The organism is Streptomyces sp. NBC_01003 (assembly GCF_045162695.1).
Lineage (GTDB): Bacteria > Actinomycetota > Actinomycetes > Streptomycetales > Streptomycetaceae > Streptomyces.
On the sequence record NZ_CP108707.1, the window covers coordinates 7,675,172 to 7,732,842 of the forward strand.

The following is a 57,671-nucleotide window of genomic DNA, read 5'->3' on the forward strand; positions in this document are numbered from 1 at the left end:
GGTGGGTTCCAGGTCGCCAAGCCCACAGGTCGACAAATCATGAAATCGCGCAATGAAACAGGTGGCTGAAAACAGTCGTTGGCGCATACGTGTCTTCGGCGGTCCGGGTGGCGGCCGACCGGGTGGGGCCGGGTCCGGCGCCGGGCGCGGCTCGGCGGGGGCGTGGGCTCGTCCGCCTAGCGTGACGCGATGCGCCCCATGCCCGTGATCCGCAAGCGCCCCGCACGCCGCTTCCTTCTCGCGGCCCTGCCGGCCCTGTTCGCCGCCCTGCTCACCCCCGCGGCCGCGGCCGCCGCCTCGCCGCCGCCGGCTCCCGGCCCCGGGCGTCTGAACCCCAATCTGTCCGAGTGCGTCAAGGATCAGTGGCCGTGGGGCTGCCTGGCCGAATGCGAGAGCACCGGGCACTGGCACATGAACAGCGGCAACGGCTACTACGGAGGGCTGCAGTTCTGGCAGTCCACCTGGAAGGAGCACGGCGGTCTCATGTACGCCCCGCGCGCGGACCTCGCGACGCGCGCCGAGCAGATCGCGGTCGCCGAGAAGGTGCTGGGCGCCCAGGGCTGGCGCGCCTGGCCCGTCTGCTCCAAGGTCCTCAAGCTCGACGGCCGCGTCCATGTGGTCGAGCAGGGCGAGACCCTCAGCTCGATCGCCGCGCGCTACGGGGTCAAGGGCGGCTGGCAGGCGCTCTACAAGGCCAACGAGCAGATGGTCGGCAACCGTCCCGACCGCCTCAACAGCGGCACCATGCTGCTCATCCCGAAGGCATCGGCCAAGAGCCTCAGCTGAGTTCGGCGGACCCGACGGCGAACACGACGGCGCCGCGCCGCAGTTCGGGTGGGTCACTCAAGGGGGTGACGTCACCACGAACTGATTCGTGGTACCTCAGCCCTCCTACCTGCCTTGATGTCGGAAAGCGTCAAAAGGTTCCACAAATCGTCTCTCAATCACGCATCCGTTCTGGAACAAGATGGTGATGAAGCCCAACCTCTGCCCCCGCATCCCTGTCTAACCCCGCGGTAGGCGGACGAGACGGACTGTCCGCGAGGAACAGTGGAATACGGGGACGCATGCAGATTTCTTTCCTGATTCACAACGCGTACGGAATCGGAGGGACGATTCGGACGACGTACAACCTCGCGAACACGCTTGCCGAACAGCACGACGTCGAGGTGGTCTCCGTCCTGCGCCACCGTGACGAGCCGGTCTTCAGGCCCGACCCGAGAGTCCGGGTCCGCCACCTCGTCGACATCCGCAAGGGCACACCGGGCTATGAGGGCGACAGCCCCGAATACCGCACCCCCGCCACGACGTTCCCGCGCGCCGAGGGCCGCTACGACCAGTACAACGCGCTCACCGACCGCCGGATCGCCGAGCACTTGCGCGCGGTCGACGCCGATGTCGTCGTCGGCACCCGCCCGGGACTCAATGTGCACCTGGCCCGCCAGACCCGGCGGGGCCCCCTGCGCGTCGGTCAGGAACACCTCACGCTCGACAGCCACCCGACCGCGCTGCGCAGGCAGTTGCGCGCGGTCTACCCGCGGCTCGACGCGCTCACCACGACCACGGAGGCCGACGCCCGGGCGTACCGCGCGAAGATGCGGCTGCCCGGCGTACGGATCGAGGCCGTGCCGAATTCCGTGCCCGCGCCCGGCGTCGAACCCGCGGACGGCTCGGGCAAGTGGGTCGTCGCGGCCGGCCGGCTCGCGCCGGTGAAGCGGTACGACCTGCTGGTCAGGGCCTTCGACCGGGTCCGCGCCGAGCGGCCCGACTGGCGCCTGCGGATCTACGGCAGCGGCAAGCAGAAGGACAAGCTCCGCGCCCTGATCGACGACCTCGGCCTGTACAACCACGTGTTCCTCATGGGCCCCGCCCACCCCATCGAACCGGAGTGGGCGAAAGGTTCCATCGCCGCCGTCACCTCCAGCCTGGAGTCGTTCGGCATGACCATCGTCGAGGCGATGCGCTGCGGCCTCCCGGTGGTCGCCACCGACTGTCCGCACGGCCCCGGCGAAATCATCGACAACGGTGTCGACGGGCGCCTGGTCGAGGTGGGCAACGTCGAGGCGATCTCCGGCGGCCTCCTCGAACTGATCAACAACGACGCGCTGCGCGCCCGGATGGCGAGCGCCGCGCTCAAGGACTCCGAGCGGTTCGACCCGGCGCACATCGCCGAGCGTTACGAATCGCTGTTCGGCTCGCTGACGGCCCGCCGCGGCGGAGGCCTTCTGCACCGCACCCGCGGCGCGCTGCTCGGGGGCGCGTACGCGGTGCGGGACGCGGGACGCTCCGCGTTCACAGCCCAGGGAACGTCACAGAGAAAGGGGCGCACGGCATGACGCCGCCGACAGCTTCGGCAGACTTCTCGGCCTCGGCCTCGGCCTCGGCCTCGGCCGCCTCGTCCGAGCCTTCCGTGGGCGACGGGGCCACGGCGCCCCGCGCCGACTGCATCGCCGACTCGGCGGGCGGTCTCACCTTCGACGTCACCGACCACGGCGGGCCCGACCCGGCCCATCTGGTCCTCACCGACCGGGACAGCGGCGAGGACGTGCGCCTGCCGCTGACCCCGGCGGGCGACGGCAGCCTGCGGGCGGCGCTGCCCAGCAGCGTCCGGCTGCCCGAGGGGCGCTGGGACGTCTTCGCGCAGGTGGCCGGCGAGGAGCCGCAGCGCCTGGCCCCCGGCCTCAACGACCTGCGGTCCCTCGTCGACCGCGTGCCCAGCGGCTCCCGCGGTTTCGTCGCCGTCCGCATCCCCTACGCGACCAAGCACGGCAACCTCACCGTGCGCAGCTGGTTGCGCGCCCCGCACGCCGAGGCGGGCGAACTGCTCATCGCGGACGGCGAGATGACGGTCCGCGGCCGCGTCTACGGCACCGCGATCACCCCCAAGGCGTACGCCGAGATACGTTCACGCCAGGACGGCGGGCCCGCCCTGCGCACCGAACTGACGCCGCGCGGCGAAGAGTTCACCTTCCGCGTCGGGTACGAGGAGCTGGACGCGGGACGCTGGGACCTGTGGGTGCGCCCGGAGGGCGAGGACGGACTCGCGGTACGCGTCGCCCGGCTCCTGGACGACGTCGCCGACAAGAAGCCGATCTTCACCTACCCGACCGCGCGTCTCGACACCGAGCGCGGCCGGATCGCGGTCGAGCCGTACTACACGAGCGACAACGACCTGGCGGTCCTCGTGACCACGGCCGCCGCCGAGTAGTCCGCGCGCGGCGCCCTTGCGGACGCCGGCTGTCCGCGAGGGCTGGCAGACTCGGGCCCATGCTGGAGACCTCGGCCCGACTCCTGCGGCTGCTGTCGCTGCTGCAGGCCCACCGCGAGTGGTCGGGCGCCGACCTCGCGGACCGGCTCGGCGTCACGCCGCGCACCGTCCGCCGTGACGTCGGCCGGCTGCGCGGGCTCGGCTACCCCGTAGACGCGAGCCCCGGCACGGGCGGCGGCTACCGGATGGGCGCCGGGGCCGAGCTGCCGCCGCTGCTCCTCGACGACGACGAGGCCGTCGCGGTCGCCGTCGGCCTGCGCACCTCGGCCGGCCAGGGCATCGAGGGCATCGGCGAGGCGTCCGTACGGGCCCTGTCCAAGCTCGAACAGGTCCTCCCCAGCCGGCTGCGCCGCCGTGTCTCCGCCCTCAACGCGTTCACCGTGCCGATGCTCCGCGGCCCGGGCCCCTCCGACGTCGACCCGTCCGTCCTCACCGAACTCGCCACCGCCTGCCGGGACTCGGAGCTGCTGCGCTTCGCCTACGAGGACCACGGCGGCGCCGTCACGCGCCGCACCGTCGAGCCGCACCGCCTGGTGTGCAGCGAGCGCCGCTGGTACCTGGTCGCCTGGGACGCCGACCGCGAGGACTGGCGCACGTTCCGCGTCGACCGCATCACGCCGAAGCCGCCGCACGGACCGCGCTCCACCCCGCGCACACCACCGGCCGACGACCTCGCCGCGTATGTCTCGAAGGGCGTCTCGCAGGGCCCGTACGCCACCGCCGCCACGCTCCGGCTCCTGGTGCCCCTGGAGGAGGCGAGACAGCGGATCAGCCCGTCGGCGGGCACGCTCGAGGCCGACAGCGACGGCAGCTGTGTGCTGCGCACCGGGGCGGCGAGCCTCGACGTGATGGTGATCCACGTGGTCCTGATGGGCTTCGAGTTCGAGGTGCTCGAACCCGACGGGCTCACGGACGCGATCAGGACCGCTCGGGACCGTCTGTCCCGGGCACTGGAACGGGCCGGCTCAGCGGACGGGCCGACGCGAACTCCGGATGGTGCAGGTCGAAGGCCGGGGACTCGGAGCGGATCCGGGGCAGCGTGAGGAAGTTGTGCCGCGGCGCCGGACACGGTGTCGCCCACTCCAGCGAACGCCCGTAGCCCCATGGGTCGTCCACGTCGACCTTCTCGCCGTACCTGGCCGTCTTCCAGACGTTGTAGAGGAACGGCAGCGTGGAGAAGCCAAGCAGGAACGAGCCGATGGTCGACAGGGTGTTGAGCGCCGTGAACCCGTCGGCCGCCAGATAGTCCGCGTACCGCCGCGGCATGCCCTCGGCGCCGAGCCAGTGCTGCACCAGGAACGTGGTGTGGAACCCGACGAACAGTGTCCAGAACTGGATCTTCCCGAGCCGCTCGTCGAGCATCTTCCCGGTGAACTTCGGCCACCAGAAGTAGAAGCCGCCGAACGTCGCGAAGGCGACCGTGCCGAACACGACGTAGTGGAAGTGCGCGACCACGAAGTACGAGTCCGTCACATGGAAGTCCAGCGGCGGTACGGCGAGGATGACGCCGGTCAGGCCGCCGAACAGGAACGTCACCAGGAAGCCGACGGACCACAGCATCGGGGTCTCGAAGGACAGGGACCCCTTGATCATCGTCCCGATCCAGTTGAAGAACTTCACGCCCGTGGGCACCGCGATCAGGAACGTCATGAACGAGAAGAACGGCAGCAGCACCCCGCCCGTCACGAACATGTGGTGCGCCCACACGACGATCGACAGCCCGGTGATGGCCATCGTGGCGCCGACCAGCATCGAGTAGCCCCAGATCGGCTTGCGGCTGAAGACCGGGAGGATCTCGGAGACGATGCCGAAGAACGGCAGCGCGATGATGTAGACCTCCGGATGGCCGAAGAACCAGAAGAGGTGCTGCCACAGCAGCGCACCCCCGAACTGGGCCTCGAAGACCACGGCCCCGAAGCGCCGGTCCGCCTCCAGGACGAGCAGCGCCGCGGCGAGCACCGGGAAGGCCATCAGCACGAGGATCGACGTGAACAGCGTGTTCCACGTGAAGATCGGCATCCGGAACATCGTCATGCCGGGCGCCCGCATCCCGATGATGGTCGTCAGGAAGTTCACCGCGCCGAGGATCGTGCCGAAGCCCGCGAGCGCCAGACCCATGATCCACATGTCGGCGCCGACGCCCGGTGAGCGCGTCAGGCTGTTGAGCGGGGCGTACGCGAACCAGCCGAAGTCCGCGGCCCCGCCGGGCACCATCAGCGAGCCGATCACGATCAGCCCGCCGAACAGGAACAGCCAGTACGAGAACATGTTGAGCCGGGGGAACGCCACGTCGGGGGCGCCGATCTGCAGCGGCATGATCTCGTTGGCGAAGCCCGCGAAGGTCGGGGTCGCGAAGAGCAGCAGCATGATCGTGCCGTGCATCGTGAAGAGCTGGTTGTACTGCTCGTTGGACAGCATCTGAAGCCCGGGCCGCGCGAGTTCCGCCCGCATCAGGAGCGCCATGACGCCGCCGGCGAGGAAGAACGCGAACGACGTGATCAGGTAGAGGTGGCCGATCTTCTTGTGGTCCGTGGTGGTCAGCCACTCCACGACGATCCGGCCCGGCGTCTTCGTCCGCGCCGCTCCTGGTGCCGGCTGCACGGGCTGCACGTCCGTCGTACCCATCGCTTGCCCCCTCGCTTCTCGCGCCCCGGGCCTGCCTCGAGCACACGCCATGATGCTCGCTTCCCCACCGACTCCGACAGGGGGCGTACGGGAGCTCTGTGTCGCGTTCATGCAATTCCGATGGGGCGTCAACTGATGAAGAGCGCCCGTGAATCCGAATTGGGCCGGTCCCGGACGCTGCCGTGGCGCTATTTCCGGGCACGTTATCCGGGCGCTTTCGGTGAAGTCGCGGAATTATGCCGTGGCGCGCGCAGAACAAGCGCAGAAGGAGCATGGAATCGCTCGTTCGTGTGACGGAGTTCGAGTGAAACGCGTGTCGTGGACCTGTGACAGAAGCGTGACCGGAGGGGGACCCGTGACGGCCTGCGGCCCGCCCTGGTGTCAGGCGGCCCGGCCGCCTAACGTGGCGGTCATGGCACCCATTCCGACCCCTCCCGCAGACCCCCAGGACACCCTCGACACGTACGTCGGCCTCGATGCTCCGGGCGCCGAGGCGCGGGCCCGTGAGCGCGGCTGGTCCACGGTCAGGTCGCTGCCCCCGGGCGCGATCATCACCATGGAGTACCGCGCGGGACGGCTGAACTTCGAGGTGTCCGACGGCACCGTGACCCGCTGCTGGAAGGGCTGACGGGACAACGCGAAGGCCCCCGGTTCCGTGTGGGACCGGGGGCCTTCGCGTTGCGGGGATCAGGTGGTGCGTACCGGCCCCGCGGCCTGCGGCGCTCTCGCGCCTACGCCGGTCAGCCGCCGGCGATCGGGCGGGCGGCCGACGTGGTGCCGCGCGGCACCCGGTCCGCGTGCGGCGGCCTGCGGCTGCCGGCCGGGGTGACCGGGGTGCGCTCGGAGCGCGCGGTGTGCGGACCCGGGGCGAGCAGCCCGGGGGGCCGCACCGCCCGTGCGGTGCCGACCGGTTCGCGTACCGGCGGCTCCTCCGAGGCCGGCGGGGCGGCGCGCTGCGGAACCAGCGTGGGCGTGGCGGCGGCCGGGGCGGGCGCCGGGAGCGCGCCGGAACGGCGGCTGCGCCACAGCTCGCGCAGCGAGAAGATCCAGGCCTCGACCTGCGTGATCAGCGGCTCGACCCAGGGCAGCGCGAGCAGGATGAGCAGACCCGCGGCCCAGCCGAGGAAGACATCGCTCAGCCAGTGCGTACCGAGGTACACGGTGGTCAGGCCGACGCTCAGCGAGATCACGGCGGAGGCGGCCGACAGCCAGCGCCTGGCGCGCGGCGTCGAGGCCAGATAGGCGAGGATTCCCCAGGTCACCACGGCGTTGGCGGTGTGGCCCGAAGGAAATATATCGCCGCCCTGCCACATCTCGTTCGAGCCGATGGTGGTCGCGTAGTGCGGGCCGAGGCGGCCCATGCCGAGCTTGGCGGCGCCCACGGTGATGTTCAGGAGCAGCAGCGCGGCACCGAACATGAGCAGCGGCCGCAGCGTGTGCTGACGCCAGGAGCGCCAGCCGAGCCAGGCCATGACCATGACCGCGGTCGGCCCACGCTGGCCGAGCACGACCCAGTAGTCCAGGAACGCGTGGATCTCGGGCCACTGCTGGTAGGGCCGGAAGAACATGACCTGCCAGTCGAACGTGACGAGCCAGGACGTGATCAGCACGGCCACCACGATGGCGAGGTAGAAGGACAGAGTGGCTCCGAAGAGCACGACCCTGTGCCGGCTCATCCTGGGCACATCCAGGTTGACCGGTCGTTCCGGCTCACGGTCGAGGCGGGCGAAGAGCCGCTCCAGACGGGTGAGGTTTCGTTCGGTACGCACCCAATCGACGCTACAGCGAGTGAGTGCCGAACCCGGCCGAATCACTCGGTTTGTGATGACGATGTGATGTGGGATTGCTCTCAGGGGGGCGTTTATTCCTGCGGATATCACTATCCGACCGGAGCGTTGCCTTCAATTACATTGATCATTTCGTGCATTCGTTTTTCGGCGCGCCCGAATTCGTTCACCGATGGCTTCCCTGGAATTTCCCGTCCGATCACCCGGCGCGATCGGACGGGCCTGCCCGGGCCCGCCGGGTCGATCAAGCCGATCAGGGAGGCCCCGACCCGTTCAGCCAGAAGGCCCCGTACACCGCCGACGCCACGGCCACGCCGCCGAGCACCGTCGCCGATCTGCTCGTGCGCAGCCGGGCGAGCGCCACCGCGACCGGCAACAGGAGCGGGAACGCGGGCAGCAGCAGCCGCGGCTTCGAGCCGAAGTAACCCGACGCGCACAGCGCGAGCGCGACGACGATCCCGCAGTAGACGAGCAGCGCGAGCGGCTGACCTCGCCGTACGCACAGCACGTAGAGCCAGATGACGAGCGCGACCCCGACGATCAGGCCGAGCCCCGCGAGCGCCGAGGGGAACGACGTGAACTTGTCACCGACGAAGCGCGCGAAGGCGAGACCGCCGTCGAAGCCGTTGCCCCACTGACCCTGGACGTCGAGATAGCCGAAGAGGCCGCCCCCCGTGCGATGGCCCACCCACAAGACGTACGCGGCGGCGCCCAGGGGGGCGAGCAGCATGCCGACGGTCATACGCCAGGAGATCCTCTTTTCGCGCACGACCTGGACCACGGCCGTCGCCCAGAGCGCGGCGACCACCGCCGCACCCACCGGCCGGGTCAGACCCGCGAGCGAGGCGAGCAGCCCCGCGCTCACCCACCGTCCGGTGAGCACCAGGTACAGCGACCAGGCCGCGAGCGCCGTGAACAGTGACTCGCTGTACGCCATCGACTGCACGATCCCGACCGGGAGCACCGCCCACAGCACGACCGCGCAGACGCCGGCCCGCCGCCCGTACAGCAGCTCGGCCACGAGGAAGATCCCCCAGGCCGCGCAGAGCGACGCGAGCCAGCTCACCGCCAGGCCCGCGTCCGCGTACGACAAAGGGCTCACCGCCGACACCAGCCGCTCCAGCCACGGCAGCAGCGGGAAGAACGCGAGGTTCGAGTGCACCGTGCCGTCCGGCAGGCGCACCTCCCAGCCGTAGCCGAAATCGGCGACGCGGGTGTACCAGAGCGAGTCCCAGCGGGCGGTCAGCAGCGTGTGCGGGCTCTTCCCCTTCGCCGCGCTCCACACGGCGAGCAGGATCAGGCCCAGGGCGCGCACCCCGGCATAGGCAAGGAGCGCCGGCGCCGCGCGGCGCAGCGCACCGGCCGCCCGGGCCGGCGCGCTCCGCGGTTCTTGCAGGTCGACTTCGGTCACGGCGTCGATTATCGGCGCCGGGCGCAACCGGACCGCACGCCCGGTGCGTGGTCCGGGACGCAGAGCGTGGCGTACGCCACACTCCGCGGCTGAGCGCATGAGAGGTCCGCCACGTGTCACCGCAATGGACTCGCGTACTCTGGCGGCTCACTCGCCAATCGTTGCGTGGGCACGGGAGTCCGCTCCTTCCGGCCGCAACCGCGGGGAAGTCCCCACCCCGCGGATCCGCCGAGCGCGAGGGACCACTGGGAGGTACGCATATGACCGGGACGATCACGGCCACCGCGCCCTCTCGCCTGCGGACCGCCGGGCCAGGCGCCAATCGCTGGGTCGTCCTCGTCGTTCTGTGCACCAGCCTGCTGCTCGTCGCCCTCGACGCGACCGTGCTGCATGTCGCCGTCCCCGCCGTCACCCAGGACCTGCGCCCCTCGGCCGTCCAGCTGCTCTGGATCGTCGACGCCTATCCGCTGATCTGCGCGGCGCTCCTGATCCTCTTCGGCACGCTCGGCGACCGTGTCGGCCGCAGACGCGTACTGCTCCTCGGATACGGCCTCTTCGGCGTGGCCTCCGCACTCGCCGTGTTCGCCTCGACACCGCACATCCTGATCCTGGCCCGCGCGCTGCTCGGCGTCGGCGGCGCGATGATCATGCCCGCGACCCTGTCGATCCTGCGCGCGGTCTTCCCCGACCGGCGCGAGAGGGCCGTCGCGATCGGCGTCTGGTCCGCGGTCGCCGCGGTAGGCGCCGCCACCGGACCGGTCCTCGGCGGCTTCATGGTCGAGCACTTCTGGTGGGGCTCGGTCTTCCTGATCAACATCCCGCTGATGGCCGTCATGCTGCCCCTCGGCCGTCTCATACTTCCCGAGTCCAAGGGCCGCTCCGACGGGCCCTGGGACGTGGTCGGCGCCTTCATGGCGGCCGTCGGAATGCTCGGTGTCGTCTACGGCGTGAAGCGGCTCGGTGTCGACCGCGACCTGCTCGACCCGTCCGCCGTCGGCCCCTTCCTCGTCGGCGCGGCCGTGCTGATCGTGTTCGTGCGGCGGCAGAAGCGCCGCGAGCACCCGCTCATCGATATGAAGATGTTCGCGAGGCCCGCCTTCTCCACCGCGGTCGGCTGCATCGTCCTCGCCATGCTCGCCCTCGTCGGCCTGGAGCTCATCGCCGTCCAGTACCTCCAGCTCGTACTCGGCCTGAGCCCCCTGGAGACAGGCGTACGGCTGCTGCCACTCACCTTCGCGGCGATGGCCGCGGGCGTCCTCGGCTCGGCCCAGCTGCGCCGCTTCGGACCGCGCCGCATGGTCTCGGCCGGCTTCGTACTCACCGCGGCCGCGGTGCTCATGCTCACGCTGATGGGACAGCACGACCGGCCGTCGCTGCTCACCTTCGGCTTCATCCTTCTCGGCTTCGGCCTCCAGACCACCCTCTTCGGTGCCTACGAGTCGATGCTCAGCGAGGCCTCGGCGGAGGACGCGGGCGGCGCCGCGGCGATCGGGGAGACCTCATACCAGCTCGGCGCGGGCATGGGCATCGCCCTGCTCGGCTCGGTGATGAACGCCGCGTACGCACCGGGGATCGCCCGGGTCACCGGAGTGCCCGGATCCGCGAGCGCCCACGCGGGCAACTCGCTCGGTGAGGCGTACCAGGTCGCGACGCGGCTCGGCGGCACAGCCGGTGAGGCGCTGCGCAGCGCCGCCCGGGTCGCCTTCGTCCACGGACTGCACGTGACGCTGTTCGTCAGCGCCGGGCTCCTGCTGCTCGGGGCGGTGGCCGCGCTGCGGCTGCCCAAGCGGATGGAGTGCGAAGCCGCTGCCCCGCAGGACGCTGAGGGCACGGCGAAGATCGGGCCCCAGCGCGGTCCCGAGCGGGTCGGCGTGGAGTCCACTGTCGCGTGACGGCTGCCGCGGGCGGTGACCCGGCCGAGGGGCCGGGCCCTGGCCACCCGTGACGCTCAGCTCTGGTTGAAGAAACCGTCCGTCGGACGGCTCTCCGCCTCGCCGTTGACCACCTGCGTGTCGGCAGGGCTCAGCAGGAACACCCGGTTCGCCACCCGCTCGATGGAACCCCGCAGCCCGAACGTGAGCCCGGCCGCGAAGTCGACGACGCGCTTGGCGTCCCCGGGCTCCATGGCCGTGAGGTTGATGATGACCGGGACACCCTCCCGGAACATCTCGCCGATGCCACGGGCGTCCCGGAATCCGTCCGGGGTGACCGTGCCGATCCGGCGGCCCTGCTCCTCGGCGGTGTCGGCCGCCACCTTCACGCGTGGGTCCGTGACCCAGGCGGCGCCGGTCTGGGGCTCGGACCCCTCGACCCTGTCGTCGTCGTAGCCGTCGTAGTAACGCTCGTCATCGTTGTCGTCGACGAGGCCAAGCCAGGCACTCGCCTTGCGCACCGATCCCATGGACGCCTCCTCTCACAGCGGTTCCTCTGCGTTTCGCATCCCTATGGTCGTCCATGATGCGGATGGTGCGCCAAGTGGATAGTCGGCGCGCGGGGTTTTCGTGACGCTACTGGTGCAGAGTCAACACGGCGCTGTCCCAAGAATCCCAAGGGTCGTATCCCGTACGGCTGCTGACAGTGAGTGAAATATGATTCTTCGCGGCGTACGGGTGACGACCGGTGCGTACGGGTGAACGGCACCCTCGATACGATGCCGCAGCTTACGTCTTCAAGACCCTCGGGGGAGTCGTCTTGTTCGGAATAGTCCGGCCCTGCAGCCATCGTCTCGGTGAGGGGCTCAAAGCGCAATGGATGGCTCATCTGTGCGGACTCTGCCTGGCGCTTCGCGGTGACCACGGGCAGTTCGCGAGGATTGTCACGAACTACGACGGTTTGCTGATCTCGGTTCTGACGGAGGCTCAGGCCGAACAGGCCGCCGGGGGACGGCGCACGGCGGGGCCCTGTCCACTGCGCGGAATGCGCACCGCCTCCGTCGCGCGGGGCGAGGGCGCCCGGCTCGCCGCCGCCGTCTCACTGGTCCTCGCCTCGGCGAAGGTCCGCGACCACGTCGCCGACGGCGACGGCCTCCTGGCCCGCAGGCCGGTGGCCGCGGCGGCCCGCCGGGTGGCCGCGAAGTGGGGAAAGGCCGGCTCCCGTACGGGTTCTGACGTGGGGTTCGATACGGCCGTCCTGGTCGACGCCGTGGAGCGCCAGATCGGGATCGAGTCGCTCGCAGGCCTCGGAACCCCGGTGCTCACGGTCACCGAGCCGACCGAGACGGCGACCGCCGCCGCCTTCGCGCACACCGCCGTCCTCGCGGGACGCCCGTGCAACGCGGCGCCGCTCGCCGAGGCAGGCCGGCTCTTCGGGCGGCTCGCACACCTCCTGGACGCCGTGGAGGACAAGGAAGCTGACGCTGCGTCGGATGCCTGGAACCCGCTCACGGCGACGGGCACGGACCTCACCGAGGCGCGCCGCCTCGCCGACGACGCGCTGCGCGGCATCCGTCTCGCCCTGCGCGAGGCCGAATTCGTCGACGGCACGCTCGCGCATCTGCTGCTCGTCCACGAACTGCGCCGCTCGGTCGACCGCGCCTTCGGCACGTCGGGCTGCGCGCACGGCGCCGACGCGTCCCATGGCACTGATCCCTCTCACGGAGCCGGCCCCTCACACGGCGCGCACGCACCGACGGCGTCCAGCCCGCAGCAGGGCCCGGGTGCGCCCGGCCCCTGGGTGCCCACCGGATCGGGCCCGTATGTGCCACCCGGGTCCTCCGGACCGTACGGCTCGCAGAATCCGTACGGCGGCGGGCAGGGCGGTCCCGGTGGTCCGGGCGGTCCCGGTGGCTTCGGTGGGGGGCCGTCCTTTCAGCCGCCGAAGCCCGGCAAGCGCGGGTTCTTCGCCGGGTGCGCCGCGGCGATCGGGCTCTGCTGCACCTGCAAGGTGTGCTGTGCCGACGAGTTCGAGGGGCCCTGGTCCCGGAAGAAGCGCGACGGCTGGTGCAGCGACTGCTGCTCGACCGACTGCAGCTGCTGCGAGGCGTGCTCCATCTGCGAATGCTGTGAGTGCTGCTCCTGCTGCGACTGTTGAGGCCTCCGGGTGCGGGTCCGGATCCGGGGCCGGGGCCCGGCGTCAGTCCTTGATCTCGGGCGGTGAGATCTGTGACTTCTCGATCGCGGACTCGCTCGTGCCCCACTTCTTCAGGATCTTGTCGTACGTCCCGTCGGCGATCAGCTTGTTCACCGCCGCCCGGAACGCAGGCGCTAGCTTCGTGCCCTTCTTGAAGGCGAAGCCGACGTCGAGGCGGTGGTACTCGTTGAGGAACCTCAGCCCTTCCTGGTGGGCGACGGCGTACCGCAGCCCGTTGATGGTGCTCATCACCACGTCGGACCTGCCCTGCTGGAGGGACGACCAGATCGCGCTCTGGTCCGCGTACGTCTTCACGCTGTACGCCTTCTTCCCGGCGTCCGCGCAGAGGTGCTTGTTCTCCTCCAGGGTCGCCTCGAAGGTGGTGCCCGCGCCGGTCGCCACGTTCAGGCCGCACAGTTGCCTGAGGTTCGTGACCTTCTTCAGGTCGCTGTCCTCGCGCACGGCGAAGCCCTGGCCGTCATTGATGTACGTGACGAAGTCGATCGTCCTGCGCCGCTCGTCCGTGACGCCGAAGTTGCCTGTGCCCAGGTCGTACTTGCCGCTGCCGAGCGCGGGAAGGATCGCCTCGAAACCGGCGGCCTCCCGCTTCAGCTTCAGCCCGAGGACCTTGGCGACGGCGTCGGCGAAGTCGATGTCCTGGCCGGCGACGGTCCTGCCGTCCTCCAGGTAGAAGGCGCCGGGCGGGGTGCCGCCGATGGAGGCGCCGACGGTCAGCTTGCCGCTCGCCCGGACGCCGGCGGGCAGCAGCTTCGCCGCCGCCTCGTCCTTCCTGACGTTCTTCACCACGTCGGTCGTGGGGATCCTGTCGCTCCTGCCCGCAGGCGCGGCGCCGCCGGCGGAGGCCCCGGGGTCGCCGGAGCCGCAGCCGGTCAATGCCAGGGTGGCCGCGGTGATCAGCGCGAACGCGGCCGGAATTCGCTGACGGGTCATCAAAATCGTACGCATGGCGTGGAGTTCTGCCCTTCGAAGACAACAAGCGCGCAGGGGTGACGAGAGAAGGAGGGGAGGGGTACGCGAGGACGCGTGGGTGTGTGAAGGCGCGGACGAGTGCGCGCACTTGGGCGCACCGGGAAACGCAGAAAACGCAGAAACGCTCAGAACGCGGCGAGCGTCAGGAAGCGTGGAGAAGAGAGAAACAGACGCGCAGCGGGCGTCAGAAGGGCATCAACAGGACGCCGACCACACTCGACCGAAGTCGATGTGGGAGCGCGTGACCAGCCACTGCTGCGGATGCATGGGCCAAGTGGAACAGGCATCCGTTTCCGCGTCAACTCACTTGAGACGTACGGCTCACACTCTGGACAGTCTTGACAGCGAGCGGAGCGAGCCCCGTAGTCTCGGTGAGGGACCGCTGCTGAGGGGCTCGGTCCGCATGTTCCGTGTGAAGGCAAGACCGTGCTGGATTCCAGTGCCCACGGAGCCTTCGCATGTCCTCGAACACACTCGCAAAGACCGCGCCTCCCGCGGCTGGACCGCCCGCCGACGCCGGTGAGGCACAGCCCCGCATCGTCCGCCGGCCCCGCACCGGCCAGTGGCTCGCCGCCGCCGTCGTCCTCGTACTCCTCGCGCTCGCCGTCAACTCGGTGATCCGCAACGACGCCTTCCAATGGGACGTCGTCGCCGACTACTTCACATCGGCGTCCGTCCTGCGCGGACTCGGACTCACCCTCTGGCTGACCGCCCTCGTCATGGCGCTCGGCTTCGCCCTCGGCACCCTGCTCGCCGTCATGCGCCTGTCCGCCAACCCTGTGCTGCGCACGGTGAGCTGGGGCTACGTCTGGCTGTTCAGGTCGATGCCGATCCTGGTGCAGCTGCTGTTCTGGTTCAACATCGGCGCGCTGTACCCGCACATCCTCGGCATCAGGACCGTCGACCTGTTCGGGCCCATCACCGTCGCCATCATCGGGCTCACGCTGCACGAGGCCGCGTACGCCGCCGAGGTCGTGCGCGGCGGCATCCTCTCCGTCGACCGCGGGCAGATCGAGGCCGCGCAGGCGCTCGGGCTGAGCCGGCTGCGGCGCTGGCGGCGGATCATCCTGCCGCAGGCCATGCGCTCCATCGTGCCGCCGGCCGGGAACATGCTGATCGGCACCCTCAAGGGCACCTCCATCGTCAGCGTCATCGCCGTCCAGGACCTGCTCTACTCGGTGCAGCTCGTCTACCACCGCACCTACCAGGTCATCCCGATGCTCCTGGTCGCCACCATCTGGTACGTCGTGGTCACCTCGCTCCTCAGCGCCGGCCAGTTCTACGTCGAGCGGCACTACGCGCGCGGTTCGGAGCGCACCCGATGAGGCCCTCGCTGGTGATCGTGGGAGCCGGTCCGCGGGGGACCGGCATCCTGGAGCGGATCGCCGCGAACGCACCCGACCACGCCGGCCTCGAACTCGACATCCATCTCGTCGACCCCTTCCCGCCGGGTGGCGGACGGGTCTGGCGGCAGGCGCAGTCCCCGCTGCTCTGGATGAACTCGCAGTCCCAGGACGTCACGATGTTCACCGACGACACGGTCGAGCTCGACGGTCCGGTACTCCCCGGGCCCGCCCTGCACGAGTGGGCGGACCTCGACGGCCGCGCCTTCGCCGACCGGCAGCTCCAGGGCGCCTATCTGCGCTGGGTGTACGAGCGGTCCGTGGCCGCGCTCCCGCCGGGCGTCACCGTCCGCCACCACCCGCGCCGCGCCCTGCGTGTCAGCGGCCCCCGCGAGGGCCGCCAGCAGGTGTGGCTCGACGGGCGCGCCCGCCCCCTCCTCGCCGACACCGTCATCCTCGCCCAGGGTCACCTGGACGCCGAACTCGACGAAGAGCAACGGGAGTTGGCTGCGTACGCTCACGAACATGCGCTCGTCCATCTGCCGCCCGACTTCACCGCGGACAGCGATCTGTCCGCGCTCGCTCCCGGCGAGGACGTCCTCGTCCGCGGCTTCGGCCTGGCCTTCGTCGACCTGATGGTGCTCCTGACCGAGGGCCGTGGCGGACGGCACGAAGGGGACACGTACATCCCCTCGGGGCGTGAGCCCGTCCTGCACGTCGGCTCCCGGCGCGGCATTCCGTACCACTCCAAGATCGGCTACGACTGGGCCGGCGAGCGCCCGCCGCTGCCCCGCTTCCTCGGCCCCGCCGAGATCGACGAACTCCTCGCCCGCCCCGACGGCTACGACTTCCGGCGTGACGTGTGGCCCCTCATCGACAAGGAGCTGGGCTTCGCCCACTACCACCGCCTGTTCACCGCCCACCCCGAGCGCACCACCGTCGCCTGGGCCGACTTCGAGGAGAAGTACGCGGCAGCCGAACCGCTGAGCGCCGAACTCCAGGCCCTCGTGGCCTCCGCCGTGCCCGACCCGGCGGACCGCCTCGACCTCGCGGCCCTCGACCACCCGCTGGACGGCGTACGCCACACCTCGTACGAGGAACTCCAGGACGGGCTGCGCGGCTACATCACCGCGGACCTCGAACGCCGCCACGACCCCGCGCACAGCCCCGACCTCGCCGTCTTCCTCGGTCTGCTGTCCGTGTACGGGCAGGTCGTGCGGCTGGGCGACATCGGGTCCTGGTGGCACGGCTTCTTCAGCTATCTCGCCTCCGGGCCGCCGGGGCCGCGGCTTCGGCAGCTGCTCGCGCTCTCCCGGGCAGGCGTCGTGAAGTTCATCGGCGCGGACATGCGGGTCACCGCGGAGGACGGCGTCTTCCGCGCGACGAGTGCCACCGTCCCCGGTTCCGTCGTCGAGGCCCGCGCCCTCGTCGAGGCCCGCCTGCCGCACCCCACCCTCGCCCGCACCCGCGACCAGCTCCTGCGCGAGCTGTACGAGGACGGGGCGCGGGCGACCCCGGCCGGGCTCCTCGCGGTCGACCCCGAGGACGGGCGCGTCCTGCACCGAGACGGCACGGCGCACCCGCGCCGCTTCGCGCTCGGCCCGCACACGAACGCGCGGGGCGCCGGAGCGTTCACGCGGCCGCGTACGAACAGCCCCTCGTTCCGGCAGAACGACGCCACCGCACGCGCGGTCCTGGCGTTCCTGCGCGACCTCTCCTGTCGCGCCGCAGCCTGAGCCCCGGCCCCCGCCCCGTACCTTTCCGCCCTCTTGAGGAACCCCCATGTCCCTGACCAGCGATCCACCCATCGACAGAACGACATCAGCCACGACAGCCGGCGACGCCGTCGACCACGGCGCGCTGAAGGTGGTGCCCGTCCGCCACCCCTGGCGCTGGGCCGCCATCGTCGCGACCGCCGTGCTGCTCGCCCAGTTCGCGCACGGATTCATCACCAACACCGGCTGGGAATGGGGGGTGTTCGCCGACTACTTCACCGCCGACGTGATCCTCAAGGCGGTGTGGACCACCCTTCAGCTGACGTTCTACGGAACGGCCCTCGGGTTCGCGCTCGGCATCGTCCTGGCCTTCATGCGCCTGTCGGCCAGCCGGTTCCTCCAGGCCGTCGCCTTCGGCTACATCTGGGCGTTCCGCTCGATCCCGCTGATCGTGCAACTGCTCTTCTGGTTCAACCTGGCCTATCTGTACAAGGAGTTGCAGTTCGGGATCCCCTTCGGGCCCGGCTTCCTCTCCTTCGACACGATGGGCCTGGTCGGCGCGATGAGTGCGGCCGTCCTCGGGCTCGCACTGCACCAGGCCGCGTACGCCGCCGAGATCGTGCGCGGTGGCGTACTGGCCGTCGACGGCGGCCAGTTGGAGGCCGCGGCCGCGCTCGGCATCCCCCGGCTGCGGCAGATCCGCCGCATCGTCCTGCCGCAGGCCATGCGCTCGATCCTGCCCAACGCGGCCAACGAGGTGATCTCCCTCTTCAAGGGCACCTCGATCGTCTCCGTCATGGCGATCGGCGAGCTCTTCTACCAGGTCCAGGTCATCTACGGCCGCAACGGGCGCGTGGTGCCGCTCCTGATGGTCGCCACCGTCTGGTACGTGCTCCTGACCAGCGCGCTCTCCGTCCTCCAGCACTACGTAGAACGACACTTCTCGAAGGGAACCACCCGATGAGCGACGCGGGCGCCGACCGGACCATGGTCGACATCAAGGCCGTCCACAAGAGCTTCGGCACGCTGGAGGTGCTGCGCGGCATCGACCTGGAGGTGCGGACCGGCGAGGTCACCGTCGTCCTGGGCCCGTCGGGCTCGGGCAAGTCCACGCTGCTGCGCACCATCAACCACCTGGAGAAGGTCGACAGCGGCTGGATCAGCGTCGACGGCTCCCTCGTCGGCTACCGCCGTTCCGGCGACAGGCTGTACGAGCTGCGCGAGCGCGAGGTGCTCAAGCAGCGCACCCAGATCGGCTTCGTCTTCCAGAACTTCAACCTGTTCCCGCACCTCACGGTCCTGGAGAACATCGCCGAGGCCCCCGTCTCCGCCCTCAAGCGCCCCCGCAAGGAGGCCCTCGACCACGCGCGCAGGCTGCTCGACCGGGTCGGGCTCGCCGACAAGGCCGGCGCCTACCCGAAGCAGCTCTCCGGCGGGCAGCAGCAGCGCGTCGCCATCGCCCGCGCGCTGGCTCTCGAACCGAAGCTGCTGCTCTTCGACGAGCCGACGTCCGCGCTCGACCCGGAGCTCGTCGGCGAAGTCCTCGACGTCATCAAGGGCTTGGCGCTCCAGGGCACCACGATGATCGTCGTCACGCACGAGATCGGCTTCGCCCGCGAGGTCGCCGACACCGTCGTCTTCATGGACGAGGGCCGCATCGTCGAACAGGGCGCCCCCGGCGACGTACTGGACGCACCGCGGCACGACCGCACGAAGGCGTTCCTCTCCAAGGTCCTGTGACCCTCACTCCCTGTTTCCGCACCCCCTTTCAACTCACCTTTTGTCAACAGGAGTTCACGCATGCTGTCCCGCCGCACCCTCGCCCTGTCCGTCGCCGCACTCGTGGCCGCGCCCCTGCTCACCGCCTGCGGAGGTGACAGCGATGCCGCGACCGGCACCGGCAAGGGCGGCTCCGAGAAGGTGGGCGGCATCAACATCGGGCCCGACCAGCACCGCATCCGCGCCAAGAAGGTCGACGCGATCGCCGCCGAGCTGCCGGCCGCGGTCCGCAAGCGCGGCACGCTCAGGCTCGGCGGCAGCGCCGACGCCTCGCCGCCACTCGGCTTCTACGCCACCGACGACAAGACCCGCATCGGCTCCGAGATCGACATCGCGACCCTCGTCGCCGACACGCTCGGCCTGAAGATCGAGTTCTCCCCGGTGTCCTGGGAGAACCTCTTCGTCGGCCTCGACAGCGGCAAGTTCGACGCCGTCTTCTCGAACGTCACCGTCACGGAGGAGCGCAAGGAGAAGTACGACTTCGCGACCTACCGGCTCGACAACATCGCGTTCGAGGCTAAGAAGGGCACGAGCTGGCGGGTCAAGGAACCCAAGGACGTGGCCGGGAAGACCATCGCCGTCTCCTCCGGCACCAACCAGGAGAAGATCCTCGTCGACTGGAGCGAGCAGGACGAGAAGGCGGGCCTGAAGCCGGTCACCATCAAGTACTTCCAGAAGGACACCGACTACTACCTGGCTCTCCAGTCGGGCCGCATCGACGCCTACCTCGGCCCGAGCCCCAGCGCCGCCTACCACGTGGAGTCCGCGGGCCAGTCGCAGATCATCGGCACGCTCTCCGGTGCCGGGGACAAGATCCAGGGCAAGATCGCCGCCACGACGAAGAAGGACAGTGGACTCGTCGACGCGTACGCCGCCGCCCTCGACCACGTGATCGAGAACGGGTCGTACGGGCGCGTCCTGAAGCGCTGGGGCCTGTCGACCGAGGCGGTCGAGAAGTCGGAGATCAACCCGCCCGGCCTGCCCAAGCCGTAGCCCGCCCGCAACCCCCGTATTCCCCTTCCTCGTCCAAGGACCTGCTCATGACTACGTCAACCGGGCGCGGCCTGCTGCATCTCGCGGCGGCCGTCGACCAGCCCGAGCCCGACAACTATGCCGCCGACCCGTACGTCACGCTCACGCGCCTCGCGGAACGCGGCGCCCTGGACTTCGTCACCCTCGGGGACTCCTTCGGCCGGCCCGGGCCCGACGCGCTCGCCGTGCTGTCCCGGGTCGCCCCGGCCACCGCCCGCATCGGCCTCGTCCCCACCGTCACCACCACACACACCGAGCCCTTCCATGTGCAGGCCGCCGTCGCCACCCTCGACTGGGTGAGCCGGGGCCGCGCCGGCTGGCGTCCCGAGGTGTCCGCCACCGAGGCGGAGGCCCGCCTTTTCGGCCGCAGGGCTGCCGCGCCCGCCGCGGAGCTGTGGCGCGAGGCCGGTGAAGTCGCCGACGTGGCAACGCGGTTGTGGGACAGCTGGGAGGACGACGCGGAGATCCGCGACGTGGCGACCGGACGTTTCATCGACCGGGAGAAGCTGCACTACGTCGACTTCCGGGGCGGCACCTTCTCCGTGCGCGGCCCGTCCATCGTGCCGCGTCCGCCGCAGGGCCACCCCGTCACGGTCGTCGACACCGCGGAGCAGCACGCGTACGACGTCGCCGCGCGCCAGGCCGACGTCGCCCTGGTGGACGCGACGGGCCCGGCGCAGGCCGCCGCCGTCCGCGCCGGGCTGCGCCGCCGCGCCGCCGAGTACGGCCGCGATCCCGACGGGCTGCGCGTCCTGGCCACGCTGCGCATCGACCTCGGCGGCGGGGAGCACGCGGCCGTGCCCGGCCACGGCGGGGGAGGGCCGCTGCCGAGCGACCTCGGCCCGCTCTACCGGGGCGGCCCGGTCGGCCTCGCCGACCTCGTCACCGCCTGGCACCGCGCCGGAGCCGTGGACGGCTTCCACCTCATACCCGTCGAGCCGCGCCGTGACCTGGAGCGGCTCGTCAACGGCACGGTGCCGCTGCTCCAGCACCGCGGCCTGTTCCGCACGTTCTATCCGGGCAGCACCTTCAGGGAGCACCTGGGGCTCGCCCGGCCCGCCAACCAGTACGCCGCGCTCGCGGGGGACCTGTCATGACCTCAATTGCCGTGCCGCGTAAGCACATTCATCTCGCCGCCCACTTCCCGGGGGTCAACAACACCACCGTCTGGACCGATCCGCGCTCCCGCTCACAGATCGACTTCGCGTCGTTCGAGCACCTCGCCCGCACCGCCGAGCGCGGCCTGTTCGACTTCTTCTTCCTCGCGGAGGGGCTGCGGCTGCGCGAGCACAAGGGGCGCGTCCACGATCTCGATGTCGTCGGGCGGCCGGAGTCCGTCACCGTGCTGAACGCCCTCGCGGCCGTCACCGAGCGCCTGGGCCTTGCCGCGACGGTCAACGCGACGTTCAACGAGCCCTACGAGACCGCGCGCAGGTTCGCCACGCTCGACCACCTCAGCGGGGGCCGCGCCGCCTGGAACGTCGTCACCTCCTCCGACGCGTTCACGGGCGAGAACTTCCGCCGCGGCGGCTTCCTCGACAGGGCGGACCGGTACACGCGTGCCGCAGAGTTCGTCGCCACGGCCCGCGAGCTGTGGGACTCCTGGACGCCCGGAGGTGAGCCGCGGCCCTTCGCGCACACCGGCCAACACTTCGATGTCGAGGGCGAGTTCACGCTGCCGCGCTCTCCGCAAGGGCACCCCGTCGTCATCCAGGCGGGGGACTCGCCCGAGGGGCGTGAGTTCGCGGCGTCGGCGGCGGACGTGATCTTCACGCGGCACGGCACGCTGGAGGCGGGCCGCGCCTTCTACGCCGATGTGAAGAGCCGGCTCGCGACGTACGGGCGGACCGCCGAGGACCTGAAGATCATGCCGGGTGTCACCGTGGTCCTCGGCGACACCGCCGCCGAGGCCCAGGAGCGCGCCGCCGGGATCAGGCGCCAGCAGGTGTCGCCGCAGAACGCGCTCCTCACCCTGGAGCAGATCTGGGGCGTCGACCTCTCCGCGTACGACCCCGACGGGCCGCTGCCGGACATCGATCCGGTCGTCGACTCCGGGCTCTCCCAGGGCCGTACCAAGCGCGGCGACCCCCGGGCCATCGCCGAGCAGTGGCGCGCCCTGTCGCGCGCCAAGGGTCTGTCCATCCGGCAGACCGTCATCGAGACCACCACGCGCCAGTCGTTCATCGGCACCCCGCAGGCCGTCGCCGCCGAGCTCGACGAGTTCGTGCAGAGCGACGCGGCCGACGGCTTCATCCTCGTACCGCACCTCACCCCGGGCGGCCTGGACGAGTTCGTCGACCAGGTGGTGCCCCTGCTCCAGGAACGCGGGGCGTACCGCACGGAATACACCGGCACGACGCTGCGCTCCCATCTCGGGCTGAAAGAACCCGTACGCCCCGCACGCGAGGAAGGCCTGACCGCATGACCGACGACGCAGCCGACGCCTGGCAGCAGTGGCACGAGCAGCGGACCGCATCCGTCTCCGAGCCCTACGGACCGCTCGCCCTCACCGGCACCTTCCCCCAAGCTCTTAAGGAGCAGGGGGGACCCCCATGCTGGACGACTATCCGGAAGGAACACTTCCGGCCATTCCCGGGAAGTGGCGGGCCGACGGCGGCCAAGTCGTCCTGACCGCCGCCCCCGAGGACGGCCTCACCCGCGACGGACAGCCGCTGACCGGCGAGGTGCGGCTCACGGCCGACGCGCGGATCGGCCTCGGCGAGCGCCGCCTCGTCGCGATCGTGCGCGAAGGCCTGTGGGCCGTACGCGACTTCGACCCACAGTCGGGGCCGCGACGCGACTTCGGAGGCATCGAGGCCACGGCCCACGACCCCCGCTGGACGGTCGAGGGCCGCTTCACGCCGTACGAGGAGAGCCGCACGGTCCGCGTCGAGAACGCCGACGGCAAGGAGCGCGGCCTCGCCCTCGGCGGTGAACTGGCCTTCTCCCTCGACGGACAGGACCTGACCCTCCAGGTCGCGGTGCAGGCGGACGGCTCGCTGTGGGCCGTGTTCGCCGACGCCACCAGCGGCGACGGGACCTTCCGGTTCCGCTTCCTGCGGCCCGCCGCGCCCGACGCCGAAGGCCGTACGAGCATCGACTTCAACCGCGCGGTGCTCCCGCCCTGCGCCTTCGCCGCCCACTTCGTCTGCCCCTTCCCGCCGCCCGGCAACACCCTGCCGGTCAAGATCGAGGCCGGCGAACGGAACCTCGTCGGCCGCCACTCCGTCTGACAGGGGAGCCGAGCCCCGGCGGCCTGCGACCATCCGCAGCAGCCGTCGGGGCATGTGGCCGTGTACCGGACGGACGGCCGAAAGGCGCCCTTGTGCCGGTCAGTTGAAACGCCGAATACTCCCGAGCAGCGCTTGTCAGGGGCACCGCATCTTCGGAACATTCCGGAATCCGGAATCCGAATGGGGCCGCTGGCTGCGCCTCACGGGCCCCCGACCCCACGCGGGCCCCCGACTTCCCTCGGGAGGAACGACCAGTGAGGATCAAGCGCACCACCCCCCGCAGTGGCATAGCGAGACGCGCCCGGATGATCTCCGTGGCCTCCGGACTCGTCGCCATCGGCGCACTCGCCGTCCCCACGGCCAGCGCGTCGGACGCGCCCGTCGCGCACACCTTCAGCGCGACCCAGCTCACCCAGGCCGGCACGTCCGTCCTGAAGTCCGATGTACCCGGCACCGCCTGGGCGGTCGACCAGAAGACCAACCAGGTCGTCGTCACCGCCGACAGCACGGTCTCCCAGGCCGAGATCGCCAGGATCCAGAAGGCGGCCGGCAGCAACGCGGGCGCCCTGAAGATCGAGCGCACCCCCGGCACGTTCAAGAAGCTGGTCTCCGGCGGCGACGCCATCTATGCGAGTAGCTGGCGCTGCTCGCTCGGCTTCAACGTCCGCTCGGGCAGCACCTACTACTTCCTGACCGCGGGCCACTGCACCGACGGCGCCGGCACCTGGTGGTCGAACTCGTCCCACTCGACGGCCATCGGTTCGACCGCGGGATCCAGCTTCCCGGGCAACGACTACGGCCTCGTCAGGTACACCAGCACGGGGACCCCGCCCGGAACGGTCGGCAGCCAGGACATCACCGGTGCGGCCACGCCGTCCGTGGGGACCACGGTCACCCGGCGCGGCTCGACCACCGGTATCCACAGCGGCCGCGTCACCGCGCTCAACGCCACCGTGAACTACGGCGGCGGCGACATCGTCTCCGGCCTCATCCAGACCACGGTCTGCGCCGAGCCCGGCGACTCCGGCGGCCCGCTCTACGGCGGCTCGACCGCGTACGGCCTGACCTCGGGCGGCAGTGGCAACTGCACCTCCGGCGGCACGACCTTCTTCCAGCCGGTCACCGAGGCGCTGAGTGCGTACGGAGTGAGCGTCTACTGATCCGTGTCCCTCGGCCGGCGGTCACCGGCCTTCGGGCAGTCCGACCTGCAGTCAGCAGCAGGGAGCCCTCGTACGGCAACTGCCGTGCGGGGGCTCGCCCTTGTGCGCGTTCCGGAGTTACCTTCGAAGGAGAAACCGTCGAAAAACGTCCCTGAGCGCCTGGGTCCGACCCCTGGAGGCCTCCATGGTCGAGGAGCTGGTGGTGGCGGGAGCCGCTGCCGCGTTCGCCGCGGTGATCTGCGTGACGGCTGCGGCGGCGCGCGTCGTCAAACAGTACGAGCGGGGCGTGGTCTTCCGCCTGGGGCGGCTGCGACCGGATGTGCGCGGCCCGGGGTTCACGATGATCGTGCCGTTCGTGGACCGGCTCCATAAGGTCAACATGCAGATCGTCACGATGCCGGTGCCCGCGCAGGACGGCATCACGCGGGACAACGTCACGGTGCGGGTCGACGCCGTCATCTACTTCAAGGTGGTCGACGCGTCCGAGGCCGTCGTACAGGTGGAGGACTACCGGTTCGCCGTCTCCCAGATGGCGCAGACGTCACTGCGCTCCATCATCGGCAAGAGCGACCTCGACGACCTGCTCTCGAACCGCGAAAAGCTCAACCAGGGCCTCGAGTTGATGATCGACAGCCCGGCCATCGGCTGGGGCGTGCAGATCGACCGCGTCGAGATCAAGGACGTGTCGCTGCCCGAGACCATGAAACGCTCGATGTCGCGGCAGGCCGAGGCGGAGCGCGAGCGGCGCGCCCGGATCATCAACGCGGACGCCGAACTCCAGGCCTCCAGGAAGCTCGCCGAGGCGGCCTCGGAGATGTCCGAACAGCCCGCGGCGCTCCAACTCAGACTCCTGCAGACCGTGGTGGCCGTCGCCGCCGAGAAGAACTCGACCCTCGTACTGCCCTTCCCGGTGGAGCTCCTGCGCTTCCTGGAACGGGCGACGCCGGGGGACGCGGCGCGGCCGCCGGCCGCCGAACGGCCGCCGATTCCCGGCCCAGCGGCATCGGAATCAAGACAGGACTAGACCTCACCCATTGCGGACCGCCCCTCTGCGCGGAGTGTTTGCAGTGGGAACCGACGTGGTGCGACAGGCGCATGACGGGGGTGCATGCGGCCGGGGGAGCGCATAGCGTCAGTCGCACGCGCGTCCTGAAGTCGACCTTGTGTGTCCCCTGTGGCCGTCGGGATAGTGGGCGCGTCAACCTACGGGACCGGCTCACCCCACAGCGGTCGGTTCCGACCCCCCACAGGAGGACGAGAGTTGAAGCACCGACGCATACCCAAGCGGCGTGCCGCCGCGGTAGGAGCGGGCATCGCCGCCCTGGTCGCCGCGGGAGTCACCTTCCAGACTGCGAACGCGAGCACGGACACCTCTGATGTGGCCCCGCAGACCCTGTCGATCGCGAAGGCCGGAAATCTCGCCTCGTCCCTGACCAAGGACCTCGGCGCGGACTCGGCGGGCACGTACTACGACGCGAAGGCCAAGCACCTCGTCGTGAACGTCCTGAACAAGGACGCCGCGGACATCGTGCGGGCGGCCGGAGCCAAGGCCAGAGTCGTCGAGAACTCCCTGGCCGAACTGAAGGGCGCCCGCACCACCCTGAAGCAGGACGCGACGATCCCCGGCACGTCGTGGGCGGTCGACCCGGCCACCAACAAGGTCGTCGTGACCGCCGACCGCACGGTCGACACGGCCGCGTGGAGCAAGCTGAGCAAGGTCGTCGACGGTCTCGGCTCCAAGGCCGAACTCCAGCGCACCAAGGGGGAGTTCAAGCCCCTCATCGCGGGCGGCGACGCCATCACCGGCAGCGGCGGCCGGTGCTCCCTCGGCTTCAACGTGGTCAAGGGCGGCCAGCCGTACTTCATCACGGCCGGCCACTGCACCGAGGCGATCTCGACCTGGTCGGACTCGAGCGGCCAGGAGATCGGCACGAACGAGCAGTCCAGCTTCCCGGACAACGACTTCGGCCTGGTCAAGTACACCGCCGACGTCGCGCACCCGAGCGAGGTCGACCTCTACAACGGCTCCAGCCAGCAGATCACCAAGGCGGGCGACGCGACCGTCGGCATGAAGGTGACCCGCAGCGGCTCCACGACCCAGGTCCACGACGGCAGCGTCACCGGCCTGGACGCCACCGTGAACTACGGCAACGGCGACATCGTCAACGGGCTCATCCAGACCGACGTCTGCGCCGAGCCCGGCGACAGCGGCGGCTCGCTCTTCTCGGGCGACACCGCGATCGGCCTCACCTCGGGCGGCAGCGGCGACTGCAGCTCCGGCGGGGAGACCTTCTTCCAGCCGGTGACGGAGGCGCTGTCCACGTTCGGCGCCGAGATCGGCTGATGTAACGACAGCGAGACAGCCGGAAAGCCGGACAGCTGGACGCAGGGGCCGGCCCGTCATCGACGGGTCGGCCCCTCGCGTTCCGGGCGGTTCGGGCGTTCCGGGTGCTTCGGGGCCCGGGCGGGGCGTCGGCTGTCTGGATCATGCTCCAACGGTCCGGGGAGCACGGTGTTCGTGCAGGTGGGGTGGGCTGAACGGGTGTCCGGGGCAGCGACCTCACTCGGATGTCGCACATGCGTTCGATACTTGGTCTATGGTGGTGGTGGGGAGGCGAGAGCAGGTCGGTTCGAGGTGTGCAGGAGGTGCGTGTGCCAGGGTTCACGCATTTGCACACCGTTTCCGGGTTCTCCCTTCGGTACGGGGCCTCGCACCCGGAGCGGCTGGCCGAGCGTGCCTCCGAACGGGGCATGGACGCGCTCGCCCTCACCGACCGGGACACCCTCTCGGGCTCGGTCAGGTTCGCCAAGGCCTGCGTCAAGGCAGGGGTGCGGCCGCTGTTCGGGACGGACCTCGCGGTGAGCGGACCCCCGCCGGCCGGATCCCCCGCGCCGGGCCGCACCCCGGCCGAGCGCCGCAGGCAGCCCGTGCGCGGCGGTGCCTTCATCGACGAGTCGACCCCGCGCGTGACCTTCCTCGCCCGCGACGGAGCCATCGGCTGGGCCTCCCTGTGCCGCCTGGTCACCGCCGCCCACGCCACCGGCGAGACCCGGCTGACCTGGGAGGACAACCACGGCGACGGCCTGACCGTACTGCTCGGACCCGCGTCCGACGTCGGCCGCGCGCTCGCCGCGGGCCGCCCCGACCGGGCCGCGCACCTTCTCGTCCCCTGGCGGGAGATCTACGGCGACGCCCTGCGCCTCGAAGCCGTCCACCACGGACGCGAGGGCACGGGCCCCGGATCCCTGCGCCTGGCCGCCCGCACCGTCGGCTTCGCCGCCGAGCAGGGCATCCGCCCCGTCCTCAGCAACGACGTCCGGTACGCCGACCCGGGCCTCGGCCCGGTCGCCGATGTCCTCGACGCCGCGCGCCGCCTCGTCCCGGTCGACCCCCGCAAGGAACTCGACAGCGGCGAGCGCTGGCTGAAGGACGCCGGGGCCATGCTGATGACGGCCGAACGAGTGGTGGAGGCCGCGGGCTTCCGACGCGACGCCGCGTACCGGCTGCTCGAACAGACCAACGCCGCGGCGGCCGAATGCCGCGTCGACCCCGAGGACGACCTCGGCATCGGCTCCGTGCACTTCCCCGAACCGCGGCTCGTCGGCGCCGGCCGCCGCACCGCCCAGCGGGTCCTCGTGTCGCGGGCGGCGGCGGGGATGCTGCGCCTCGGGTACGACCGGAAGCGGGAGTACTGGGAGCGGATGCACCGCGAGCTGGACATCATCGCGTACCACGACTTCGCCACCTACTTCCTGACGGTGTCCCAAGTCGTCGACGACGTACGGGACATGGGCATCCGGGTCGCCGCGCGCGGCTCCGGTGCCGGGTCCCTGGTCAACCATCTGCTCGGGATCGCGCACGCGGACCCGGTCGAACACGGCCTCCTCATGGAGCGGTTCCTGTCCAAGCGCCGCTCCGTCCTGCCCGACATCGACATCGACGTGGAGTCGGCCCGGCGCCTGGAGGTCTACCGGGCGATCATCGACCGGTTCGGCGCCGAGCGCGTCGCGACCGTCTCGATGCCGGAGACGTACCGCGTCCGCCATGCCGTACGCGATGTGGGCGCGGCCCTGTCCATGGACCCGGCCGACATCGACCGGATCGCCAAGTCCTTCCCGCACATCCGTGCCCGCGACGCGCGGGCCGCGCTGGAGGAACTGCCCGAACTGCGGGAACTGGCAGGGGAGTCCCGGCGGGGCGGGGACAGGTACGGACGCATGTGGGAGCTGGTCGAGGCGCTCGACGCGCTGCCGCGTGGCATCGCCATGCACCCGTGCGGGGTGCTGCTCTCGGACGCCTCGCTGCTCGCCCGCACGCCCGTCGTGCCGACCAGCGGCGAGGGCTTTCCCATGTCGCAGTTCGACAAGGAGGACGTCGAGGACCTCGGCCTGCTCAAGCTCGACGTCCTCGGGGTGCGGATGCAGTCGGCGATGGCGCACGCGGTCGCGGAGACCGAGCGGGCGACCGGCTCCACGGTGGACCTGGACGCGGTGGCGCCCGGTGACCCGGAGACGTACCGGCTCATCAAGTCCACCGAGACGCTGGGCTGTTTCCAGATCGAGTCGCCGGGCCAGCGGGACCTGGTGGGGCGGCTCCAGCCGGCCACCTTCCACGACCTCGTGGTGGACATCTCGCTGTTCCGCCCGGGACCCGTCGCCGCCGACATGGTGCGGCCGTTCATCGAGGCGCGGCACGGGCGCGCGCCGGTCCGCTATCCGCACCGCGACCTGGAGGGACCCCTGAAGGAGACGTACGGGGTCGTCGTCTTCCACGAGCAGATCATCGAGATCGTGAACATCATGACGGGGTGCGGCCGCGACGAGGCGGACCGGGTCAGGAGAGGGCTGTCCGACCCCGATTCGCAGGGGCGCATCCGGTTCTGGTTCGCACAGCAGGCGGCGGCGCACGGATACGACGCCGAGACCATCGCCCGCACCTGGGAGATCATCGAGGCCTTCGGGTCGTACGGGTTCTGCAAGGCACACGCCGTCGCCTTCGCGGTGCCGACCTACCAGTCGGCGTGGCTGAAGGCCCATCACCCGGCCGCGTTCTACGCGGGGTTGCTCACCCACGACCCCGGGATGTACCCGAAGCGGCTGATTCTCGCGGACGCGCGGCGGCGCGGGGTGCCGGTCCTTCCGCTGGACGTGAACAAGTCCGCGGTCGCTCACCGTATCGAACTGGTGTCTGATAAAGGGAATGCCGATCGCGAAAGTGGTGGTCACGAAGGTCGCAAAGAGGAGAAATGGGGCGTGCGGCTCGCGCTCTCCGACGTGCACGGCATCAGCGAGGCCGAGGCGGCCCGCATCGAGGAGGGGCAGCCCTACTCCTCGCTGCTCGACTTCTGGGAGCGGGCCAGGCCCAGCCGGCCGCTCGCGCAGCGGCTCGCCCAGGTCGGCGGGCTCGACGCGTTCGGCGCCAACCGGCGTGACCTGCAACTCCACTTGACCGAACTGCACCGGGGAACGCGCGGGTCCCGAGGCGCCCGTGGCGCCCAACTGCCCCTGTCCGGCGGCCACGGGACCGCGCCGGCCGGCCTGCCCGACCTCGGCGACGCCGAGCGGCTCAGCGCCGAACTCGGGGTACTGGGGATGGACGCCTCCCGCCATCTCATGGGCGACCACGAGAAGTTCCTGGAGGAGCTGGGGGTGCTGACGGCGCGCCGCCTGCGCGAGGCCGAGCACGGCAAGGTCGTGCTGGTCGCGGGTGCCAAGGTCGCCACGCAGACCCCGCCGATCCGCTCCGGCAAGCGCGTCATCTTCACGACCCTGGACGACGGCACGGGCCTGGTCGACCTGGCCTTCTTCGACGACGCGCACGCCGCGTGCGCGCACACCGTCTTCCACTCGTGGCTGCTCCTGGTCCGCGGCACGGTCCAGCGGCGCGGACCGCGCAGCCTCAGCGTGGTCGGCGCGGCCGCGTGGAACCTCGCGGACCTGGTGGAGGTGCGCCGGCAGGGCGGCCTCGACGCGGTGGCGCTGCGCCTGGCGGAGCCGCCCGAACAGCCGCCGTCCGACGAGGACGACCCGGTCGACGGCCGTCGCATCCGCATGGCCACGGGATACGAGATGCACCCCTGGGCGGACCTGCGCCCGGCGGGCGACGGCCAGTCCGGACCGCCGCGCAAACTGTGGCACCAGAGCCCAGGGAGCGCAGGATGACCACTCTGTACGTACGGTTCCTGCTGCCGCCCATGTACGAGGCGGCACTGCCCCAACTGATCGGCCTGCTGGGCGAGTTCAGCCCGACGGTCGAGGCGCTGCCGCCCGACGCCGCCCTCGTGGACCTGGGCGGCGCCGTGCGCTACTTCGGGCGGGACGCCGTCGAACTCGCCGCGGTGATCCGGGTGCGGGCGCTCGCCCTGTACGGGGTGGAGTGCGTGATCGGCGCGGGCCCCGGCCCGATGCTGGCGCGGATGGCCGCGCGGACGGCCTCGCCCGGGGTGACCCGGGTGGTGCCGGGGGACCCCGGCGCCGTGGCGGAGTTCCTCGCCGGGCAGCCGGTCGCCGCGCTGCCCGGCGTCGGCGCCGCCACCGCCCGCACCCTGTGCGAGTACGGGCTCGACACCCTGGACAGGGTGGCCGCCGCCCCGCAGGGCACCCTGCAACGGCTCACCACCGCCCGTATCGGCCGTGAACTGCACGAGAAGGCGCGCGGCGTCGACCGCACCCGGGTCACACCCAACGCCGCCATGCGGTCCACCGCCGCCGAACGCCCCTTCCCGCGCGACGAACTCGACCCGTACCGGCACCGCCGCGCCCTGCTCTCCCTCGCCGACGAGCTGGGCGCCCGGCTCCGCGACGGGAAGCAGGTGTGCCGCTCGCTGACCCTCACCGTGCGCTACGCCGACCGGTCCACGACGACCCGCAGTCGTACGCTCCCCGAGCCCACCGGGCACACGACCGCGCTGTCCACGGCCGCGTACCGGATGTACGAGGCGCTCGGTCTGCAGCGGGCCAGGGTGCGGGCGCTCGCTCTGCGGGCGGAGGGGCTCCGCCCGGTCGAGGGTTCCGCCTGCCAGCTGACCTTCGACCCCGCGGACGAGAAGGCGCGGACGCTGGAGGCGGTGGCCGACCGGGCCCGGGCGAAGTTCGGACCCGGGGCGATCCTGCCCGGGCGGCTCGCTGCGTGAGCCGCTACTGAGCCCAGGGTGGCGACAGGCGGGTGCCGTCCGCCAGTACCGCCTCCAGGCCCACGGACGTCGTGGTCCACATGGTGGCGGGCAGGTCGCCCGGGTTCTCGACCGTGAGGGTCGCGCCCGGGGTGGCGATCGCGGTGTCGCCCACGACGAGCGTGTCCGTGCGCCCGTCGATCGTGAAGCGCAGGCTGCCGCTGAGCACGTGCAGGATCTCCTCGCGGGACACCGTGTGGGCGACGCCCGGGGTGCCCGCCGGGATCTCGGTCCGCCAGGCGCACAGCTCCTTGCTGCCTGCGGCGGGTGTGGCGTACGAGACGAAACGGACGCCGTGCAGCTCGTGGACGACGGCCTCGGATGCGCGGATGACTGGCATGTCGACTCCCTTGAACGGTTCGGTCGAGCGGGTCATTTGGTCAAGTGAATTGACTACATGGTCAAGCAGCTTGCCCAAATCGTCAAGGGTGTTTGAATGGCTCCGTGCAGAACTCCGAGGCCATGGCCCTCTCCGCAGCCCTGCTCGCCGCTGCCGGTGAGCTGACGCAACGCATCCACGAGGGGGTCGTCGCCCGTGGCTTCGAGGGGCTGCGGCCCGCGCACGGATTCGCCTTCGCGCGACTCTCCTGGGACGGTGCCACCGCCACCGACCTCGCCGCGCATCTGGGGGTCACCAAGCAGGCTGCGAGCCAGCTCGTCGACGAGCTCGTGCGCAAGGGCTACGCCGAACGCCGGCCCCACCCGGACGACGCCCGCGCCCGGCTCGTCGTCATGACCGAACGCGGCTGGGCCTGCGCGCGGGCCGCCGAGGAGTCCGCCGCCGACGCCGTACGGCCGTGGGTCGAGCGGCTCGGCGAGCGCAAGGCCCGCGCTCTGCTGGACCAGTTGACCGCCGTCGCACCCGACGGCCCCATCAGGCCCGCCTGGTGACACCGCGTCAGCACCGGGGGCGTCCAGCTACCACTGCAAGTTTTTACTGACGCGTAACTTCACTCTTTTACTACTGGCGCGTAATTTGGCTGGCAGTACAGCATCCTCGTGATCCGGATCACAGGGCACGCACCCCACATCGCAACTCCCTTGAGCCGCAAGGAGATCACACGATGCTGCCCCGGAACTGGAAACGTGCGGTCAGATCCCTGACCGCGGCCCTGCTGCTCACGGCCGCGGCCGGCGCGGTCCCCGCCGCCGCCCACGCCGACACCGCCCCGAGCAGTGGCTGGAACAACTACGGCTGCAAGCCGTCGGCCACGCACCCGCGCCCCGTCGTCCTCGTCCACGGCACCTTCGGGAACTCCGTCGACAACTGGCTGGTCCTCGCCCCCTACCTGGTGAACCGCGGCTACTGCGTCTTCTCGCTCGACTACGGACAGTTGCCCGGCGTCCCGCTGTTCAACGGCCTCGGCCCCATCGACAAGTCGGCGGGCCAGCTCGACACCTTCGTCGACAAGGTGCTCGCCGCCACCGGTGCCCCCAAGGCCGACCTCGTCGGCCACTCGCAGGGCGGCATGATGCCCCGCTACTACCTCAAGTTCCTCGGCGGCGCCGCGAAGGTGAACTCCCTCGTCGGCATCGCGCCCGACAACCACGGCACCACCCTGAACGGCCTGACGAACCTCCTGCCGTACTTCCCCGGGGTCGGTGACCTGCTGACCCTCGCCACCCCCGGCCTCGCCGACCAGATGGCGGGCTCCCCGTTCATCACCAAGCTCAACCAGGGCGGGGACACCGTCCCCGGCGTCCACTACACCGTCATCGCTACCAAGTACGACGAGGTCGTCACGCCGTACGGCACCCAGTTCCTGAGCGGCCCCGACGTCCACAACGTCAAGCTCCAGGACCTGTGCTCCGTCGACCTGTCGGAGCACGTCGCCATCGGCACCATCGACCGCGTCGCCTTCCACGAGGTCGCGAACGCCCTCGACCCGGCCCACGCCACCCCCACCACCTGCGCCTCGGCGGTGAGTTGACGCACCGCAGCCAGAAACGCAAAAGGACCGCCGTCTCCACGAGTGGGCAGGGAGACGGCGGCCCGGCTGTGCGGCGTCAGCGGCTGTGACGCCCGCCCGCCACGGAGCGGCGCCGCACCGACGCGAACATCGTCGCGGCACCGAACGCCAGAACCGCGGCGCCGCCCATCGCGATGTACGGGGTGGTGCTGTCGCCGCCCGTCTCGGCGAGGTTCTCGTCGGCGAGGGGCTTCGCGGCACCGCCCTTCACCTCGGGCCCGTTGCCGCCCGTCGAGTCATCGGCGGCGTCGGCAGCGGGGGCCGTGGACTCCTCGGCCTGCGGCTCGGCGCTGCCCCCGGCGTCACCGTGGTGGTGCTCCACGGACGACTTGCCGGCACCGTCCGCGATCTCCTGGTCGGAGGGCGCGGACGCGGCGGGAGCGGCCGCACCGGCCCCGCTGTCCTTGCCGAACACCACGTCGGAGCAGGTGTAGAAGGCCTCGGGGGAGTCGGAGCGCTGCCAGATCGAGTAGATGAGGTGACGGCCCGACCGCGCCGGGACGTCACCGTCGAAGACGTAGTCGCCGTTCTCCATCTTCGGGTCGGTGACCTTCACGAAGGGCTGAGCCTCCAGGTCCGACCACTTCAGCGGCTTCGCCGGGTCGTACGAGTCCTTGGTGATGTACAGCTCGAACGAACCCTTGTGCGGGGCCGTTCCCTTGTAGTGGAAGGTGTGGCTGCCCGCCGACATCGGGCTCGACGGCCAGTCGGCGCGCGGAAGGTCGAGCCCCTTGTACTTGTCGTTGCCCGCGCTGCACAGCTTGCCGTCGGGGATGATCTCCTTCGACTTGCCCGCGGCGTTCGCGATGTTGACCGCGTTCCAGTCGTAGAAGGCCTGCGCGCCACTGGCCGCGACGGCGGCCTTGCACGCCGCCGACTGCGGGCTCTCCGGGCCCTCCGCGTAGCAGGCGGAGACGCGGCTGACCGGATCCGTCATCGAGCCGTGCGCCGACGCGGGCGCGGCGGCCAGCGCGGTCAGGGCGAACGGGACGGCACCTGCGACGGCGAACGCGGCGGCCTTGCGGCGAACTGTCATGAGTGGAACTCCTCAACGGCGGTTCAGGGGTGGGGGGACGGGCCGCGACGACGGCCCCGGCGGTGAGAAAGCTAGCCCCTGAAAACCGCGAAATCGCCTGCTGAGGGCAGGCGATGGCGATCTTTATGGTGGGTTTAAGGGAGGGCTAATCGAGGGCTCAGGCTGGGCGTTTGTACGGAGCTCGATGACCCATGCCGTGGGTGAACCAGTCCGTCACAGTCCACTGGAATCCAGTAGGTGTCACGGTGTTCGGCTCCCCGTTCGGCTCCCTGGAGACGCTCCACTCAGACCTCAAGGCCTTGCTGATCGGCGAGACTCGGAGGGCGGTCGGGGCTCACGCCGCAGTCCGCCCGACCGTTGCCTCGAAGGTTGATCGTGTGTCACCGAAGACTGAGTGGCGCGGAGGTAATGGAGCACGCAGCGTCAGTTCCGCACGTCCATCCCCACCTTCGCGGCTCCGGTGAGCTTCGGGTCCCTGGCGGGGAACTCTGCTTTCCCTCCTGGGAAGAGCAGGAGGCCGCCCGGCGTCTCGGCCACCACGTCCGCATACCTGTCGCCGTTGATGTCCAGCGGGGGCAGGGTGGCGCTGATGGATTCCGAGCCGTAGGTCGCCGCGTCGAAGGCGGTGGCCCGGGACGGGGCGGGGCCGGAGCCGTCGGTTGCGCCGGGCAGCAGCGTGAAGCGGCCCGCCTTGTCCTCGCCCGGGGTGTTGACCACCAGGTCCGGGTGCCCGTCACCGTTCACGTCGCCGGCGCCGGAGACGGCACCGAACATGTCCTTGCCCTGCGAATCGCCGGGGATGCCCGGGGTCTCCTGGTTGTACACCGTGTTGCGGCGGCCCGTACCGGGGCCGCCCGCGGCGCCGTAGACGATGGTGAGCTGTCCCGCGTCGAGGCCGTCGGCCGGCGACGAAATGCCCCCTCCTCCGACGAGGAGGTCGGTGATGCCGTCGCCGTCCACGTCGCCGGCCAGCGGCGTCAGGACTCCGTCCTCGAGGCTGTTGTCCAGGCCCTCGGGCGGGGCGGCCGGGACAGGCCCGTCAGGGCTGCCGCGGAAGTAGGCGGCTGCCGGGATCGGGTCCGAGCTCGGCTCCTCGTCGTCCGAATACGGCGGGCTGCCGGTGAAGAGCAGGTCGTCGAAGCCGTCACCGTCGAAGTCGCCGGCGGTGGCCCCGCCTCCAGCGGCCTTCCAGTCCTGCCCCACCAGCCGGGCCGGGGCGCCGTCCCGGTCGAACGGGCCGTACGCAATCCGCCCTGGTATCCGGGAGGGGTCCTTCTCCTGCGCCCCCTTGCCGCGGTCGATCAGGTCGAGGGCCCCGTCACCGTTGACATCGGCCACGGCCATCGCGAGGAACTGGCGCTGAGCGGCCACGGTCACCGGTTTGCCGAGGCCGTTCCTGCCGCCGAACATGACCACCGCCTGGTAGGTGGCGCCCGGCTCGGCCTTCCGGCCCGGTCGCGTGGGTTCACGGGTGGCGACCAGGTCCGTGAATCCGTCGCTGTCGAGGTCGCCGCGGAGCAGCGGGCCGCTGTAGACGTCGCTGTAACGCGTGGCGCGGGCCGCGTCCAGTCCGCTCTTCGAGCCCGGGACGACGACTACGTGCCAGGCAAATGACCCGCCGGAGGCGCGGTTCGCTTCGACGGTGACGAAATCGTCGTAGCCGTCCTTGTCGAAGTCGCCGGTGCCGGACTCGCTGCGACCGTCGCGATCCCGCGGGGCAGGACGGCTCTCCCCCGTACCGCCGGCTGTCCCGTCCCGGCTCCCGCCATTGCCTGCGCAACCCGTGAGCAGCAGGGCTGTGCAGCCCAGCAGGGCGAACGCGAACCGGGGTGCAACCACGTGGGCTCCTGACGCAGGGGTGATGTCGGAGGAGTCTGACCTGCCACTTGTCACAGCAGAGACACGATCCGGATCCGCGTACGCACCCGCGAGCTCCCCCACCGCCACGCCTGACGACCAGCACCCCGTGCCACTCACACTTCGATGGCACAAACCTAGTGATCGTCAACCTTCGATGGCAATGATCAAGATTCGATGGCACAGCACAACCATGGCCGGGCGTTCCGGGACCGGGCGAGTTCGCTTGCCCCACAAATCCAACACGCGATCCAGGAGGCATGGGCCACACCATCCCCAACGACGTCGTGCGTACACAGCGGGAGTGGACTGCAACCTACGAGCGCGTCGGTGAAGTCGCTGGTTAGGCTGGTGATCATGAATACGGCCATCACCGACAACGGGACCCGAGAGCCCGTCATCCTTGACGTTACGGAAGTGATGTCCGATCCAGATCTCAACGCCCGGTTCGAAGCGTCGGCGCACCGGATCCTGGCGGACCTGGTCCGTGGAGGCGCCGCACTCGGGTGGGTCGATCCTCCGTCGCGAGACGAGGTGGCCGAACTCCTCGACCACGTCGCCTCGGCAGCGCATGCAGGCAACGCCGCCCTGCGCGCCGCGTACATCGACCGTCAACTGGTCGGGCTGGGTTACTGGCAGCGCTATGCGAGGCCTACGCATCGCCCGCACGCCGACCTGGAGAAGATCGCGGTGGGCGACGCGGCCCAAGGTCGCGGAGTCGGTCGGGCCCTGACGGCTGCCTTGGTCGCGGACGCCCGGCGGGCAGGAATCGAGGTTCTGACTCTGGACGCACGCGGCGACAACAGCAATGCCCTGAGCCTCTACCGGTCGTTGGGCTTCACCGAGTACGGCCGACTGCCTGATTTCGTCGCCGTCGGCGAACGCCGCTACGACAAGGTCTTCTACATGCTGGACTTCCGCAGCGCGGGATGACGCCGGGGGTGAAGCCGCGGCGTCTCGGAGTTCGAGCCGCAGAGGGGCTGCGGCCGCCCTCGGTCGGGCGGCCGACTGCCCGGCCCGCTCACTCGTCGGGCCACCACGTGCGCCGGATGTCCTTGCGCACTTCCGGACGGTCGTGGCGGCGCTCCGCGGCGGCGGCGTCGTCCTGCTGCTGCCGGCGGGTGGTGCTGGTCTTCGCCACGGGCTTGTTGATGGTCACACGGCGCATGACTGCCTCCTGTGCCTACCCCGGTTCCACTGCGGTACCGCTGTAGACGTGTTCCCCGGAGGGTGACGCATCGAAGCGTGATTGTCAGTGGCAGGTGTCACGATCTGGGCATGAGGATGAGCGAGGACACCACGAATCGGGACATGGCGCCCCTGGAACGGGTCGACTGGGACGCCGAGGCCGCGGCCTTCGACGACGAACCCGACCACGGCCTGCGTGATCCCGCCGTGCGCGGGGCCTGGGCCGCGCGCCTGCGGGACTGGCTGCCGGACCACCCCTGCGACCTGCTCGACCTGGGCTGCGGCACGGGCAGCATGTCGCTGCTCGCCACCGACCAGGGACACAGCGTGACCGCGGTCGACCTGTCGCCCGCCATGCTGGACCTCGCGCGTGCCAAGCTGGCCGGCCGGGCCGCGCGGGTGCTCGTCGGGGACGCCGCGGCGCCGCCCGTCGCAGGCGACACCTTCGACGTCATACTCGTGCGGCACGTCGCGTGGGCACTGCCCGACCTCGACGGAGCCCTCGCGCACTGGCTCTCGCTGCTGCGCCCCGGCGGGCGGCTGATCCTGGTGGAGGGCGTGTGGGGAACGCTCAGTCCCGTCGGCGTTCCGGCGGCCCGGCTCACCGGCGCTCTCGCCCCGCTCACCGCCCACGTCCGGCACGAACCGCTCTCCGGGGACGCGCTGCTGTGGGGGAGACAGGTCGAGGACGACCGGTACGCGGTGATCGCGACGCTAGGCCAATAGCCGGCCGAACCCCTCGGTGCGCGCGAGGAGTTCGAGGTCGTCGAGGGCTCGGACCGCGGCCGCCGCCGCGTCCGGGTCGCGCTCGGCGAGCCCGCTCTCCGCGAACTCGTCCTCGTCGAGGCGCAGTACGTCGCTGCCGTCCGCCGAGACCCACAGGTCGAGGTCGAGATCCTCCACGCGGAGCTCGCCGGCCTCGCGGACCGCCGGCCGCGTCACGTCGCAGTACCAGCCCTTGAGCGTGCCGCCGCCGGTGCGCACCTCCTTGACCGCGTACCACCGGTCCCGCCAGTAGTGCTCGGTGAAGACGTCGCCCGGCCCGAACTGCACGAACCCGAAGTCCCTGACCCCGGGGGAGGCCCAGGCGGCGGTGACGGTCACGCGCGTGCCGTCGTCACGGACGACGTCCGCGGGGTAACGGATCTTGAGCCGGCCCGCCTTGACGAGGACCACGTCGAGGGCCTCGGCGGGATCAGGTGAGGGTGCGGACATGGCGTACCTCCGTGGCACAGATCTCGTAGCCGAACCATTTGTTGATCGCGAGCATCGGGCCGTTCCCCGCGTCGTTGCCCGTGAACGCCTCGGTGACGCCGGCCTCGCGGGCGCGGTGCAGGGAGTCGTTCTTGGCGAGCTTGGCCAGGCCGCGGCCGCGGAACTCCCGCGCGGTGCCGGTCATCCCGGACGTGTAGCGGGTCTCGTCGTCGGTGCGGGCCAGGCTGAACGCGACGGGCCGGCCCCCGGCCACGGCCACCGACGTCAGCCGATGGTCGGTCAGCGGATGGTGCCAGGTCTCGTCGAGCCAGTGCTCGTAGTCCGTGAACTCCGTGGCCACGTCGCTCGGTTCGTCGCTCACCGTCTCCGCGTCCAGGTCGAACAGGGGACGCGGGTCGTCCGCGAAGTCCGCGCCGGTCCGCAGCGTCACTCCGGCCGGCGGCGCGGTGAGCGGGGGCAGCGTGCCGTGCGCCAGGTCGAGTCGGAGGAAGTGGGCGGGGCGGCTGGCCCGGTAGCCGCGGCGCGTGGCGAACGCCCGGTCGTCCGGGGTGTCGAGCACCCACGAGTAGACGGCGACGGCGCCCACACCGGCGAGATACTCCTCCGCCGCCCGCACGATCAGGGACCCGGCCCCGAGTCCGCGGCGCTCCGGGTGCACATAGGCGTTCACATAGCCCTGCCCCGGGTCCGGACTGTCGTACGCGATCCCGACCTGCGCGGTGCCGACGACCTCGCCGTCGGCCTCGGCGACCAGCGGCCGGTACCGGGCGTCCGGATGAGCGTGCGCCAGATCGAAGGCGACCGACTCGGCGGTCGCGAGCATGGCGGGCAGTGCGGCGCGCCGCACCCGGGCGAACGCCGCAGCGTCCTCGGGCCGCAGGGCCCGGACGATCACAGTCATACGGCCGCACGCTACGCGCGGGGCGCGCCGAGGTGCCTCCCATTTTTCCGCGGTGCGGGACAATCGGCGCGTGACCTTGAAGATCGACATCGATGCGGGCGCGCCGACGGCGCCCTACGAACAGGTACGGGCCCAGATCGCCGGGCAGGCCCTCTCCGGGACTTTGCCCGTGGGCTACAAACTGCCGACGGTGCGCGGGCTCGCCGAGACACTCGGCCTGGCCGCGAACACGGTGGCCAAGGCGTATCGGGCGCTCGAGTCGGACGGGGTGATCGAGACGCGCGGCCGCAACGGCACGTTCGTCGCCGCCGCCGGTGACGCGTCGGCCCGGGAGGCCTCGGCGGCGGCCGCCGCGTTCGCGGAACGGGCCCACCGCCTCGGCCTCACCGAGTCGCAGGCACTGGCCGCGGTACGGGACGCGCTGCGGGCGTCGTACGGGGAGAAGGGGTAACGGGAAGTACCGCCCCACCCCCTACAAGTACAGCCCCGCGTCCGCCGACTCGCGCGGGTCCGGGACCGATGTCGGGCTGGTGCCGCGGCGCAGCGCGTACAGCTCGGCGAGTGTCGCGCCGTCGCGGCTCACGCCTTCCTCGCTGCCGAGCCAGTTCACCGACTCGCGGTGGGTCAGGGGGCCCACCTCGATACGGGCCAGGCAGCGGCCGGGGCGCACGACCGCCGGGTGGAGGCGCTCCAGGTCCTCGTTCGTCGTGACGCCGACCAGGACGTTCCGCCCCTGCCCGAGCAGGCCGTCCGTCAGGTTGAGCAGGCGTGAGAGCGCCTGCCCCGCCGTGTGCTTGGCCTCGCCCCGGATGAGCTCGTCGCAGTCCTCCAGGAGGAGGAGGCGCCAGCGGCCCTTCGCCGTGCCGTCGTCCTCGCCGATCGCGATGTCCATGAGATAGCCGACGTCGGAGAACAGCCGCTCCGGGTCGAGTACGCAGTCCACCTGGCACCAGTCCCGCCAGGACCGGGCCAGGGTGCGCAGCGCGGACGTCTTGCCCGTGCCGGGAGGACCGTGCAGCAGGAGCAGCCGGCCCGCGATGTCCTCCGGGGTCGTCTTCATCAGCTGGTCCATGGCGCCGGCGACCGGCGCCGTGTAGTTCTGCCGCACCTCGTCCCACGTACCGGCCGAGATCTGCCGTGTGGTGCGGTGCGGCCCGCGCCGGGGCGAGACGTACCAGAACCCCATCGTCACGTTCTCCGGCTGGGGTTCGGGCTCGTCGGCGGCGCCGTCCGTGGCCTGCCCGAGCACCTTCTCGGCGAGCTCCGCGGTGGTCGCCGTCACCGTGACGTCGGCGCCCCTGTTCCAGCGGGAGACGAGGACGGTCCAGCCGTCGCCCTCGGCGAGCGTCGCGCTGCGGTCGTCGTCGCGCGCGGAGCGCAGGACCACCGCGTCGGGCGGCAGGAGGGTGGCCCCCGACCGCACGCGGTCGATGTTCGCCGCGTGCGAGTGCGGCTGCTCGCCCGTCGCGAAACGGCCGAGGAACAGCGCGTCGACGACGTCGGCAGGAGAGTCGCTGTCGTCGACGTTGAGCCGGATCGGCAGCGCGTCGTGTGGGTTCGCAGACATGCCGCCATGATCCGCCACGCACGGCGCTCCCGCACGGGATTTCCGCAGCGCGTCACACGCTTGCCCGCACGGCGGCCCGGTCCCGCGCGCCGTTACAACGCTGTCGCAGCGGAGTCTGTCCCTCCGCGAACGACCGTAGTTACTCTTGCCCTTGATGGCACGTCATGGGTGGAATTCGGGGGCACAGCGGTGGCGGCTCACCGCTCTGCTCGGCGTGGGGGTGGCCGCTCTGGCCCTGGTGCTGACAGTGATCAGCACACTGCCGAACGACCGGGCCGACGACAGGGGCACCACGAGCGCGGGTGACAAGGTGCACGGCTCCCCGTCCGACCCGCCCGCACAGCTGGGGCCGGCGGTCGGGTGGGGCTTCACGCACACCCAGTACAGCGCGGACGAGGGCGACGACGGCGCGACGCGGCGGGTCGAGGACATGCTCTCCGGCCAGTCGGTTCCGCAGATCCAGCACATCATGGGCTGGGGTGCGGGGAACCCGGAGCCCGTCAAGGGCCGTTACGACTTCGACGAGATGGACCGCCGGATCGACTTCATCAGGAAGTCGGGCGGCACCCCTGTCGTCACCCTGTGCTGCTCCCCGGACTGGATGAAGGGCGGCAAGGCGGGGGTCGACAACACGGACTGGAGTCAGCAGTCCCTGGAGACCGCGCCCGACCGCGCGCACTACAAGGACTTCGCCGCGCTCGCCGCGACGGTCGCCAAGCGTTACCCGGACGTGCGCCACTTCATCGTCTGGAACGAGTTCAAGGGCTTCTGGAACAACGGGAAGCAGCGCTGGGACTACGAGGGCTACACGGAGCTGTACAACCTCGTCTACAAGGCCCTCAAGAAGGTCGACAAGGACATCATGGTCGGCGGGCCCTACCTGGTGATGGACAGCGTCGACCCGCGCCAGACCGAGAACGCGTCGGCGGACGTGAAGGGGCCCTGGGGCAGCATGGACCAGCGCGTCCTCGACGCCTTCGACTACTGGAACAAGAACAAGGCGGGCGCCGACTTCGTCGTCGTCGACGGCTCCAGCTACACCGTCGACGACGAGCTGCTGCCCGACGAGTTCAAGGCCACCGACAAGCTCACCGCCGTCGGCAAGTGGGTGGAGCGACGGACCGGTGACCTGCCCCTGTGGTGGGCCGAGTACTACGTGGAGCCCGGCGACCAGAACGACGACCGCAAGGGCTGGAGCGAGCCGCACCGTGTCGCCGTCCAGGCGTCAGGCCTTGTCGCGATGGCCAAGGGCGGCGCGTCCTCCGGCTTCTACTGGAACCCGGAGGAGAAGACGGGCGCGACGTGCGCCGGCTGTCTGTGGACGCCCACGCAGTCGGGCGACGGCGGCGCGAAGCTGCCCATGTACGACCTGATCTCCCGCTTCCACCAGGCGTTCCCGCCCGGCACCGAGTACGAGAGGGTGCCGGTCGCCGCGGACGACGTACCGAACGTGCGGGTGCTCGCCGACGACAAGACCGTCGTCGTGGTGAACACCCTGAACCGGAAGATCAGCGCGCAGGTCGACGGGAAGCGGTTCGAGATGGGTGCGTACGAAGTGAAGTGGCTCGAGCGGAAGTAGTACGCCCGAGCCACGTCTCACCGTGAAGTGGGCCTACGCCATCGTCAGGAACCTCTGGAGGATGGACGCGAGCAGCACCGCGAGCAGCGGCAGCGAGAACCAGAAGCTGCTCTGCAGCCAGCGCAGTTGCCGCACGCCCGGCCGGACCGCCACCCGTACGAACTCGCGCGCCCCGAGCAGCAGTACCAGGGCGACGGCCGCGAGGCCGCCCACCACGGACCACGGGGTCCAGGTGATCTGCGGGCCGATCGGCCCCGGCTCGGCCTTCGGGACCTTGCCGCTCGGCTGCTTGCGCAGGGTGTACATCGTGACGTCGGCGTTGACGAGGACCTTCGTCAGCTCCTGGCGGTCGTCGAGATTGCGGATGAGCCGCGTCTCCCAGGTCTTCGAGTAGCCGACGTCCATCTGCAGATAGACGACCTGACTCTTGTTGATCATGAGGTACGAGTTCGGGCCCGCGTCCTTGAGCGCCTTCACCAGGCTGGAGACGAGCACCGGGTCGACGGGCGCGAGCGTGGGAACGTACTGCACCTTCTCCATGTCACGCGTGCCCCACGGCAGCGCGGGCGTCACGTTGTCGACGGTGTCGTTGCTCATCCACAGGAGGCGGACCGTCGGGGCGTCGTGCTCGTAGACGTAGTCCATGGCCGCGACCTCGCCCGGCCTGATCCGCTCGAACGGCTCGTTGCCCCAGCGCGCCACGAGGAAGCCGCCCATGAGGATCAGGCCGGCCATCAGCGCGGCGAGCGGCGCGAGGCTCACCCGGTCGCGGTCGCGTTCCTTCGCGGTGATCCCGGTGCGCGGGAACAGCGCGAGGCCGGCGAGCAGCGCGGCGCCCGGCAGCGCGAACATGAAGACGCGCAGCGCCATCTCGCCGCCGTACGACTGCATGCCGAAGCCCAGGAACGGGACGAACGTCAGGACGAGGAGGGAGCGCTCCCGGTACTTGGCGTCGCGCCGCCGCCACCAGCCCCAGCACGCGAACGCCATCACACCTCCGGCGAGCAGCACGCGCGCGTAGAGGACGAGTTTGTGGGCCGAACTGCCGCCCTGGATACGCCCAGTGACCGACGACGACACATTGCCGCCGACGCCGCCGAGCCCGCCGAACAGCTCGTCGAAGTGGCCCGACCAGTACGGCTCCGCGAGGAATGAGACCCAGACGGCGACCAGGACCGCGAACAGGATCGGCAGGCCGCGCAGCTCGGAGCGGCCCACGAGCACCAGGACCGCGAGGACCCCGAGCATCACGAACGGGGTGAGCTGGTGGGCCGGGACCGTCGCCGCGAACAGGCCGATCAGGACGAGCAGCAGCACCGCCCGCTGGCGCCGGTCGGTGGGCTCGACCTCCAGCTCGCCGGGCCGCCGCTTCGTCCACAGCACCCGCGGCGCCCGGAACCACACCAGCAGGATGGCGACGAAGGCCAGGTAGAGGAGGTACGTGAAGCCCTGCGGGGAGAAGTAGTCCTGGCCGACCCAGCCGCTCAGCACGAAGATCCACAGCCCGGTCCACCGGGCGCGCCAGCTCGCCCGCATCGAGCGCGTGAGCAGGAACATCGGCGCCAGGTAGAGCAGTTGCATGGCGAGCGGCCACCAGCGGACGACCTCGGTCATGTCTGTGACGCCGCACGCCTTGGCGAAGAACGTCGCGACGGCGAAGAACCCCGGCCAGCTCCAGCGCGCGTCCAGATCGGGCACCGCCGAGCCGGTCCTGTCGATGTACTCCATGAAGCCGAGGTGCTGCCACGCTGTCGCGAACCGCGGCTCCGCCTCGATCACGGCGGGCAGCGCGTGCAGCGAGACGACCGTGGCGAGCAGCGTCAGCAACAGCAGCCATTTGTGCGGGCGTTCGAGCCACAGAAGGGACGCGAACACGCCGATCAGGAGCGCCGCGCCCAGCAGCGTCGCGGGCGGCAGCACCGAGATGAGCCCGAGCCCGCCCATCCCGTCGAGATCGCCGTCGCCCAGGCCCAGTACGGGTCCCCAGTAGAGCCCGAGCGCGGCGACGAGCAGCAGTGCCAGGACGACCACGCGAGGGCTGAGGAGCGCGAGCCGGTCCCGCAGGGTCCGGGCGGCGGGCGCGTCCGTGGCAGGCGGGGCGAGAACTGCGGTGTCAGAGGTGCCATCAGTGCCTGAGATGCTGGATGTGCCGGCGATGCCTGAGGTGGCAGAAGCCTCCGACGTGGCAGAGGTTTCGGATGTGGCAGAGGCGGTGGCCGGCTTCGGTTCCGGCTCCGCGGGCGGTCTCGGCGCCGGTGGGGACTTCAGCGCCCAGGTCGGCCGGTGTCCCATGTCGTCCTCCCCGCCCCCCGCCGCCGGCGTCCCGTGCGCGGGTGTCGCGGGCCCCGGCCGCACGTCGGGGCGCCGCTCCTGATGGTCCAGATTGAGCTGCACCGCGAGGTGCAGGGTGTCCGAGTCGAGCGTGCCGCGCAGCGCCTGCCCGGCGCCCTGACGCTTGGCCCCCATGGTCACGTCCGGAGTGCCGAGGTCGGCCAGATCGCCGTCCGGGGCCGCCACGACGGTCGGCCGCGGCGGGGGAGCCGTCCGCACGATGCGGTACAGCTTCGGCGCGGCGAGCGCCACGATCACGGCCAGGCTGGAGATCTCCGCGACGCCCGCGCCCGTCAGGCCCATCCGGGGCAGGAGCAGCAGCGTCAGACCGAGGACCAGGACGCACAACAGGCCCTGCAGCCAGGCGAGTCCGGCCGTCCGGCTCTGCGCACGCAGCACCGCGAAGTACGTCTCCATGACCACGCGCAGCGCCGCGCCGACGGCGAACCAGCGCAGCAGCGGGGTCGCCGCGTGCGCGTATTCCTCGCCGAACACGCGCAGGACGTGCGGCGCGAGGAGGAACAGGAGCCCACAGACGGGGATCATGATGCGGGCCATCCGGCGCAGCGCCGCGCGCGTGTTGGCCGCGAGCAGCGCCGGGTCGTGCGAGCCTTCCACGGTCAGCGAGGCGCCCATGTTGATGGCCAGCAGATTGACGGTGCCGCCGATGGTGGTGGTGATGTAGAAGTACGCGTTGTCGGCGGAGCTGACCTGCGAGGCGATCAGGACCGGGACGAGATAGACCACGGCGAGCGAGAACAGAGAGCCCGTGTAGTCGCCCGCCAGGAAGCGGCCCATCTGGCGCAGAGTCGGCGGGTCCGCCTTGCCGCCGGTGGCCTTGATGTGGCGCGGCACGAGGCGCCGGAACACCAGCCAGCCCAGCGGCACCACCGACGTGGCGATGGCGACGACCCACGACACGAACACGCCGGTGGTCGGGACGGCAACGGCGAAGGCGACGAGCAGCCCCAGCTTCACTGTCGAGAACACGGTGTTGCCGACCGGTACCCACAGCGCGCTGCGCAGGCCGGTCAGCACACCGTCCTGGAGCGTGAGCAGTGACCAGGCGACAACAGCCGCGATGAAACCGAGCCCGTTCACCGGCCCGTGCAGGAAGCGGTACGAGGGTCCCCACACGTCGAGCGTGAGCAGGAAGACGAGCGCCGCGAAGGACACAGCGACGGAACTGCCCGCGTATGTGCGGAAGATGAACCGCCCCGTGGCCCGTCCCGCGATGGGGATGAAACGGGCCAGGGCGCCCGTCAGCGTCACGGCGGTGAGCCCCGCGAGGAACTTCATCGCCGCGATCGCCGCCGAGCCCTGACCGACCGCGTCCGCCGTGTAGTAGTGCGCGGCGGCCAGCCAGAAGCCGACGCCGAGCACCCCGGAGATGCCGGTGTTGAGCATCAGGGCATAGGCGTTGCGGAACAGCTGGTTCCCGCCCCCCGAGCCCATGGCTTCCTTGTCGCCCTTGCCGCCCCTGCCCATGCCGGGCAGACGCAGTCTGCGGCCGGCCGGTGGCTGGGGCTCGGTCGTCGGAGTGGTCGTGGCGGCCTGGGCGGTGGTCGTGTCAGACACGGGTTCGGATTGCCTTCCGGCGGACCTGTCGGGCTCTGCGGACCAGGGCGTACCCCTTGGTGAGGGCACGGTCCCTGACGAAGTTACGGGTGATCGCGCGGCCCTCCACGAGCCGCGTGAACTCCTCGATACCGGTGGCGCGGCGCACGGTGACGCGCTGGAGTGCGTACGGGCCCTGCCGCCGCCTGGCCAGTCCGTTGCCGACGGCCAGGGACTGGGCGAACCCGGCCCCGCGCACGGCGGCGCGCACCCGTCGGCTGGAGTAGCCGTACGGGTACGCGAACGACACGGGCACCGCGCCGAGTTCATCGGCGACGATCTCCTTGCAGCGCAGCAGCTCGAACCCGAGCGCATCGTCGTCGAGCTGGTCGAGCTGCGGATGCGTGTGGCTGTGCCCGCCGATCTCCGTTCCGGCGTGGGCGAGCGCGCGCACCTCGTCCCAGCCGAGCATCGTGTCGAGCCCGCCCCCGGTGTCGTACGCCCCGCGCAGCCAGCCCGTCGACACGAACAGCGTCGACGGGAAGCCGTGCTTGGCGAGGACGGGGAGCGCGTGGCGGTGCACGCCCTCGTAGCCGTCGTCGAAGGTGATGAGGGCGGGCCGCTCGGGCAGGGCGCGCCCCGGGGAGCGCCAGACCGCGGCGAGTTCGGCGGTCGTCAGGGGAGTGAGGCCGAGGTCGGCGACCGCCGCGAGCTGCTCGGCGAACGCCTCGGGCGTCACCGACAGCTCGCGCGTCGCGTCGTTCGGCTCACGCGCCACCGAGTGGTACATGAGGATCGGCACGGGTGTGCTCATGACGGTCCACCCCCCTCGGCGGCCCGGGCCTCCCCGATCTCCACGACCGAGAACGTCGCGCCCGTCCTGCGCGCCCGGAAACTCCCGAGCGCGTACCCGCCGGCGGTCGTGAGGACTCCGGCCACGATCGCCCCGGCCCGCCCCGCGCCCCCCGGCCGCGCCAGGACGAAGTCCCGTACTCCGCGCGCCACTCCGGCCGGCAGGACCCGCGTGGCGTAGCGCCGCTCGGACTCCAGGCCCTTGTCGGCTCCCACGCTCTGCGCGACCAGCGCCTTGGAAAGCCCTTCGGCGTACGCCCGGGTGCGGAAGTAGGCGAAGCGCTCGCGGCCCGCGGGGACCCGGTGGTGGATCACCGCGCGGTCGTCGATCAGGAGCACCGCGTCCGGCCGGGCGCGGGTGAGCCGGATGCACAGCTCCGTCTCCTCGCAGCCGAGCGGCCGTTTGTCGCCGTCGCGGCCGATGCCCGTCGCGAAGCCGCCCGCCGCGTCGAACGCGGACCGCCGGAACGAGGCGTTCCCCCCGAGCACGTTGCGCACCCGCACCTTCCCGCGCGGCAGCCCCTTGTACGTACAGCCGACGACCCAGTCGAACTCCTCGGGGAACCACGCGGGGCGGCGGCCCGAGGCCCAGATGGGCTCCGTACGCCCGCCCACGGCCATGACCAGGGGATCCTCGTACCCGGCGGCGAAGTGACGCAGCCAGTCCCGCTCCGCGACCGCGTCGTCGTCGAGGAACGCGATGATCCCGCCGCGCGAGACGGCGATGCCCGTGTTGCGTCCGGCCGACAGGCCGCGCGGGCCCGCGTTGGCGAGCACGCGCACGTCGTCGGACTCCTTGAACTCCTTGCCGAGACGCTCCAGGAGAGCCGGATTGTGGTCGACCACCAGCAGCGTCTCGAGAGCCGGCAGCGACTGCGCCCGCACCGAGGACACCGCCGCGAGGATGTCCTCCCAGCGGTCCTCGGTGTAGACGCAGATCACGACGGACACGCCGCCGTGCGGGGCGTGAGCGCTCAAGACACCTCTCCCCGCCCCGTGTTGAGGATGCTCGCCTGCGTGCGGCGGCGCTGCGCGCGCCGGGTCGAGCGCTCCTTGAGGATCACCTTGAGGACCCGCAGCCCGTCCCGCACGGCGCGCAGATTGCTCACGCCGTGGATGCGCAGGTACTCGTGACTCGGGATCTCCTGGACCTTGAGGCCGGCCTTGACGACCCGGATGTTCATCAGGGTCTCGACCTCGAAGCCGGTGCAGTCGAGGTCGATCTGGTCCAGGCAGCGCCGCCAGAACGCGTTGTAGCCGTAGCAGAGGTCGGTGTAGCGGGCGCCGAACTTCTTGTTGACGACCGTGCACAGAGCCCAGTTGCCGAGTTTGCGGATCGGCGTCATGTCGTCGGTGCCGCCGCCGTTGGCGAAGCGGGAGCCCTTGGCGAAGTCGGCCCCCGAGACCAGGGCGGAGACGTAGGAGACGATCTCCTGGCCGTCCGCGGAACCGTCCGCGTCGACCATCACGATGATGTCCCCGGTGCACGCCGCGAAGCCGGTGATCAGCGCGTCGCCCTTGCCCTTGCCGCGCTGCGGGACGACGACCACGTCGGGCCACAGTTCGCGGGCGACTTCCACCGTGTTGTCGGTGGAATTCCCGTCGACGAGCACCACTTCGTGGATCCAGTCGGGAAGTGTCTTGAACACATACGGAAGATTTTCCGCCTCATTCATGGCGGGGATCACGACGCTCACCGGCGGCGCAATCGCGAGATGGGTCGAGATCGCCCTGTACTGGCCGGCTATCGCAGGACGCACAAAAGAACTCATGAGTCTGGTCCCTCTCGTCCGGTGGACCGCCCGCCCCCGGGCGGTCCGATTGTTTATCCGGTTCGAAAGGGGGGTGCTCACCTACGGCCATGACAAATACAGCTCTGTACAGGCCGAGTGAGCTGGCAAAATAGACCGATCGACTAAATCGGCCACGCGGCACGCGACTCGGCGGAAACTCGGTCACCGAGCACGGCACCCCCCTACCGCGCCCCCGCGCCCGACCATCGCGATCTCGAGCCCTCCCCTAGATCGCTATTGCGTTGACGGTCCGATGCGGGTGGATGTACGACGGTATTGATGATTGAGACTGTATGGCAAGGCCCGTAACGAGGCCTCACTTTTCTGTCGTTTTGACCTTTACCTGGCCCTCGCCATTAACCCCCCGAACGAATTTTCCCCATTCGTTTCAGGAGTTTGTCGGCCGGCTCGAAGAACTCGGGCCGGGACAGCACGGTGTTGCGCAGCGCCCGGACCGGAGCGCGGCGCGCCCGGTGTCCGAGCGCGACCGGATGACGGCGCGTCACCCAACCCTCGTGCACGGTCAGTTCCCGTGTCTTGAGGGAGTCCTTGTATTCCTTCTGGCCGCGGCCGAGATCCAGATAGGCGATGCCGTCGGCGGCGGCCGCCTCGGCCATGCGCAGATGCAGGATCAGCCCGGGCGAGAATTTCGCGAACGCCGGGTCGTAGGCCGGGAACCAGCAGGCGAGCACGCGTTCGGAGCGGAGCCCGAAGTGCGCGGCGACCGGCTTCCCGCCCGCGTACAGGACCGACAGGATCCCGGCGAACGGCTCCGAAGAGGTGTGGAAGAGCTGCTGCGCGAGGCGGTTGATCCAGGCGTGCGCGAAGCGGTCGCTGCGGCCGGTCCTGCGGTACTGGGCCGACTTCCACTCCATCAGCGTCGCCAGGGCCTCCGGGTCGCGCTCGTCGTGCACGTAGCGCACCTCGCCGGCATCCCGGCCCAGCTTGCGGTCCTTGGCCAGCGTCGTCCTGGTGAACTTCGGCGACCGCTCGCGCAGCAGGCGCAGATACGTCTCGTATCCCTGGTCGACGTCCATGACCGGGGAAGGGAAGCTGCCGGAGGCCTCCGCCTCGAACGGCTCCTGGCCTCCCGTCAGGTGGTCGAACTCCCATACCGAGAGCCCGCAGGCCCGCAGCAGGTCGCGGGCGTCCCACTCGAAGCCGGGTCTGTGCACCAGGCCCTGGCTGTCGGAGACGCCGAGGCCGACGGCTCTGCCGACGCCGGTGACGGATCTCTGGAACGGGAAGAACGCCGCGGGTTCGCCGTCCTCGCGCACGACGGCTATCCGCACGCCGCGCCGGCAACGGCCCATCGCGAGGGTGAACTCGGGCGAGAGGAAGGGGTTCGCCAGCTCGGGCGAGCCGTGCAGATGTGCCTTGGACTGCATGGCGGTCCAGGCGGCCCGGTCGGCGGCGGTCAGCTCACCGGGCCGGTGCAGGGTGATGTCCACGTCAGGAGTCCCGCCTTCCCGGTGCGCGGCCGAGGAGCCGCCGCGCGGGGACCACGGGCGCGACGAGGCCGACAACGCTGATCACCGCGATCGTGGCGACCCCGCCGGTCACCGACCAGCGATGCGTGGCGAGCATCGCCTCGGCCACGAGCAGGTCGAGCGCGACCGCTCCCGCGACGGCACAGATCCAGCGGCCCCACGGATCGAGTCCGCGCAACGCCGAACCGATCGCGGCGCCCGGCGCCGCGAGCAGGAAGAACAGCGTCAACGGGCCGCGCAACGGCGACGAGATGTCCGCGAGCGCCAGTACCGCGCCGACCCCTGCGACGGCGGCGGCGACACCTGCCCCCAGGGGCGATACGTCCCTGCTGCGTCCCGACTGCGCAGGTGACGGTGCTCTGTCTGATGACGGTGGCTTGATGCCGATGGTCTGCATTGGCGACTTTGCCCCCCGAAGCGCCGGATGCCGGGCTTCAATGTCGCGCAGTCCCGGGGCCCCAGTCAAGACGCGCAGGGAGCGTGCGGCTGTCATACGCACGTTCCCCGGAGACCTGGTGCGCCACGGGGGAACTCACGTTCACACAGGGGTAGTTGAGATCGACCGGTCTACGGGCGTAGCGCAAGGAAGTTGAGGGTATGTCATAAGCCTGACATGTACCTGCAATCGAACGCCGGGCGAACTCTCGTGAGGCGTACGGAGAAAAGTTGACATGGACACTTCCGGTCAACTGTGGGGCGTGCTACCACAGTTGTGGCAGAGATCCTGCTAAAGGAGGTTTTCATGAGACGTTTCCGAATTTCGGCGTACGTGACCTCAATCCTCTTCGCGGCCGGCGTCGCCCTCACCGGGGCGACAGCGGCCCAGGCGTCCGAACAGGCCGCAGCCACGGGCTATGTGGCCCTCGGCGACTCGTACTCGTCCGGCGTGGGTGCCGGCAGCTACGACAGCTCCAGCGGCTCCTGCAAGCGCAGCACGAAGGCCTATCCCGCACTCTGGGCGGCCTCCCACTCACCCTCGAGCTTCAGCTTCACCGCCTGCTCGGGCGCTCGCACGGGTGATGTTCTCTCCGGACAGCTGGGCCCGCTCAACTCCGGCACCGGCCTCGTCTCGCTGTCGATCGGCGGCAACGACGCGGGCTTCGCGGACGTCATGACCACCTGTGTCCTGCAGTCCGAGTCGACCTGTGTCGCCCGCGTCAACCAGGCCAAGGCGTACGTCCAGAACACCCTGCCCGGCCAGCTCAACTCGGTGTACTCCGCGATCACCGCGAGGGCACCGGCCGCCCATGTCGTCGTCCTGGGTTACCCGCGCTTCTACCAGCTCAACGGCTCCTGCATCGCGGGCCTGACCGAGACCGAGCGCGCCGCGATCAACGGCGCGGCCGACCTGATCAACTCCACCACCGCCAAGCAGGCCGCCGACCACGGCTTCACCTTCGGCAACGTGACCTCGACCTTCACCGGTCACGAGATCTGCTCCGGCAGCGCCTGGCTGCACAGCGTCAACTGGCTGGACCCCAGCGAGTCCTACCACCCCACCGCGGCCGGCCAGTCCGGCGGCTACCTCCCCGTGTTCAGCGCGGCCGCCTAGTACCACCTGTACTTCTGCGTACGTCTGCGTACCTAGTACGACGGTGAAGGCGAGGGGGAGGTCCCGCCCGTAGGGGGCTCCGTCTTGCACGTCACCGCGTACGCCACCGAGTTCGACGTGGCACGGACGGGGTCGCGCACCTCCACGCTGACCTGGTTGTGGAGCGTGGCCCCGTCCGTGTAGCCCGTCTCGACATGGTCGACCGGCCTGGTCTTCGGGCCGCCGGACACGAAGCTGAGCGTCTTCCACCCGGGGTCGCTCGACTCGCCGCTCTCCGTGACCCAGCGGTACTGGACGTCGACGGGCACGCGGCCCACCGTGAACGTCGCCCTGAAGGCCGGAGCCTCGCCTCCCGGCGGTGGACAGGTGCCGCTGTAACTCCCACGCACTGCCGAGACGCTGACCCGCACGGACTGCTGCGGCGGCGTCGAGTGCTCTCCGCCGCCGCCCTTGCCGCTGCCGTCGTCCCCGCTCGGCGAGCCGCCACCGCCACCCTTCGAATCATCGTCCGAGGGGCTGCTGGACGCGCCGGACGAACTCCCGCTGGAACTTCCGCTGGAACTCCCGCTGCTCCCCCCGGAGTTGTCGCTCCCGTCACCCCGGTTCATCAGCGCGTATGTGAGCCCGCCGAGCGCAAGAAGCAGCGCCACGACACCGGCCAGCAGGACGGCGACGGAGCGACGAGGGCGCTCCGGATGCGTCGTGGCCGGATCCGGGGAGACCGTCGCGCCTTGCCCCGAACCGAATCCGGCCGGAACCGGAGCCGGCGGCGTCCCCTGCCACGACGTCTGTGTCCGCGCCGACTCCGGGGACGCCAAGACCGTGCCCGCGCGGGGCGTGCCGCCCGCGCCCACCTGCCGCAGATCACGCTCGGCGTCGGCCGCCGGAGTCCGCTCGGCCGGGTCCTTGCGCAGCAGCCCCTCGATGACGGGGGCCAGCGGGCCCGCGCGGCGGGCGGGCGGCAGCTCCTCGTCCACGACCGCCCGCAGCGTGCTCAGCGGCGTCTCCTGCCGGAACGGCGACTGTCCCTCGACGGCCGCGTACAGCAGGACCCCGAGCGACCACAGGTCGGACTCGGGTCCCGGTGTGCGCCCCAACGCCCTTTCCGGAGAGAGGAATTCGGGCGAGCCGATCACCTCGCCCGTCATCGTGATCGCCGACGTGCCCTCGACCGTGGCGATGCCGAAGTCCGTCAGGACGATGCGCCCGTCGTTCGCGATCAGCACATTGCCCGGCTTCACGTCCCGGTGCAGAACGCCCGCCTCGTGCGCGGCACGCAGCGCGGCGACCACTTCGGCCCCGATGTGCGCGGCGCGCCGCGGGGGCAGCGGGCCCTCGGCGTCCAGGAGGTCGGAGAGGGAGAGCCCGCGCACCAGTTCCATCACGATCCAGGGGCGGCCGTCCTCCGTCGCCACGTCGTAGACGGTGACCACGTTCCGGTGCGAGATGCGGGCCGCGGCCCAGGCCTCCCGCTCCAGGCGCGCGTACATCCGGTCGACCTCGCCCGTCGGGAGCCCGGCCGGGGCGCGTACCTCCTTGACGGCGACCTCACGGCCCAGGACCTCGTCGCGGGCGCGCCAGACGGTGCCCATGCCGCCCTCGCCCAGGGGGCTCAGCAGCCGGTACCGCCCCGCGATCACACGCGCTTCGCCGGCCCCTCGACTGCCCGGACTCTCGCTCACGGGCGACCCCCATCCGTAGCGGTGCGATTCTCCACAAAGCTAGCCCAGTGTCCGTGAGATCGCCCACGTTCCGGACGTGCCCGTTCATGCCCGCCATGTCCAACTCGCCCTGGAATCAGTTGGATTCGGTGAGTAATCGTCAACCTCCTTATAGGGGAGGTGAATCCTGCGACCGGGATACACGAGTGTCACCACGGGGCGATAGGGTTAACCTGCCCGGGCCGGGTGCCCTCGTACGGGTGGGGAGTGACATGGAACAGATAACAGTGCGCAGCAGGCCACGTGTGCCTGCGATCACCTGCGGGAGCAGCGCGACCAGCACGCGTCTCGACCGCCATCTCTCGGTGCTGGGCGGTCCCGCCGTCCCGCAGCGCGAAGCGGCCGAGGCGACGTTGCTGATGCGTGAGCTCACCTCGCGTGACGTCGCGCACGAGCGCAGCAGCAGGGGCGCGCGAGTGAGCCGGGTCTCGCTCTTCGCACCACTGCGGCGACTGCGCCGCTCGCTGTTCGGCGGCCGCCGCTGACAGGCGGTCATCACCGGCACAGCCCGATCCCGCGCTCAGGCGACCATGCCGTACCGGCACGGCGCCGCGATCTCCGCGACCGTCATCCCCACGGCACGCGGCGTCGCCCAGGCGTGTTCGCCTGACGCGGGACAGATATCTCCTGTCACCCCGGCGCTGAGGCGGCGCTGATACGCGCCGACACGGCATAAGCGCCGACACGGCATATGAGCCGTACCCTTCCCGCTCCCGGTGCGCCGCCGTCGCCGTACATCTCCCTCACCACCGACGCGTGCCCTCCGCACGGTCGGTTTTCCGTCATTCCGGGGCCTGTTGACGACCCTGTCGGCGTCGCCGCGCGCAGTCACCCATGTCCGATGCGTAACAGCTTTGTCATGCACGGATGTTGACGAGGCAAAGTTCCGGGGTCAATGTTGCGCCTGATCCCGATCATTTGGCCTGTACACGGAAACCTCACCCCCGGAGGTACGCGCGTGTGTGACCTGCACGACCAGCACGAGCACGAGCATGAGCACGGGACGACACAGACCGCCGCCGGTCCGCAGCTCAGCAGGCGCCGCATCATGCAACTGCTCGGCGCGGCCGGAGTGACCGCCGCAGCGATGACCGCCGAGGCCGACCCGGCGATGGCCGCGGCCGCCGACTCCATAGCCGAGGAGGCCGGTGCGTACAAGGCGCCCGAGGGCCTCGCCGAGGACAGCTCGGCCAAGTCCTCCGCCCTGGGCTGGATCACCTCCAACTCCTCCCGCATCACGGGCCTGAACGAGGAGATCTGGGAGCACGCCGAGCTGTCGCTGCGCGAGTGGAACTCCTCGGTCGCCGAAGCCGGATTCCTCGAAAAGGCCGGATTCGACGTCAAGTTCGGCACGGCCGGCTTCCCGACGGCGTTCACGGCGACCTTCTCGTACGGCAGCGGCGGCCCGGTCCTCGGCTTCAGCGGCGAGTACGACGCGCTGCCCGGGCTCTCTCAGAACAAGGGCGTCGGCCACCACGATCCGCGCGAGTACATCCACGACCCCTTCTCCCCGAGCTACGGGCCAGGCCACGGCTGCGGCCACAGCGCCCTCGGTACCGCGGCGGCGGCAGCGGCAGCCGCGGTCGCGCAGGCCGCGAAGAAGCACAAGTTGCCGGTCACGGTGAAGTTCTTCGGCTCCACGGCCGAGGAGGCGCTGATCGGCAAGACGTACGCGGTCAGCAGGGGCGTGTACGACGGGCTCGACGCGTTCCTCGACTGGCACCCCTCCACCGCCAACGCCACCGGCTGGGGCACCAGCAACGCCATGACCGCGGTCACCTTCACCTTCCTCGGTGTCGCGGGCCACGGCGGCACCCCGCTCGGCAACAAGTCGGCCCTGGACGCCGCCGTGATGATGGCGACGATGTCGGAGTTCCTGCGCGAGGAGAACATGGCGCCGGCCGCGCGCCTGCACTGGGTCATCAACAACGGCGGCGACATCCCGAACGTGACCCCGGAGATCGCCGAGATCTCCTATTACGTGCGCGAGGGCAGCACGGCCCGCGTCCAGGTGCTGCTCGACAAGGTGATCGCGATCTCCGAGGCCGCCGCCAAGGCCTCGCAGACGAAGGTGCAGCACCGCATCACCTCCGCCTGCTGGAACCAGCTGCCCAACAAGGCTGCCGCGGAACTGCTGTACGACAACATGCGGCAGATCGGCCCGCCCGCGTTCACCGCCGAGGCGCACCAGCTGGCGAAGGACCTGCAGAAGTCCCTGGGGCTTCCCGAGGTCGGCATGCATGACAAGGTCGCGGAACTGACCCCGCCCAACCCCGTTTTCCTGGGCGGCGGTTCGACGGACGTGGCCGACATCAGCTGGAACGTGCCGACCGTGTCGATGGGCGCCGCGCTCGCCCCGATCGGCGGCAAGTTCCACACCTGGTCCACCGCGGCGTGCGCCGCGGCGGCCCCCGGTCAGGCCGCGGTGATCGCCGCCGCGAAGTACCTGGCGGCGACGGCGGTCGACCTGATCACGCAGCCCGAGCGGCTCAAGGCCCTCAAGGACGAGTTCAAGGAGCGCACCAAGGGCGTCGAATGGAAGACGGCCCTGCCGGACGGCTATGAGCCGCCCATGTACGAGCCGCCGGCCTGGTTCCTGAAGAAGACCGGGCAGAAGTGGCCGCCGAACAACATCACCTGGCCGCCCCGGCGTGTCGTCTCGAACGAGAAGTTTTCCTCCCTCGGACCCGAGCTGGCCCCGCAGAAGTAGACCGGCCGCAGTTCGCTCAGCGTCCGCCGGTGGTGTACCGGCGGACGGCGAGCGGCACGCACACCGCGAGCAGCACCGCGCACCAGGCGAGCGAGCCGGCCACCGGGTGCGCCACCGGCCACGAGGAGCCTCCCGGCACGGGGGCGTTGCCGAACAGGTCGCGTACGGCCGTGGCGACCGCGCTGATCGGGTTCCACTCGGCGAGCACCCGCACCCAGCCGGGGAAGCCCGCCGTCGGGATGTACGCGTTCGACAGGAGCGGGAGCATGAACGTCGCGCCGCCGAGCTGGCCCGCCGCCTCCTCGCTGCGCGACAGGAGCCCGAGCAGGATCCCGACCCATGTCGTGGCGAAGCGGAACAGTAGCAACAGGCCGAAGGCGCCCGCCGCTTCGAGCGCGCCGCCCTCGATCCGCCAGCCCATCGCGAGCCCGACGGCGAGCAGTGGCACGAGACCGGCCGCCGTCGTCACGATGTCGGCCGCCGCCTGCCCGAGGGGGACGGCCGCACGGGTCATCGGCAGCGTGCGGAAGCGGTCCATGACGCCCCGGTGCGAGTCCTGGGCCGCCGTGAACATCCCGGTCATGATCCCGTTCGCCGCGGTCGCGACGAGCATGCCCGGCACCAGGAAGGCGCGGTAGTCCGCGCCGGGCATCGCCAGGGCGCTGCCGAAGACGTAACCGAAGAAGAGCAGGAAGACGATCGGCATCGTCTGCGTCATCACGAGGATCGCCGGCGCGTGCCGGATCCGCTGGAGGTGCCGGCCGAGCAT

At 70.7% G+C, this 57,671-nt stretch carries 47 protein-coding genes and 2 pseudogenes (1 of these 49 cut by a window edge); 29 read left to right on the forward strand and 20 right to left on the reverse strand.

All coding sequences use genetic code 11. From position 1 onward, the window contains the following. Nucleotides 1-189: 189 nt before the first annotated feature. The 4 genes from OG698_RS35020 (at nt 190) to OG698_RS35035 (ending at nt 4,311) form a co-directional block, all read left to right on the forward strand. Nucleotides 190-786: a transglycosylase family protein gene (locus OG698_RS35020; RefSeq protein WP_406107780.1), complete on the forward strand. Its 597-nt coding sequence runs from the start codon at nt 190-192 to the stop codon at nt 784-786. A 281-nt stretch (nt 787-1,067) separates the two neighbouring features. Further along, nucleotides 1,068-2,336, forward strand: a complete 1,269-nt coding sequence (locus tag OG698_RS35025; RefSeq protein WP_406107782.1) for a glycosyltransferase family 4 protein — start codon at nt 1,068-1,070, stop codon at nt 2,334-2,336. Beyond that, nucleotides 2,333-3,208 (forward strand): hypothetical protein, encoded by an 876-nt coding sequence (locus tag OG698_RS35030; RefSeq protein ID WP_406107783.1) that lies wholly within the window; start codon nt 2,333-2,335, stop codon nt 3,206-3,208. The genes OG698_RS35025 and OG698_RS35030 overlap by 4 nt, the downstream gene beginning before the upstream one ends. Nucleotides 3,209-3,267: 59 nt before the next feature. After that, entirely contained in the window at nt 3,268-4,311 is a 1,044-nt protein-coding gene (locus OG698_RS35035; protein WP_406107784.1) for a helix-turn-helix transcriptional regulator, read from the forward strand. Here the strand turns inward: OG698_RS35035 and ctaD are convergent. Further along, a pseudogene (gene ctaD / locus OG698_RS35040) lies at nt 4,226-5,893 on the reverse strand (cytochrome c oxidase subunit I); the annotation flags it as partial. The gene OG698_RS35035 and the pseudogene ctaD overlap by 86 nt on opposite strands. A gap of 412 nt (nt 5,894-6,305) precedes the next feature. Here ctaD and OG698_RS35045 point away from each other — a divergent pair. Then, nucleotides 6,306-6,521 carry an I78 family peptidase inhibitor gene (locus tag OG698_RS35045; RefSeq protein WP_100598994.1) on the forward strand — a complete coding sequence of 72 codons (216 nt, stop codon included), beginning with the start codon at nt 6,306-6,308 and terminating at the stop codon, nt 6,519-6,521. Between the two features lie 112 nt (nt 6,522-6,633). Here OG698_RS35045 and OG698_RS35050 read toward each other — a convergent pair whose 3' ends face one another. Beyond that, entirely contained in the window at nt 6,634-7,662 is a 1,029-nt protein-coding gene (locus tag OG698_RS35050; protein WP_406107786.1) for a phosphatase PAP2 family protein, read from the reverse strand. Nucleotides 7,663-7,933: 271 nt separating this feature from the next. Further along, entirely contained in the window at nt 7,934-9,091 is a 1,158-nt protein-coding gene (locus OG698_RS35055) for a hypothetical protein (RefSeq protein WP_406107787.1), read from the reverse strand. A 260-nt stretch (nt 9,092-9,351) separates the two neighbouring features. Here OG698_RS35055 and OG698_RS35060 point away from each other — a divergent pair, with 260 nt between their 5' ends. Continuing rightward, on the forward strand, nt 9,352-10,983 hold the full coding sequence (locus tag OG698_RS35060; protein WP_406107789.1) for an MFS transporter: 1,632 nt from the start codon (nt 9,352-9,354) through the stop codon (nt 10,981-10,983). A gap of 56 nt (nt 10,984-11,039) precedes the next feature. Here OG698_RS35060 and sepF read toward each other — a convergent pair whose 3' ends face one another. Further along, nucleotides 11,040-11,492: a cell division protein SepF gene (gene sepF / locus OG698_RS35065; protein WP_399970429.1), complete on the reverse strand. Its 453-nt coding sequence runs from the start codon at nt 11,490-11,492 to the stop codon at nt 11,040-11,042. Nucleotides 11,493-11,782: 290 nt separating this feature from the next. On the opposite strand from sepF, the gene OG698_RS35070 reads away from it, so the two are divergent. Then, entirely contained in the window at nt 11,783-13,120 is a 1,338-nt protein-coding gene (locus OG698_RS35070; RefSeq protein WP_406107791.1) for a DUF5685 family protein, read from the forward strand. A gap of 42 nt (nt 13,121-13,162) precedes the next feature. Here OG698_RS35070 and OG698_RS35075 read toward each other — a convergent pair whose 3' ends face one another. Next, complete coding sequence (locus tag OG698_RS35075) at nt 13,163-14,110, reverse strand: ABC transporter substrate-binding protein (RefSeq protein WP_406107793.1); 948 nt, start codon at nt 14,108-14,110, stop codon at nt 13,163-13,165. A 497-nt stretch (nt 14,111-14,607) separates the two neighbouring features. Between OG698_RS35075 and OG698_RS35080 the strand changes: the two genes are divergently transcribed. The 13 genes and pseudogenes from OG698_RS35080 to OG698_RS35140 all read left to right on the forward strand — a co-directional run bounded on the left by OG698_RS35080 (nt 14,608) and on the right by OG698_RS35140 (nt 31,544). After that, complete coding sequence (locus tag OG698_RS35080) at nt 14,608-15,474, forward strand: amino acid ABC transporter permease (protein WP_406107794.1); 867 nt, start codon at nt 14,608-14,610, stop codon at nt 15,472-15,474. Beyond that, nucleotides 15,471-17,228: an FAD/NAD(P)-binding protein gene (locus tag OG698_RS35085; protein ID WP_406107795.1), complete on the forward strand. Its 1,758-nt coding sequence runs from the start codon at nt 15,471-15,473 to the stop codon at nt 17,226-17,228. The genes OG698_RS35080 and OG698_RS35085 overlap by 4 nt, the downstream gene beginning before the upstream one ends. Before the next feature lie 46 nt (nt 17,229-17,274). Further along, a complete protein-coding gene (locus OG698_RS35090) occupies nt 17,275-18,171 on the forward strand; it encodes an amino acid ABC transporter permease (RefSeq protein WP_399970436.1) in 897 nt (298 codons plus the stop codon). Beyond that, nucleotides 18,168-18,947 (forward strand): amino acid ABC transporter ATP-binding protein, encoded by a 780-nt coding sequence (locus tag OG698_RS35095; RefSeq protein WP_406107797.1) that lies wholly within the window; start codon nt 18,168-18,170, stop codon nt 18,945-18,947. The genes OG698_RS35090 and OG698_RS35095 overlap by 4 nt, the downstream gene beginning before the upstream one ends. Nucleotides 18,948-19,007: 60 nt before the next feature. Beyond that, nucleotides 19,008-19,979, forward strand: coding sequence for an ABC transporter substrate-binding protein (locus OG698_RS35100; RefSeq protein ID WP_406107799.1), 972 nt, complete (start codon nt 19,008-19,010; stop codon nt 19,977-19,979). 47 nt (nt 19,980-20,026) lie between these two features. Beyond that, nucleotides 20,027-21,115, forward strand: coding sequence for an LLM class flavin-dependent oxidoreductase (locus OG698_RS35105; RefSeq protein WP_406107801.1), 1,089 nt, complete (start codon nt 20,027-20,029; stop codon nt 21,113-21,115). Continuing rightward, nucleotides 21,112-22,443, forward strand: coding sequence for an NtaA/DmoA family FMN-dependent monooxygenase (locus OG698_RS35110; RefSeq protein ID WP_406107803.1), 1,332 nt, complete (start codon nt 21,112-21,114; stop codon nt 22,441-22,443). The genes OG698_RS35105 and OG698_RS35110 overlap by 4 nt, the downstream gene beginning before the upstream one ends. Beyond that, nucleotides 22,440-23,251 (forward strand): annotated as a pseudogene (locus tag OG698_RS35115) (DUF1684 domain-containing protein). The gene OG698_RS35110 and the pseudogene OG698_RS35115 overlap by 4 nt, the downstream one beginning before the upstream one ends. A gap of 254 nt (nt 23,252-23,505) precedes the next feature. Continuing rightward, nucleotides 23,506-24,411, forward strand: coding sequence for a S1 family peptidase (locus tag OG698_RS35120; protein ID WP_406107805.1), 906 nt, complete (start codon nt 23,506-23,508; stop codon nt 24,409-24,411). Between the two features lie 184 nt (nt 24,412-24,595). Further along, on the forward strand, nt 24,596-25,435 hold the full coding sequence (locus OG698_RS35125; protein WP_406107807.1) for a slipin family protein: 840 nt from the start codon (nt 24,596-24,598) through the stop codon (nt 25,433-25,435). 237 nt (nt 25,436-25,672) lie between these two features. Further along, nucleotides 25,673-26,755: a S1 family peptidase gene (locus tag OG698_RS35130; protein ID WP_406107809.1), complete on the forward strand. Its 1,083-nt coding sequence runs from the start codon at nt 25,673-25,675 to the stop codon at nt 26,753-26,755. 308 nt (nt 26,756-27,063) lie between these two features. After that, a complete protein-coding gene (locus tag OG698_RS35135) occupies nt 27,064-30,573 on the forward strand; it encodes a DNA polymerase III subunit alpha (protein ID WP_406107811.1) in 3,510 nt (1,169 codons plus the stop codon). Then, the gene (locus OG698_RS35140) at nt 30,570-31,544 is read left to right on the forward strand and encodes a DNA polymerase thumb domain-containing protein (RefSeq protein WP_406107812.1); all 975 of its coding nucleotides are present in this window, start codon (nt 30,570-30,572) and stop codon (nt 31,542-31,544) included. Before OG698_RS35135 ends, OG698_RS35140 begins: the two co-directional genes overlap by 4 nt. Before the next feature lie 4 nt (nt 31,545-31,548). On the opposite strand, the gene OG698_RS35145 is transcribed toward OG698_RS35140, so the two are convergent. Beyond that, complete coding sequence (locus OG698_RS35145) at nt 31,549-31,923, reverse strand: cupin domain-containing protein (protein ID WP_406107814.1); 375 nt, start codon at nt 31,921-31,923, stop codon at nt 31,549-31,551. Nucleotides 31,924-32,027: 104 nt separating this feature from the next. Between OG698_RS35145 and OG698_RS35150 the strand changes: the two genes are divergently transcribed. Beyond that, entirely contained in the window at nt 32,028-32,474 is a 447-nt protein-coding gene (locus OG698_RS35150) for a MarR family winged helix-turn-helix transcriptional regulator (RefSeq protein ID WP_406107815.1), read from the forward strand. Nucleotides 32,475-32,647: 173 nt separating this feature from the next. Next, the gene (locus OG698_RS35155) at nt 32,648-33,514 is read left to right on the forward strand and encodes an esterase/lipase family protein (protein ID WP_406107816.1); all 867 of its coding nucleotides are present in this window, start codon (nt 32,648-32,650) and stop codon (nt 33,512-33,514) included. 76 nt (nt 33,515-33,590) lie between these two features. Here the strand turns inward: OG698_RS35155 and OG698_RS35160 are convergent, their stop codons facing one another. Continuing rightward, the gene (locus OG698_RS35160) at nt 33,591-34,589 is read right to left on the reverse strand and encodes a lytic polysaccharide monooxygenase (protein WP_406107818.1); all 999 of its coding nucleotides are present in this window, start codon (nt 34,587-34,589) and stop codon (nt 33,591-33,593) included. A 423-nt stretch (nt 34,590-35,012) separates the two neighbouring features. Then, nucleotides 35,013-36,428 carry an FG-GAP and VCBS repeat-containing protein gene (locus OG698_RS35165; RefSeq protein WP_406107820.1) on the reverse strand — a complete coding sequence of 472 codons (1,416 nt, stop codon included), beginning with the start codon at nt 36,426-36,428 and terminating at the stop codon, nt 35,013-35,015. A 375-nt stretch (nt 36,429-36,803) separates the two neighbouring features. On the opposite strand from OG698_RS35165, the gene OG698_RS35170 reads away from it, so the two are divergent. Then, a complete protein-coding gene (locus OG698_RS35170; RefSeq protein ID WP_406107821.1) occupies nt 36,804-37,379 on the forward strand; it encodes a GNAT family N-acetyltransferase in 576 nt (191 codons plus the stop codon). 88 nt (nt 37,380-37,467) lie between these two features. Here OG698_RS35170 and OG698_RS35175 read toward each other — a convergent pair whose 3' ends face one another. Further along, nucleotides 37,468-37,614, reverse strand: coding sequence for a hypothetical protein (locus OG698_RS35175; protein WP_406107823.1), 147 nt, complete (start codon nt 37,612-37,614; stop codon nt 37,468-37,470). A gap of 110 nt (nt 37,615-37,724) precedes the next feature. Here OG698_RS35175 and OG698_RS35180 point away from each other — a divergent pair, with 110 nt between their 5' ends. Further along, entirely contained in the window at nt 37,725-38,360 is a 636-nt protein-coding gene (locus tag OG698_RS35180; RefSeq protein WP_406107824.1) for a class I SAM-dependent methyltransferase, read from the forward strand. On the opposite strand, the gene OG698_RS35185 is transcribed toward OG698_RS35180, so the two are convergent. Then, nucleotides 38,349-38,849 carry a DUF402 domain-containing protein gene (locus OG698_RS35185; RefSeq protein WP_406107826.1) on the reverse strand — a complete coding sequence of 167 codons (501 nt, stop codon included), beginning with the start codon at nt 38,847-38,849 and terminating at the stop codon, nt 38,349-38,351. The two genes, OG698_RS35180 and OG698_RS35185, sit on opposite strands and share 12 nt — an antisense overlap. Then, entirely contained in the window at nt 38,830-39,750 is a 921-nt protein-coding gene (locus OG698_RS35190; protein ID WP_406107827.1) for a GNAT family N-acetyltransferase, read from the reverse strand. The genes OG698_RS35185 and OG698_RS35190 overlap by 20 nt, the downstream gene beginning before the upstream one ends. Nucleotides 39,751-39,820: 70 nt before the next feature. Between OG698_RS35190 and OG698_RS35195 the strand changes: the two genes are divergently transcribed. Continuing rightward, nucleotides 39,821-40,201, forward strand: coding sequence for a GntR family transcriptional regulator (locus tag OG698_RS35195; RefSeq protein ID WP_399970472.1), 381 nt, complete (start codon nt 39,821-39,823; stop codon nt 40,199-40,201). Nucleotides 40,202-40,222: 21 nt separating this feature from the next. Here the strand turns inward: OG698_RS35195 and OG698_RS35200 are convergent, their stop codons facing one another. Further along, a complete protein-coding gene (locus OG698_RS35200; protein ID WP_406107829.1) occupies nt 40,223-41,317 on the reverse strand; it encodes a DUF5925 domain-containing protein in 1,095 nt (364 codons plus the stop codon). A 154-nt stretch (nt 41,318-41,471) separates the two neighbouring features. Between OG698_RS35200 and OG698_RS35205 the strand changes: the two genes are divergently transcribed. Beyond that, nucleotides 41,472-42,896, forward strand: coding sequence for a GH39 family glycosyl hydrolase (locus tag OG698_RS35205; RefSeq protein ID WP_406107831.1), 1,425 nt, complete (start codon nt 41,472-41,474; stop codon nt 42,894-42,896). Between the two features lie 33 nt (nt 42,897-42,929). On the opposite strand, the gene OG698_RS35210 is transcribed toward OG698_RS35205, so the two are convergent. The 6 genes from OG698_RS35210 to OG698_RS35235 form a co-directional block, all read right to left on the reverse strand. Beyond that, nucleotides 42,930-46,805 carry a lipopolysaccharide biosynthesis protein gene (locus tag OG698_RS35210; RefSeq protein WP_406107832.1) on the reverse strand — a complete coding sequence of 1,292 codons (3,876 nt, stop codon included), beginning with the start codon at nt 46,803-46,805 and terminating at the stop codon, nt 42,930-42,932. After that, the gene (locus tag OG698_RS35215) at nt 46,798-47,598 is read right to left on the reverse strand and encodes a polysaccharide deacetylase family protein (RefSeq protein ID WP_406107834.1); all 801 of its coding nucleotides are present in this window, start codon (nt 47,596-47,598) and stop codon (nt 46,798-46,800) included. Before OG698_RS35215 ends, OG698_RS35210 begins: the two co-directional genes overlap by 8 nt. Continuing rightward, complete coding sequence (locus OG698_RS35220; protein ID WP_406107836.1) at nt 47,595-48,614, reverse strand: glycosyltransferase family 2 protein; 1,020 nt, start codon at nt 48,612-48,614, stop codon at nt 47,595-47,597. Before OG698_RS35220 ends, OG698_RS35215 begins: the two co-directional genes overlap by 4 nt. Next, nucleotides 48,611-49,408 (reverse strand): glycosyltransferase family 2 protein, encoded by a 798-nt coding sequence (locus OG698_RS35225; protein ID WP_406107838.1) that lies wholly within the window; start codon nt 49,406-49,408, stop codon nt 48,611-48,613. The genes OG698_RS35220 and OG698_RS35225 overlap by 4 nt, the downstream gene beginning before the upstream one ends. Before the next feature lie 377 nt (nt 49,409-49,785). Further along, the gene (locus OG698_RS35230; protein ID WP_399970485.1) at nt 49,786-50,880 is read right to left on the reverse strand and encodes a GNAT family N-acetyltransferase; all 1,095 of its coding nucleotides are present in this window, start codon (nt 50,878-50,880) and stop codon (nt 49,786-49,788) included. A gap of 1 nt (nt 50,881) precedes the next feature. After that, nucleotides 50,882-51,316, reverse strand: coding sequence for a hypothetical protein (locus OG698_RS35235; RefSeq protein WP_406107840.1), 435 nt, complete (start codon nt 51,314-51,316; stop codon nt 50,882-50,884). Between the two features lie 345 nt (nt 51,317-51,661). Here OG698_RS35235 and OG698_RS35240 point away from each other — a divergent pair, with 345 nt between their 5' ends. Further along, nucleotides 51,662-52,471 (forward strand): SGNH/GDSL hydrolase family protein, encoded by an 810-nt coding sequence (locus OG698_RS35240; RefSeq protein WP_399970488.1) that lies wholly within the window; start codon nt 51,662-51,664, stop codon nt 52,469-52,471. Between the two features lie 32 nt (nt 52,472-52,503). On the opposite strand, the gene OG698_RS35245 is transcribed toward OG698_RS35240, so the two are convergent. Continuing rightward, nucleotides 52,504-54,153 (reverse strand): serine/threonine-protein kinase, encoded by a 1,650-nt coding sequence (locus OG698_RS35245; protein ID WP_406107842.1) that lies wholly within the window; start codon nt 54,151-54,153, stop codon nt 52,504-52,506. A 251-nt stretch (nt 54,154-54,404) separates the two neighbouring features. Here OG698_RS35245 and OG698_RS35250 point away from each other — a divergent pair, with 251 nt between their 5' ends. Beyond that, nucleotides 54,405-54,677, forward strand: a complete 273-nt coding sequence (locus tag OG698_RS35250; RefSeq protein ID WP_100598106.1) for a hypothetical protein — start codon at nt 54,405-54,407, stop codon at nt 54,675-54,677. Nucleotides 54,678-55,150: 473 nt separating this feature from the next. Next, on the forward strand, nt 55,151-56,902 hold the full coding sequence (locus tag OG698_RS35255; RefSeq protein ID WP_406107843.1) for an amidohydrolase: 1,752 nt from the start codon (nt 55,151-55,153) through the stop codon (nt 56,900-56,902). Between the two features lie 16 nt (nt 56,903-56,918). On the opposite strand, the gene OG698_RS35260 is transcribed toward OG698_RS35255, so the two are convergent. Next, nucleotides 56,919-57,671, reverse strand: the 3' portion of a protein-coding gene (locus OG698_RS35260; protein WP_406107845.1) for an ABC transporter permease. 33 nt of this gene lie beyond the right edge of the window; only the last 753 of its 786 coding nucleotides appear in the window; its start codon lies beyond the right edge, outside the window; it ends in the stop codon at nt 56,919-56,921.

Excerpts from the sequence above, each read along its gene's own strand:
- OG698_RS35205 (WP_406107831.1), top strand. The coding sequence starts at position 41,472 with ATGGCACGTCATGGGTGGAATTCGGGGGCACAGCGGTGGCGGCTCACC.
- OG698_RS35225 (WP_406107838.1), bottom strand. The coding sequence starts at position 49,408 with ATGAGTTCTTTTGTGCGTCCTGCGATAGCCGGCCAGTACAGGGCGATC.
- OG698_RS35125 (WP_406107807.1), top strand. The coding sequence starts at position 24,596 with ATGGTCGAGGAGCTGGTGGTGGCGGGAGCCGCTGCCGCGTTCGCCGCG.
- OG698_RS35140 (WP_406107812.1), top strand. The coding sequence starts at position 30,570 with ATGACCACTCTGTACGTACGGTTCCTGCTGCCGCCCATGTACGAGGCG.
- OG698_RS35110 (WP_406107803.1), top strand. The coding sequence starts at position 21,112 with ATGACCTCAATTGCCGTGCCGCGTAAGCACATTCATCTCGCCGCCCAC.
- OG698_RS35180 (WP_406107824.1), top strand. The coding sequence starts at position 37,725 with ATGAGGATGAGCGAGGACACCACGAATCGGGACATGGCGCCCCTGGAA.
- OG698_RS35090 (WP_399970436.1), top strand. The coding sequence starts at position 17,275 with ATGTCCCTGACCAGCGATCCACCCATCGACAGAACGACATCAGCCACG.
- sepF (WP_399970429.1), bottom strand. The coding sequence starts at position 11,492 with ATGGGATCGGTGCGCAAGGCGAGTGCCTGGCTTGGCCTCGTCGACGAC.
- OG698_RS35080 (WP_406107794.1), top strand. The coding sequence starts at position 14,608 with ATGTCCTCGAACACACTCGCAAAGACCGCGCCTCCCGCGGCTGGACCG.
- OG698_RS35160 (WP_406107818.1), bottom strand. The coding sequence starts at position 34,589 with ATGACAGTTCGCCGCAAGGCCGCCGCGTTCGCCGTCGCAGGTGCCGTC.
- OG698_RS35025 (WP_406107782.1), top strand. The coding sequence starts at position 1,068 with ATGCAGATTTCTTTCCTGATTCACAACGCGTACGGAATCGGAGGGACG.
- OG698_RS35020 (WP_406107780.1), top strand. The coding sequence starts at position 190 with ATGCGCCCCATGCCCGTGATCCGCAAGCGCCCCGCACGCCGCTTCCTT.
- OG698_RS35060 (WP_406107789.1), top strand. The coding sequence starts at position 9,352 with ATGACCGGGACGATCACGGCCACCGCGCCCTCTCGCCTGCGGACCGCC.
- OG698_RS35175 (WP_406107823.1), bottom strand. The coding sequence starts at position 37,614 with ATGCGCCGTGTGACCATCAACAAGCCCGTGGCGAAGACCAGCACCACC.
- OG698_RS35085 (WP_406107795.1), top strand. The coding sequence starts at position 15,471 with ATGAGGCCCTCGCTGGTGATCGTGGGAGCCGGTCCGCGGGGGACCGGC.
- OG698_RS35200 (WP_406107829.1), bottom strand. The coding sequence starts at position 41,317 with ATGTCTGCGAACCCACACGACGCGCTGCCGATCCGGCTCAACGTCGAC.
- OG698_RS35155 (WP_406107816.1), top strand. The coding sequence starts at position 32,648 with ATGCTGCCCCGGAACTGGAAACGTGCGGTCAGATCCCTGACCGCGGCC.
- OG698_RS35030 (WP_406107783.1), top strand. The coding sequence starts at position 2,333 with ATGACGCCGCCGACAGCTTCGGCAGACTTCTCGGCCTCGGCCTCGGCC.
- OG698_RS35235 (WP_406107840.1), bottom strand. The coding sequence starts at position 51,316 with ATGCAGACCATCGGCATCAAGCCACCGTCATCAGACAGAGCACCGTCA.
- OG698_RS35105 (WP_406107801.1), top strand. The coding sequence starts at position 20,027 with ATGACTACGTCAACCGGGCGCGGCCTGCTGCATCTCGCGGCGGCCGTC.
- OG698_RS35100 (WP_406107799.1), top strand. The coding sequence starts at position 19,008 with ATGCTGTCCCGCCGCACCCTCGCCCTGTCCGTCGCCGCACTCGTGGCC.
- OG698_RS35240 (WP_399970488.1), top strand. The coding sequence starts at position 51,662 with ATGAGACGTTTCCGAATTTCGGCGTACGTGACCTCAATCCTCTTCGCG.
- OG698_RS35035 (WP_406107784.1), top strand. The coding sequence starts at position 3,268 with ATGCTGGAGACCTCGGCCCGACTCCTGCGGCTGCTGTCGCTGCTGCAG.
- OG698_RS35075 (WP_406107793.1), bottom strand. The coding sequence starts at position 14,110 with ATGACCCGTCAGCGAATTCCGGCCGCGTTCGCGCTGATCACCGCGGCC.
- OG698_RS35145 (WP_406107814.1), bottom strand. The coding sequence starts at position 31,923 with ATGCCAGTCATCCGCGCATCCGAGGCCGTCGTCCACGAGCTGCACGGC.
- OG698_RS35095 (WP_406107797.1), top strand. The coding sequence starts at position 18,168 with ATGAGCGACGCGGGCGCCGACCGGACCATGGTCGACATCAAGGCCGTC.
- OG698_RS35250 (WP_100598106.1), top strand. The coding sequence starts at position 54,405 with ATGGAACAGATAACAGTGCGCAGCAGGCCACGTGTGCCTGCGATCACC.
- OG698_RS35215 (WP_406107834.1), bottom strand. The coding sequence starts at position 47,598 with ATGAGCACACCCGTGCCGATCCTCATGTACCACTCGGTGGCGCGTGAG.
- OG698_RS35045 (WP_100598994.1), top strand. The coding sequence starts at position 6,306 with ATGGCACCCATTCCGACCCCTCCCGCAGACCCCCAGGACACCCTCGAC.
- OG698_RS35170 (WP_406107821.1), top strand. The coding sequence starts at position 36,804 with ATGAATACGGCCATCACCGACAACGGGACCCGAGAGCCCGTCATCCTT.
- OG698_RS35185 (WP_406107826.1), bottom strand. The coding sequence starts at position 38,849 with ATGTCCGCACCCTCACCTGATCCCGCCGAGGCCCTCGACGTGGTCCTC.
- OG698_RS35190 (WP_406107827.1), bottom strand. The coding sequence starts at position 39,750 with ATGACTGTGATCGTCCGGGCCCTGCGGCCCGAGGACGCTGCGGCGTTC.